49 protein-coding genes are annotated in these 43,534 nt (G+C 69.6%); 25 read left to right on the top strand and 24 right to left on the bottom strand.

Annotated features, from left to right (window positions below):
• From SALPAC6_RS0124975 to SALPAC6_RS30645, 4 genes are all read left to right on the top strand, one after another.
• Positions 1 to 913: FtsK/SpoIIIE domain-containing protein (locus SALPAC6_RS0124975; RefSeq protein ID WP_018256028.1), on the top strand; the 913-nt coding region annotated here is incomplete at its 5' end.
• A gap of 88 nt (positions 914 to 1,001) precedes the next feature.
• On the top strand, positions 1,002 to 1,475 hold the full coding sequence (locus tag SALPAC6_RS0124970; RefSeq protein WP_018256027.1) for a Pycsar system effector family protein: 474 nt from the start codon (positions 1,002 to 1,004) through the stop codon (positions 1,473 to 1,475).
• 100 nt (positions 1,476 to 1,575) lie between these two features.
• Positions 1,576 to 1,836 (top strand): hypothetical protein, encoded by a 261-nt coding sequence (locus SALPAC6_RS0124965; RefSeq protein WP_018256026.1) that lies wholly within the window; start codon positions 1,576 to 1,578, stop codon positions 1,834 to 1,836.
• A gap of 466 nt (positions 1,837 to 2,302) precedes the next feature.
• The gene (locus SALPAC6_RS30645) at positions 2,303 to 4,348 is read left to right on the top strand and encodes a hypothetical protein (RefSeq protein WP_223874476.1); all 2,046 of its coding nucleotides are present in this window, start codon (positions 2,303 to 2,305) and stop codon (positions 4,346 to 4,348) included.
• A gap of 12 nt (positions 4,349 to 4,360) precedes the next feature.
• On the opposite strand, the gene SALPAC6_RS0124955 is transcribed toward SALPAC6_RS30645, so the two are convergent.
• Positions 4,361 to 4,777, bottom strand: coding sequence for a hypothetical protein (locus tag SALPAC6_RS0124955; RefSeq protein ID WP_018256024.1), 417 nt, complete (start codon positions 4,775 to 4,777; stop codon positions 4,361 to 4,363).
• A gap of 429 nt (positions 4,778 to 5,206) precedes the next feature.
• On the opposite strand from SALPAC6_RS0124955, the gene SALPAC6_RS0124950 reads away from it, so the two are divergent.
• The 4 genes from SALPAC6_RS0124950 to SALPAC6_RS0124935 all read left to right on the top strand — a co-directional run bounded on the left by SALPAC6_RS0124950 (position 5,207) and on the right by SALPAC6_RS0124935 (position 9,616).
• Complete coding sequence (locus SALPAC6_RS0124950; RefSeq protein ID WP_018256023.1) at positions 5,207 to 6,583, top strand: coiled-coil domain-containing protein; 1,377 nt, start codon at positions 5,207 to 5,209, stop codon at positions 6,581 to 6,583.
• A complete protein-coding gene (locus SALPAC6_RS26825; protein WP_018256022.1) occupies positions 6,580 to 7,065 on the top strand; it encodes an AAA family ATPase in 486 nt (161 codons plus the stop codon). The genes SALPAC6_RS0124950 and SALPAC6_RS26825 overlap by 4 nt, the downstream gene beginning before the upstream one ends.
• A 277-nt stretch (positions 7,066 to 7,342) precedes the next feature.
• Positions 7,343 to 9,319, top strand: coding sequence for a UvrD-helicase domain-containing protein (locus SALPAC6_RS26820; protein WP_223874349.1), 1,977 nt, complete (start codon positions 7,343 to 7,345; stop codon positions 9,317 to 9,319).
• A gap of 90 nt (positions 9,320 to 9,409) precedes the next feature.
• Positions 9,410 to 9,616, top strand: coding sequence for a hypothetical protein (locus SALPAC6_RS0124935; protein ID WP_018256020.1), 207 nt, complete (start codon positions 9,410 to 9,412; stop codon positions 9,614 to 9,616).
• Between the two features lie 223 nt (positions 9,617 to 9,839).
• On the opposite strand, the gene SALPAC6_RS0124930 is transcribed toward SALPAC6_RS0124935, so the two are convergent.
• Positions 9,840 to 10,616, bottom strand: a complete 777-nt coding sequence (locus SALPAC6_RS0124930; protein ID WP_033666908.1) for a hypothetical protein — start codon at positions 10,614 to 10,616, stop codon at positions 9,840 to 9,842.
• The gene (locus SALPAC6_RS0124925) at positions 10,613 to 11,659 is read right to left on the bottom strand and encodes a ParA family protein (RefSeq protein ID WP_018256018.1); all 1,047 of its coding nucleotides are present in this window, start codon (positions 11,657 to 11,659) and stop codon (positions 10,613 to 10,615) included. Before SALPAC6_RS0124925 ends, SALPAC6_RS0124930 begins: the two co-directional genes overlap by 4 nt.
• A gap of 722 nt (positions 11,660 to 12,381) precedes the next feature.
• Between SALPAC6_RS0124925 and SALPAC6_RS29585 the strand changes: the two genes are divergently transcribed.
• Positions 12,382 to 12,519: a hypothetical protein gene (locus SALPAC6_RS29585; protein WP_018256017.1), complete on the top strand. Its 138-nt coding sequence runs from the start codon at positions 12,382 to 12,384 to the stop codon at positions 12,517 to 12,519.
• A 169-nt stretch (positions 12,520 to 12,688) separates the two neighbouring features.
• On the top strand, positions 12,689 to 13,462 hold the full coding sequence (locus tag SALPAC6_RS0124915) for a type II toxin-antitoxin system prevent-host-death family antitoxin (RefSeq protein ID WP_018256016.1): 774 nt from the start codon (positions 12,689 to 12,691) through the stop codon (positions 13,460 to 13,462).
• Here SALPAC6_RS0124915 and SALPAC6_RS28615 read toward each other — a convergent pair.
• Complete coding sequence (locus SALPAC6_RS28615; protein ID WP_080636186.1) at positions 13,443 to 13,892, bottom strand: HNH endonuclease; 450 nt, start codon at positions 13,890 to 13,892, stop codon at positions 13,443 to 13,445. The two genes, SALPAC6_RS0124915 and SALPAC6_RS28615, sit on opposite strands and share 20 nt — an antisense overlap.
• A 303-nt stretch (positions 13,893 to 14,195) precedes the next feature.
• On the opposite strand from SALPAC6_RS28615, the gene SALPAC6_RS0124905 reads away from it, so the two are divergent.
• From SALPAC6_RS0124905 to SALPAC6_RS0124885, 5 genes are all read left to right on the top strand, one after another.
• Entirely contained in the window at positions 14,196 to 14,591 is a 396-nt protein-coding gene (locus tag SALPAC6_RS0124905; protein WP_018256014.1) for a hypothetical protein, read from the top strand.
• Entirely contained in the window at positions 14,591 to 14,767 is a 177-nt protein-coding gene (locus SALPAC6_RS29800; protein WP_018256013.1) for a hypothetical protein, read from the top strand. Before SALPAC6_RS0124905 ends, SALPAC6_RS29800 begins: the two co-directional genes overlap by 1 nt.
• A 275-nt stretch (positions 14,768 to 15,042) precedes the next feature.
• Complete coding sequence (locus SALPAC6_RS0124895; RefSeq protein ID WP_223874372.1) at positions 15,043 to 16,029, top strand: DNA-binding protein; 987 nt, start codon at positions 15,043 to 15,045, stop codon at positions 16,027 to 16,029.
• A 184-nt stretch (positions 16,030 to 16,213) separates the two neighbouring features.
• Entirely contained in the window at positions 16,214 to 16,804 is a 591-nt protein-coding gene (locus tag SALPAC6_RS0124890; protein ID WP_018256011.1) for a recombinase family protein, read from the top strand.
• A 389-nt stretch (positions 16,805 to 17,193) separates the two neighbouring features.
• Positions 17,194 to 17,373 carry a hypothetical protein gene (locus SALPAC6_RS0124885; protein ID WP_026190068.1) on the top strand — a complete coding sequence of 60 codons (180 nt, stop codon included), beginning with the start codon at positions 17,194 to 17,196 and terminating at the stop codon, positions 17,371 to 17,373.
• 277 nt (positions 17,374 to 17,650) lie between these two features.
• On the opposite strand, the gene SALPAC6_RS30905 is transcribed toward SALPAC6_RS0124885, so the two are convergent.
• Positions 17,651 to 17,785, bottom strand: coding sequence for a hypothetical protein (locus SALPAC6_RS30905; RefSeq protein ID WP_018223846.1), 135 nt, complete (start codon positions 17,783 to 17,785; stop codon positions 17,651 to 17,653).
• A gap of 91 nt (positions 17,786 to 17,876) precedes the next feature.
• Entirely contained in the window at positions 17,877 to 18,686 is an 810-nt protein-coding gene (locus SALPAC6_RS0124875) for a metal-dependent hydrolase (RefSeq protein WP_026190067.1), read from the bottom strand.
• 465 nt (positions 18,687 to 19,151) lie between these two features.
• Here SALPAC6_RS0124875 and SALPAC6_RS0124870 point away from each other — a divergent pair, with 465 nt between their 5' ends.
• Positions 19,152 to 19,640 (top strand): endonuclease domain-containing protein, encoded by a 489-nt coding sequence (locus tag SALPAC6_RS0124870; RefSeq protein WP_018256008.1) that lies wholly within the window; start codon positions 19,152 to 19,154, stop codon positions 19,638 to 19,640.
• A gap of 484 nt (positions 19,641 to 20,124) precedes the next feature.
• On the opposite strand, the gene SALPAC6_RS0124860 is transcribed toward SALPAC6_RS0124870, so the two are convergent.
• Genes SALPAC6_RS0124860 through SALPAC6_RS0124830 form a run of 7 tightly spaced genes read right to left on the bottom strand, consistent with a single transcriptional unit; the run spans position 20,125 to position 27,565 of the window.
• Positions 20,125 to 21,153, bottom strand: a complete 1,029-nt coding sequence (locus tag SALPAC6_RS0124860) for a C40 family peptidase (RefSeq protein ID WP_018256006.1) — start codon at positions 21,151 to 21,153, stop codon at positions 20,125 to 20,127.
• Positions 21,150 to 22,646, bottom strand: coding sequence for a hypothetical protein (locus SALPAC6_RS0124855; protein WP_018256005.1), 1,497 nt, complete (start codon positions 22,644 to 22,646; stop codon positions 21,150 to 21,152). Before SALPAC6_RS0124855 ends, SALPAC6_RS0124860 begins: the two co-directional genes overlap by 4 nt.
• A complete protein-coding gene (locus tag SALPAC6_RS0124850; RefSeq protein ID WP_018256004.1) occupies positions 22,646 to 24,172 on the bottom strand; it encodes an SCO6880 family protein in 1,527 nt (508 codons plus the stop codon). The genes SALPAC6_RS0124855 and SALPAC6_RS0124850 overlap by 1 nt, the downstream gene beginning before the upstream one ends.
• Positions 24,169 to 25,569, bottom strand: a complete 1,401-nt coding sequence (locus SALPAC6_RS0124845) for a type IV secretion system protein (protein ID WP_018256003.1) — start codon at positions 25,567 to 25,569, stop codon at positions 24,169 to 24,171. The genes SALPAC6_RS0124850 and SALPAC6_RS0124845 overlap by 4 nt, the downstream gene beginning before the upstream one ends.
• On the bottom strand, positions 25,562 to 26,389 hold the full coding sequence (locus tag SALPAC6_RS0124840) for a hypothetical protein (protein ID WP_018256002.1): 828 nt from the start codon (positions 26,387 to 26,389) through the stop codon (positions 25,562 to 25,564). Before SALPAC6_RS0124840 ends, SALPAC6_RS0124845 begins: the two co-directional genes overlap by 8 nt.
• Positions 26,386 to 26,679: a hypothetical protein gene (locus tag SALPAC6_RS0124835; protein ID WP_018256001.1), complete on the bottom strand. Its 294-nt coding sequence runs from the start codon at positions 26,677 to 26,679 to the stop codon at positions 26,386 to 26,388. The genes SALPAC6_RS0124840 and SALPAC6_RS0124835 overlap by 4 nt, the downstream gene beginning before the upstream one ends.
• Before the next feature lie 16 nt (positions 26,680 to 26,695).
• Positions 26,696 to 27,565 carry a hypothetical protein gene (locus SALPAC6_RS0124830; protein WP_223874370.1) on the bottom strand — a complete coding sequence of 290 codons (870 nt, stop codon included), beginning with the start codon at positions 27,563 to 27,565 and terminating at the stop codon, positions 26,696 to 26,698.
• A 334-nt stretch (positions 27,566 to 27,899) separates the two neighbouring features.
• Here SALPAC6_RS0124830 and mobF point away from each other — a divergent pair, with 334 nt between their 5' ends.
• Together mobF and SALPAC6_RS0124820 are read left to right on the top strand one after the other, a co-directional pair.
• Complete coding sequence (mobF, locus tag SALPAC6_RS0124825) at positions 27,900 to 32,147, top strand: MobF family relaxase (RefSeq protein ID WP_223874475.1); 4,248 nt, start codon at positions 27,900 to 27,902, stop codon at positions 32,145 to 32,147.
• 4 nt (positions 32,148 to 32,151) lie between these two features.
• The gene (locus SALPAC6_RS0124820) at positions 32,152 to 32,502 is read left to right on the top strand and encodes a hypothetical protein (protein ID WP_018255998.1); all 351 of its coding nucleotides are present in this window, start codon (positions 32,152 to 32,154) and stop codon (positions 32,500 to 32,502) included.
• Between the two features lie 30 nt (positions 32,503 to 32,532).
• On the opposite strand, the gene SALPAC6_RS0124815 is transcribed toward SALPAC6_RS0124820, so the two are convergent.
• From SALPAC6_RS0124815 to SALPAC6_RS0124765, 11 genes are all read right to left on the bottom strand, one after another.
• A complete protein-coding gene (locus tag SALPAC6_RS0124815) occupies positions 32,533 to 32,835 on the bottom strand; it encodes a hypothetical protein (protein WP_026190066.1) in 303 nt (100 codons plus the stop codon).
• Positions 32,836 to 32,943: 108 nt separating this feature from the next.
• On the bottom strand, positions 32,944 to 33,375 hold the full coding sequence (locus SALPAC6_RS0124810; RefSeq protein ID WP_018255996.1) for a hypothetical protein: 432 nt from the start codon (positions 33,373 to 33,375) through the stop codon (positions 32,944 to 32,946).
• 26 nt (positions 33,376 to 33,401) lie between these two features.
• Positions 33,402 to 34,010, bottom strand: coding sequence for a hypothetical protein (locus SALPAC6_RS0124805; protein WP_018255995.1), 609 nt, complete (start codon positions 34,008 to 34,010; stop codon positions 33,402 to 33,404).
• Complete coding sequence (locus SALPAC6_RS0124800; protein ID WP_018255994.1) at positions 34,007 to 35,629, bottom strand: type IV secretory system conjugative DNA transfer family protein; 1,623 nt, start codon at positions 35,627 to 35,629, stop codon at positions 34,007 to 34,009. The genes SALPAC6_RS0124805 and SALPAC6_RS0124800 overlap by 4 nt, the downstream gene beginning before the upstream one ends.
• A complete protein-coding gene (locus tag SALPAC6_RS0124795; RefSeq protein ID WP_018255993.1) occupies positions 35,629 to 35,901 on the bottom strand; it encodes a hypothetical protein in 273 nt (90 codons plus the stop codon). Before SALPAC6_RS0124795 ends, SALPAC6_RS0124800 begins: the two co-directional genes overlap by 1 nt.
• Positions 35,902 to 35,995: 94 nt before the next feature.
• On the bottom strand, positions 35,996 to 36,397 hold the full coding sequence (locus tag SALPAC6_RS0124790) for a hypothetical protein (protein WP_018252742.1): 402 nt from the start codon (positions 36,395 to 36,397) through the stop codon (positions 35,996 to 35,998).
• A complete protein-coding gene (locus SALPAC6_RS0124785; protein WP_018255992.1) occupies positions 36,394 to 36,708 on the bottom strand; it encodes a hypothetical protein in 315 nt (104 codons plus the stop codon). The genes SALPAC6_RS0124790 and SALPAC6_RS0124785 overlap by 4 nt, the downstream gene beginning before the upstream one ends.
• A 123-nt stretch (positions 36,709 to 36,831) precedes the next feature.
• A complete protein-coding gene (locus SALPAC6_RS0124780; protein WP_223874474.1) occupies positions 36,832 to 37,173 on the bottom strand; it encodes a hypothetical protein in 342 nt (113 codons plus the stop codon).
• A gap of 62 nt (positions 37,174 to 37,235) precedes the next feature.
• Positions 37,236 to 37,421 carry a hypothetical protein gene (locus SALPAC6_RS26815; protein WP_018255990.1) on the bottom strand — a complete coding sequence of 62 codons (186 nt, stop codon included), beginning with the start codon at positions 37,419 to 37,421 and terminating at the stop codon, positions 37,236 to 37,238.
• A 52-nt stretch (positions 37,422 to 37,473) separates the two neighbouring features.
• Positions 37,474 to 38,271, bottom strand: coding sequence for a protein phosphatase 2C domain-containing protein (locus SALPAC6_RS0124770; RefSeq protein ID WP_018255989.1), 798 nt, complete (start codon positions 38,269 to 38,271; stop codon positions 37,474 to 37,476).
• A gap of 8 nt (positions 38,272 to 38,279) precedes the next feature.
• Positions 38,280 to 39,020 carry a GntR family transcriptional regulator gene (locus SALPAC6_RS0124765; RefSeq protein WP_018255988.1) on the bottom strand — a complete coding sequence of 247 codons (741 nt, stop codon included), beginning with the start codon at positions 39,018 to 39,020 and terminating at the stop codon, positions 38,280 to 38,282.
• 290 nt (positions 39,021 to 39,310) lie between these two features.
• On the opposite strand from SALPAC6_RS0124765, the gene SALPAC6_RS0124760 reads away from it, so the two are divergent.
• From SALPAC6_RS0124760 to SALPAC6_RS0124730, 7 genes are all read left to right on the top strand, one after another.
• The gene (locus SALPAC6_RS0124760) at positions 39,311 to 39,856 is read left to right on the top strand and encodes an RNA polymerase sigma factor (protein ID WP_018255987.1); all 546 of its coding nucleotides are present in this window, start codon (positions 39,311 to 39,313) and stop codon (positions 39,854 to 39,856) included.
• Complete coding sequence (locus SALPAC6_RS0124755) at positions 39,853 to 40,389, top strand: Lsr2 family DNA-binding protein (RefSeq protein ID WP_018255986.1); 537 nt, start codon at positions 39,853 to 39,855, stop codon at positions 40,387 to 40,389. Before SALPAC6_RS0124760 ends, SALPAC6_RS0124755 begins: the two co-directional genes overlap by 4 nt.
• Positions 40,386 to 41,063: a GGDEF domain-containing protein gene (locus SALPAC6_RS0124750; protein ID WP_018255985.1), complete on the top strand. Its 678-nt coding sequence runs from the start codon at positions 40,386 to 40,388 to the stop codon at positions 41,061 to 41,063. Before SALPAC6_RS0124755 ends, SALPAC6_RS0124750 begins: the two co-directional genes overlap by 4 nt.
• Positions 41,060 to 41,587 (top strand): NUDIX domain-containing protein, encoded by a 528-nt coding sequence (locus SALPAC6_RS26810; RefSeq protein ID WP_018255984.1) that lies wholly within the window; start codon positions 41,060 to 41,062, stop codon positions 41,585 to 41,587. Before SALPAC6_RS0124750 ends, SALPAC6_RS26810 begins: the two co-directional genes overlap by 4 nt.
• On the top strand, positions 41,584 to 42,084 hold the full coding sequence (locus SALPAC6_RS0124740; protein WP_018255983.1) for a hypothetical protein: 501 nt from the start codon (positions 41,584 to 41,586) through the stop codon (positions 42,082 to 42,084). The genes SALPAC6_RS26810 and SALPAC6_RS0124740 overlap by 4 nt, the downstream gene beginning before the upstream one ends.
• A complete protein-coding gene (locus SALPAC6_RS0124735; RefSeq protein WP_018255982.1) occupies positions 42,084 to 42,299 on the top strand; it encodes a hypothetical protein in 216 nt (71 codons plus the stop codon). Before SALPAC6_RS0124740 ends, SALPAC6_RS0124735 begins: the two co-directional genes overlap by 1 nt.
• Before the next feature lie 41 nt (positions 42,300 to 42,340).
• Positions 42,341 to 43,534: hypothetical protein (locus tag SALPAC6_RS0124730; protein WP_026190064.1), on the top strand; the 1,194-nt coding region annotated here is incomplete at its 3' end.

The following is a 43,534-nucleotide window of genomic DNA, read 5'->3' as shown; positions in this document are numbered from 1 at the left end:
GGTCGTGCGCGAGATGGACAAGCGCTACGACGACCTGGCCGCCCACGGCGTGCGCCACATCGACGACTTCAACCGCAAGGTCCGCAACGGGCAGATCACCGCCCCGGCCGGCAGCGAGCAGGAACTACGCCCGTACCCGTACCTGCTGGTCGTCGTGGACGAGCTGGCCGACCTGATGATGGTCGCCCCCCGCGACGTCGAGGACTCCATCGTGCGGATCACCCAGCTCGCCCGCGCCGCCGGCATCCACCTCGTCCTGGCCACCCAACGCCCCAGCGTGGACGTGGTGACCGGGCTGATCAAAGCAAACGTGCCGTCCCGGCTCGCCTTCGCCACCTCGTCGCTGGCGGACTCGCGGGTCATCCTCGACCAGCCCGGCGCGGAGAAACTCCTCGGCAAAGGCGACGGCCTGTACCTGCCCATGGGCGCCAGCACCGCGACCCGGATCCAGGGTGCGTGGGTGTCCGACGCCGAGGTCACCGCCGTTGCCGAGCACTGGCGCGACCAGGGCGACGCCCCCGCCACCCTGCCGGCCGCCACCGAAACCCCCATCGCCCCGGCCGTGGACGCCACGGTGGTCGACGGACTCGACGACGACGAGCGGGCCCTCCTGCGAGAGGCCGCCGCACTGATCGTCACCGCGCAGTTCGGCTCCACCTCGATGCTGCAACGCAAACTGCGCATCGGCTTCGCCAAAGCCGGCCGCCTCATGGACCAGCTCGACCAGCTGCGCGTGGTCGGCCCCTCCGAGGGCTCCAAAGCCCGTGACGTGCTCATCACCCCGGACGAGCTGCCCGACCTGCTCACCGCACTCGAGGGCCAGCCAGCCGCCGGCCCTGCCACCGACGACGGCGCCGGCGCCAGCGCCGTCGCGACCGTGCTGGCGTTCCCCCACACCGGTACCCACCGCTGACCTACCGCCGCGCGGGCAGCCCCACGCCTCCAAGCTCCGGGGCCGCCCGCCACTCCCTACATCCGCATCAGACGAGAGGAGCCCACCCATGGTGCCCCACCTGGACGCTGAGATCGGCATCGTGCGCGCGGAACTGGCCCGCGTCGACCCGAAAGCGGGCCATTTTCTGCAGGTCGCCGGAGTGCTGCTCGGTGCCGGCCTGGCCGTACTCGCCGGCACCGGCGACCGGCTCGGCCCCCTGACCCTGACCGCCGCGGCCGGAACCGCCGTCCTGGTCGGTGCCGCCCTGGTGCTGCTCATGCTGGCCTGCCGGCCCCGCCTCGACGGCGCCTACGGTCCACTCGCCTACGCCGACACCGACGCCTACGAGATCCTGGCCCGCTGGGGCGACGACCACCAGGACATCGACGAGCTGATCGCCCTCGCCCGCGCCCGCGAACTGTGCTGGCTGTCCCGGGCCGTACGCGACAAGTACCGGGCGATCGGCCGGGCGGTGCCCCTGCTGCTGGCCGGCTACCTCGGAGCCGGCGTGACCGTCGCCGCCGCGATCGGCGCTTGGTGACGCGGTCTGAACCCCATCCCACCAGCGGGCGGCCTCCATGCATCCCAGCCGAGGCCACCCGCCACTGCCCTGATCCGCAACAGATGACAGGAGCCTGACCATGATGACCCACCAGCCGTTCGACACCGGCGTCACAGGCGCGACCGATGAGTACCGCCTGGACATCGTCACCGATCCTGAGCCCGACAGCCCGCAGACTGTCGCCTACTTCGTGGCGATCACGATGGACGCCGCGTGTCAGCAGGCCCAGCGGCTACTCGCCGCTGCGGACGGCCCGGACGACCGCTACGGCGAGCTGTACAACCACGACGGCACCGGTGTTGCCGTCTACTGCGACACCATCCACCTGCCCGCCGAATGAGCATCCACCATCCGCAGCCGGGCGGCCCGCTTCCGCGGGTCGCCCACGCGTGGATCCCGTTACCGCACAGCGATGTCCGGCTTGTACCAATATGTGCCTGGTTGCGGGGCCGATCCATACAGGATATTGATATACCGGCGCGTGTTGGGTCTGCATCCCGCGCGCGGGTGGACGTAAGATCACCGGGTTATCAGACTTTGAGGGAGCGCTTCAGCTCAACCCCTAATTCCAGACAGCAAGAGAGCCCCAAACCCCATCTTCGTTTGGCCGCGATAGCAGGGTCTGAGGCTCCAACAAGCTCGGAGGCAACGATAGCACCCACCTTCGGGCTGGGTGCACTCTTGTCTTCGAACACGTTTTCTGCGTGTCACGGCGGCGCGCATCTGCCCCAGCCCTTCCCCCATGTCGCAGCGCAGGCTGCGGCTGTTTCGTCACGCCCTGAGCCTGTGTCTGTGGTGGTGGGGCGATGAGCGGCACGCTGGCTGCGGAGCGGGTGGCCGCGTCTGGGCACTGCCCGGTCTGCGCTGCACGCGGGCAGGCGGTGTTAGCTGCCCCAGGGCAGACGCGGTGCATCGTGCACATGGGCCGGTCGCGGGTGTGGGTGGAGACCACCGGCACCGGGCAGACCCGCCTCACGGTGCCGGCTGGTGCGCGCCGTCGGGTTGCCCACCCGACCGGTCTGCAGACCCCATGCGTGTCCTGTGCGAGCGCTGGTAGGGACACGCAGGGCCTGCCGCGTGACGGTGAGGGCTCGGATGCGCTGTGCATTCCGTGTTGGCGTACCCGTACCGAAGCCGCGCAGCGTCGCCGCGTGGCGGCCGAGCGGCGGGCCGCCCTGGAGGCATCCCTTGTCGTTGACGAGGCCCCGGTGTGTGCGGCGTGCGGCGCGGAGGAGCCGTCGCCGTCGTGTTGGCTGTGTGGCTACTCGTGGCTGGCCGAGCTGCGCGCGACGTTCGAGCGGGACCAGGCGTTGGAGGACGCCGCTGTCGAGGCGCGGTTCGCGCAGCTCACGCAGCGGGCTGAGGCCGAGCAGCGGGTAGCGGAGTTGGCCGGGTGGGTGGATCGGCTGCAGGTAACGGTGTCCGCGTACGCGGCCGGCGGTGGCCGTGGCCGCGCGGTCGAGCTGCTGGCGGACGTGTTGTCTAGGGAGGCGGGGGCGCGGGTGTGCCGGCGTGGCCGGCCGTCGCGGCTGGCCCGGGTCGCCGCCGTCCTCGCGGTCGACAGTGACTGGCGCACGGGCCGCCGAGCGCTGCCGGGTCGGGAGCGCTCGGCGCAGCTGGCTGGCTGTACTACTCGCACTGTCACTGACTGCTGGGCGCGTGCCGAGGCGCTGGGTTGGGCCACGCGTACCCATCACGGGCGGCGCCTGAGCCTGGCCGAGCGCACCGAGCTGGGCCGGTGCAACGACCGGGCCGAGTTCGACCTGGCCCCGCTGCACCGCGGTGACCCGGCCGTCCGCGCCCCCTACATCCCGGTGGCGCTGCTGGTACTCGACGACCTTGTGCAGCACGCCCTGGTGCTGCTGGCCGCCGCGCAGGACGACCTCGACGCCCTCATCGCCCGTACCGCCGGCGTGGTTGACCATGCCGCGCTGGCCCGCCGCGCGCAGCTTCGCCACGCCGTCGCAGCAGCCCGCGACACCCTCCTAACCGATGTGGAGGCCATCGCCACGGCCCAGATCGAGACCGGGAATTTCTTCTCCCCCCGCTCGGCGTCTCAAGGTGAGTACTTAAGTTCCTGCTTGTCTCGGGGTTTTGCTCAACCTCCGACGAAAACTCACTCCACGTCGGGGGATCCGAGTCGGGGGGAAGGCGGCGCTTCGCGCTCAACAACACGAGGAAGTAGTGGGGCACATCGGGTAGCGCGTCCTAGGACGCGTCAGGGCACGTGTGCGTCGCCACGGAGGCCGCGGCCCCGTCCAGAGTGGCATGGATGGGCGTACCCGCTGGCACAGGCCGCCCAGCAGGCCCTGGCGTGGCTGCAGGCGGTACCGCTGCCTCGGGTGGCGGCCACGATTGGGGCGCGGCTCGGTCCGGCCTGGACCATCGAGGCCATGCTCGACACGATCGACCGCGCCCGCGGCGGCCGGGAACTACTGACCGACCCGGAACGGCCGCTGGGCTACCTGGTAGCGCTACTAGACACGGCGCTGACCGGCGAGCACGAGCCGCCACACCCCGCCCGCCGGCATGACGCGCACCGCCAGGCGGCGCAGGACGCGCGTCGGCGCGACCTTGTCGACCAGGCCACCGCGGCCACCACCGCCCGCAACACCACTCGCGCCGACTGGGCCGCCCGGGAACAGGCCCGCCAGGCCGAACGTGCCGGACCCGGCACCGCCCGCCACACCGCCCTCGCCGCCGCACGCGCCGCGGGCCGCGGCGACCACACCACCGCCCGCGCCATCGCCGCCGCCGAGGCCGAGAACTGGCCCGAAGTCGCTCAGCCCGGTGCCGGCACCTACCAGAGCGGACCCCGTGACCGGGACGTACCCAAGCGCCAGGCCCGATAAGCTCGGCCCTGGTCAGCGGGTCTCCAGCACCCCCGCTACCTTGGCGCACGCCGCGATGAACGTGTTCGTGTTGGTCAGTGCTTCCGCAGGAAAACCTGCCCGCAACTCGCGTATCACCGCTGGGCTCGAATCGTCCGCCGCCCGTAACAGGTCCATAAGCCCGACCGCCACCAACCGGGCCTCCAGCTCGGCGGGGTTCGCGGTCTCGCCGATGTGAACGATCGCGTCGGCAAGGTCCTCCGACGTCTTCCACGGAAACGGATCCGCTGCGATCAGCGTCCGCAGGTCAGCGTCGAGCTCGTCCCACACCGGCGCGTCCAAGTCGGCCAGCGCGGAGGCGCGTAGCTCGGCATCTGCCTTACGCCTTGCCAGGCTCCGCTGCTGGTGCAGCCGTTGCTGGTGCCGAGTCGGCTTCTTTGGCTTACTCACCACTGCGCTCCTCAACATCGGGGGGCGGACTGCAAACGCACACGGTAGCGGTCGATGAACGCCGCACCCCCAGACCCCACGCCACCGCAGCCGGCCCACGCCACCACGTCGGACAACGACTGGCCGGACGTCCCACAGCCCGCGGCGCGGGTCTGCCCGCCGGCGGCCTCGACCGCTAAAAACCAGGGGCCCCCACCCCCTTCCGGACCTCGCGGCAGGCTCAGCGCCAATTTCCCGCCACCACCCGCGCTGCCCTTACTTAACCAATCAGAGCGAGATCAAAAGCCTCCTACGAAGCTCTGAGAGCCCCTTTAAGGCAGGTTCTATCGGAACTCGCCCCGTGTCAAGGTTCAAGGTCAAATACATATGACTTACAGAAACTAACTAAGTCTTTGCACTTTCATTTAAGTAATAGTATAGGATGTTGGTATGGATGTTGAGGTGAATGTGGGTGAATCGGGGCCGGAGTCCGGTCCGCGTGAGCGGCGCTGTGGCTACCGCGAGTGCCAGAAGGCGCTGGTCTACGCCGGTTTCGGTCGGCCGAAGGAGTTCTGCGCGCCGGATGACACGAGGTGGCAGCCGGGCAACCGGACGTGCCGGGAGATGGCCGCCGCGGACCGGGCCGCGGAGCTGGCCACCGGTCTGGACACGCCCCTGACCGCGTGGCGGTCAGCTGTGGCTGACCTGACGCCAGCGTTGACCGCGTTGACGGCCCAGCTGGAGCCGGTCCTGCCGGCCGTCGAGGCCGTCGAGGCCGGTGCGTTGGCTCGCATCGCGGAGGCCGAGACGGCGATGGCCGCGGCCGTGACCCGCGCGCAGGCCGCTGAGGCCGAGCGGGACCAGGCCCTCACCGCAGCCCACAACGCCGAGCAGGACCGGGCCCACGCCCACACCGAGCGGCACGCCGCCGTTGCCCGCGCCCAGACCGTCGAACGCGACGCCGCGGACGCGGTAGCCCGCGCCGCCCGCGATGTCGCCGACGCCCGCCAGGCCCAGGGCCGCGCCGAGGCCGAGGCCGAGGCCCGCGCCGCCACCGCCGCCAAGGAAGCCGAACGCCGCCGCGCCCTTGAGGAGCGCCACGACGACGTACGCGCACAGCTGCGCGACGCCCGCGCCGAAACCAAAACCCTCACCGGAGAGCTGCGCGCCAGCGACAAGGCCCTGCGCGCCGAGGCCACCCGCGCCGAACGCGCCGAGGCCGCCACCGCCACCGTCACCGCCGAACGCGACGCCGCCCGCGCCGACGTCGCCCGACTCGACACCGCGCTGGCCGACGCCGGCCGCGCCCGCGCCGACCTCGCCGCCCAGCTCGCCGCCACCACCTCCGACCGCGACGCCATCCGCGCCGAGCTGGCCAGCGCGCGCGAGCAGCTCGCCACCGCGACCGCCCGCGCCGACGCGGCCGAGCACGCCGCCCAGACCGCCAGCACCGAGCGCGACGCCGCCCGCGCCGAGCTGACCGACGTGCGCGGACAGCTCGCCACCGCCGCCGCCGAGCGAGACACCGCGCGGGCCGCCCTCACCGAGTCCGAGACGGCACGCCGACAAGCCGCCGACGACCTGCGCACCGAACGCGCCGCGCTGGCCGACGCCCGCCGCCAGATCGACCAGCTCCACACCGAACGCCGCGCCGCCGACCAGGCCACCCAGGACGCCCGGACCCAGGCAGCCCAGATGGCGGCCGGCGCCCACGCCGCGACCGACCGGGCCGAACGCGCCGAGGCCCGCGTCGAGCAGCTCCAGGCCCAGCTCGACGCCGCCCACGCCGAGCTGGCCCACGTCGACCGGTCGGGTGAGCCGCAGTGACCGCCGGGCCGGAGCTGGTGGTGCTTGTTGGCCCGGCCGGTGCCGGCAAGTCGACGTGGGCCGCCGCCCGCTACCGCACGTCGCAGGTGGTCAGCCTGGGCGCCCTGCGGGAAGTGGTCGCCGATGACGAGAACGACCAGGACGCCACCGCCGACGCCGTCGCCCTGCTCCTGGCGATCGTTGACGCCCGGCTGTCTCGCCAGCTGACCACCGTGGTCGATGCAACCAACGGGGTGGCGGCCGAGCGCGCCGAACTGCTCGCGATCGCCGCCCGTCATCAAATGCCCGCCATCGCCGTGGTGATCGACACCACGCTGGATAGATGCCTGGACCGGCAACGTCAGCGGCCCGGTCCCCTGCCCGGCCGCCGGTGGGGCCGCGCCGTGCCGGACTCCGTCGTGCGCAACCAACACCAGCGCACCGTGGCCAGCCTGGACACCCTGACCGCCGAGGGCTTCGTCCAGGTACGTCGAGTCGATTGAACAGCGCAAACCCCATCCGCACCCCGAAACGACTGGCCGACTGGCCGAGCAGGTGCAGGCCCTGCTGCCGCGAGGCCGCCCACCGACCGTCGCCGGTGCCGTCCCTCGTGCCGGCACCGGCGGCACCGGCGCATCCTGACCGTTTTCCGTTGCAGTCTTAGGCGTGACGGAAAACGGCAGGGTGTCCGGCTCGGTCCGGCCTGGACCATCGAGACACGGGCGGCCTACTCGGCGCGGGGCATTGCGTCATCCACCTTTTTTCGTCACGATGCAGTCCGTGACGAAAAAAACTGGACGGGCTACCGTGGCCGCCGGCTCGCCGGAGTGGGTGCCGTGTGAGAACTGCGGCGCCGACTTCCAGGTCCGGCCGAACCTGCCGGGCCGGCGCAAGCGGTACTGCTCGCCGGCGTGCCGCACGCAGGCGTTCCGGGCCGCGCACGCGCCCAGCGACGGCCAGCGCCGCGAGGACCTGGTCGCCGCTGTGGCCGCGTTGCGGGCGGTCGACCTGGCCGCGATCCGCACGAGGCTGTCACTGCTCGACGGCGACACCCTGGCCGAGCTGGGCCGGCACGCCGCCCGGCTGTGCGCCGCGGTGCTGCCGCCGGAGCCCGTGGTGGCCGCGGCTGCCGTTGATCCGCTCGCCCAGGACACCCTGCCGTTTTCCGTCACGCCTACGGCTGCAACGGAAAACGGTCAGGATGCGCCGGCGCCGCCGGTGTCGGTGCCGGCACGAGGAATGACGGCGACGGTCGGTGGGTTGAAGCCCACCGGCGAACAGCAGGCGATCATCGACGCGTGCGTGGCCGGGCAACGCGCGGCGATCTCGGCCGGCGCGGGCACCGGAAAGACAGCGACGCTGCGGATGGCGGCCACCCTGATGCGTGGCCGCGGCCTCTACGTCGCGTTCAACCGGGCGATCGCCGCCGACGCGAAGAAAAGCTTCCCGAAGCACGTGAGCTGCTCCACCGCGCACAGCCTGGCGTTCAGGGCCATTGGCCACCAGTACAAGGCGCGACTGGACGGACCGCGGCTGCCCGCGCACCAATGCGCGGCGTTGCTGGGCATCGACACCGAGTTCGTCGTCTCCCGTGAACGCAACATCGAAGCGCCGCAGCTGGCCCGACTCGCGATGGAAACCGTCGCCGCCTACTGCCGCACCGCCGACGAGCAGCTCGACACCCGGCACGTACCCCAGGTCAACGGGGTCGACGGGCCCGCCGCAGCAGCGCTGGCCGAACATGTCCTGCCGTACGCGATCGCCGCCTGGGCCGACCTGCGCCGGCTCGACGGGCGGCTCAAGTTCACCCACGACCACTACCTGAAGATGTGGGCGCTGGGTCGGCCCCAGCTCGCGGCCGACTTCATCCTGTTCGACGAAGCGCAGGACGCGGACCCGCTGATCGCCTCCGTGGTGCAGGACCAGCAGTGCCAACTGATCGCCGTCGGCGACGAGAACCAGGCCATCTACGGCTGGCGCGGCGCGGTGGACGCCCTGTCGAACTGGCCGGCCGACCTGCGGCTGCGCCTGTCGCGGTCCTGGCGCTTCGGCCCGGCCGTCGCCGATGAGGCCAACAAATGGTTGACCCTGCTGAACGCGAGACTGCGACTGACCGGCAGCCCGACTCTCGCCTCACGCGTCGAGCCCCTGGAACACCCGAAGGCGATCCTGTGCCGCACCAACGCCGAGGCGATGGGCCAGGCGATGTCCGCGATGGACGACGGCCACCGAGCCGGTCTCGTCGGCGGCGGCGCGACCATCCGCCGGCTCGCCGAGGCCGCCGAACGTCTGCAACACGGCAGGAAGACCGACCATCCGGAGCTGTTCGCGTTCGCCACCTGGGCCGAGGTGCAGGAGTACACGCGCAACGACCACGCCGGCAAAGACTTAGCCGTGTTCGTGCGGCTCATCGACGACTACGGCGCACCAGAGATCATCCACGCCGCCGACCGGCTCTCCGACGAACGCTACGCCGACCTGGTCATCAGTACCGCCCACAAAGCCAAGGGCCGCGAGTGGGACACCGTGCAAATCGGCGGCGACTTCCGCCAGCCCGCCGCCAACGACAACGGCACACCCGGCCGCGTTCCCAAAGCAGAAGCAATGCTCGCCTACGTGGCGGTCACCCGCGCCCAGCAGATCCTCGACCGCGGCGGACTTGCCTGGATCGACGACCAACTCGCCGGAGCCACCAACAACCAGCCCCGAACCGGCCGACGCCGCCACCTGTTCGACGACGACAGCCAGGACTACTGACTCGCTCGCTTTCTGTCACGCCAGGCCCGGTGATGGAAAGCGAGTAGACCGACGATCGATTGCGGGAGCAGAGAGGTGAAGGAGTCACCCATGACCGACAATACCGCCACTAGCGCCTACGACCGACACCACCGCCGGCTGCCCGGCGGTGGATTCACCTGCGAACGGCCCGGCTGCACACACGTCAACGGCCGGCCCGAAATACTGCAACGAGACCTGGCACAGGAACTGGTCGACGTCGGCCAGGAGCCGCCCACACCGGGCGCGGACCGAACACCAGGCCCGGCGCCGTTCTAGGGGCGGACGTGTCCGGGTGGTTGATCTACCAACTGCCCGACGGGCGGGAGGCCCGGGTCGATGTCGACGCCCGCCGACCACTGCACTGGACCGTCCAGGACGGCGACCTGCTCGACGGCCTCACCGCCGAGCAGGTACAGGCCCTACTGCGCCGCGAGGCCGGACCACAACGCAGACACTCCCCCGCCTGGCCCCACGGCCGGGCGGACGTCGGGATACAGCGCTACGGCTTTGGTCGACGTCCTCGCGGCCGGTCGGCTGGAAGGTGGGCGTTCAGAGCCGCTACCACTACCTCGGAGCGGGTGATGCGACCGCCCAAGGAGCGAGGGCCCGCGCCGATCTGCTCTTGGACCCACCCGACCAGGGTGTCGATGACCTGCAGTTCGCCGGCGAGGGGCCGGATCGGCAACTGCACCCGGCGGACCTTAGTCGCCGTACGGCGCGCGGAAGCGCGCCACGGGAACGGCTCGCTGGCGTCGGCGACGGCTGGCCGGCGGGCATCGGCGACCAGGCGGGGCAGTTCGGTCAGGTGCGCGCGGAGCGCATCAAGGACGAGCTCGGTGTTGCTGGTCGAGCTGCGCCGTACCCGCTCGAACCGGGCCATCAGCGGCGCCGGGACGCTGAGGACCGTCGGACTGACTGCCAGCGCGGCGGGGTCGTCCATGTCCGCCGACAGATCTGGCATTCCGGTGGCCAGGGCACGGCCCGTTGACGTCTCGTCCATCAACGGCACCGACGCTGGCGGCGCCGGAACAGCCTCGGTGCTGCCGGCTTCGGCTGCCAGTGGATCCGCGTGGGCCGCCTCAGTCCGGGTGGCAGGGGCGGGGCTGGCTGGTGCCGTGTCGTCAGGCATGTGTGGGCTAGTCGTCGGTGCCAGCGCCGACACCGCAGAAGTGCGATCAGCGCTGACCAACCCTGCCAAGGACGACCCCCGGCCGCCGAAGCCGCGGAGTTTCGGCGCTGGCGGGGTGTAGGTGTCGGCGCTTTCCTGCTCACTCACTTGTGCTCACCGCCCAACTGGCTGAACCGGGTGAAGACCTCGCCCGCGAGGTCTTCGTACTCCTGGGCGACCTTCCCTGCCTCGCTGCTGGGAACCGGCCGGCCCTTCGCCGTGCCGGCGCGGATCTCCCACCACTTCGGGCCCTCAACCTGCTCCAGCTCGTGCATGAGCTGGCCACGATCGCGGCATGCCTTGGCGACCGACGGCATGTAGCGGATGACGGAGTTGAATACCAGGGCATCGGTGCCGGCGGCCCGCAGGTCTTCTTTCAGCTCGCGTCGTACCTCCCGCCGCTGTCCCACCTCGTCGCCCTTGCGGTTGACGCGGTACTGGAACCCGAACATGGCCACCCCGAGCAACTCCAGCTCCTCATTGATCGTTGTCGCCCGCCCGAACCGCTCGGCGACGCCGGACAGACCCTGCCGGCTGGCCTGATCGAAGGACACCGGAACCAATGCGGCCCGGCTGGCGACCAGGACCAGGTCCTGCAGGTTGATCTCGCGCGGCGGGCAGTCGATGATGATCCAGTCGTACTCATCGGCGATCGTCGCCAGAACCTCCGCCAACGCGAGGCGTGCCTGGTGAGCGTGGCCACGCGCCGTCTTGCCGAAGATCATGCCGTTGACCTCGTCCAAGGCCGACCCACCGGGAATGACGTCCAGCCACGGGCGGACGTTGCGCAGCCGGTGCGGCACCGTCCCCGCTTGCAGCGCCGTCATCAAACCCTTGCCGTCGTCGCCTACCTGCACGCCCTCCGGCAGCCGTCCGTCGATGGGGACGTCCTCCGGCTTGAGATAGCCGAGGTCCAGACCGAGGTTCCCCTGCGGGTCGCAGTCAACTAGAAGCACCCGACGCCGCGAGTTTGCCTGCTCCGCCGCCAGCGCCAGCAGGCCCCCGAGGTTGGCGCTGACCGACGTTTTGCCCTGGCCACCCTTTCCGTTCAGCACCGCCAACACACGGCCGAGGAGCGGCCGTAGTCGGCGCCATCGCTCCATCGCCGCCGCTAGGTCGGGATCAACACCCAGCATCTGCCCGAACGTCATTGGTCTGCCTTCTCTCATCGGCGCAGGGTTGCGTCCTTCGGCCGTGTGCCTATCACTCGCGAGGCCCATCGCGCGACGCCACGCGCCGAACGTCACACCCAAGCTGACCAGCAGCATTGCCAGCCAACACGCGCACGGGGGCGCGACAAAGCGCATGTGCGTTATCGCGCACGACATCCCTCGCAATACCGCGCACTATAGAGCGCACGACAAGCCTCATCACTCGACAAGTTATATTGTCAGCACCACAGTTAACGTAGTGGCAAACGATGTTGTCCACAACGGTGTGACATAGAGGGCGAACGCCATGGGACAAGTAGGTGTACACAACATTGGATACCAGGTAGTGCAAACCCTTGTGTCCAAGCTGGTGTCACGTATCGCAGAACAGACCGTACACGACAACGTTAGTGGCATCTCAGATGCCCGCTCTACCTGCAGCGACTCACCGCTCTGTTAGCGATCCTGACCGTGGCAGAAAGCCTGGCAAGCACCGCTGTGGTAGGCGCTGCACAACACGGGCAAATTATCCAGCGATCGGTAAGGCAGAGAGGGAATTGAACGGCAGGCTGCGCGCCTAAGATGGATGGCCGGGCCTAGTCAATCGCACAAGACCAGCCGATACGACCACAGCGGTCGGCCACCTCGCCGGGTTTCGGCATACACCATCGCCGGCTACCTCTGCTTTGCGGCGCACCTTCGGCAGATGATCAGGAGAGAACATGACCGCCAAGGCATGCACTCCGGTAGCGCTGACCGCATGGACCGAACGCAACGAGCGTCAGCAGAGGCACACCCTGCCAGCGATCTACCTCATCGACCAGCAGATCGAGCAGATTCGGCGCAGCGACGCACGCTGACGGCCGGCACGCTACTGCGCCGACTCCGGCTCCTGAGCCCAAGGACCCCGGCTGGCGGCGGGCGGGGCCTCGCCGGGTCTATGGTCCGGTAAATTTGTAAGGCACCTTGCGATCTATCTGCAAGATGCCTTACGCTTTTGGTATGGATGATGCTAGCAACGTTCCGCCTGTGTTCCGTTCCCTCGTGGACCGCCTCGGTCCGCCTGTGCCCCTGGAAAACGCGCGGTCCCGGTGGGCCGAACTGGTGGCGTCGGCCGAGGCCGGCACGGTCACCCTGATCACCCGCGGCGGCCGGGAATGGGCCGCGCTGGTGCCGATGGCCGAGGTGGCCGAGCCGGTGGCTTGGATGCCGATGTGGCCGCTATCGGAGGCCCGCGCCAAGCTCGGCGACGTGATCTACGAGAGTCACGCCAGGACTCAGGTACTCACCCGGCACCGGAAGCCGGTCGCCGCAATCGTCGACGCCACCGTGCTGCTCCATCGGCCGACCCCGGCGGACCGGCTCCCGGTCGAGACGCTGCTGGCCGCCGGCCACCGGATCATCCTTGAGCACGACCCTGACGGCGAGGACGCCGGGGAGGACTACTGTGCCACGGCCGTGGCGGTGACCGGCGCGACCGTTGCGGTCGGTGTCGGCCCGTCCGTGGGGGAAGCGCTGTTGCGCCTTGCCGCGCCCGACTACGAGGGCACGCTGGTCATCTGGTACGTCATGCGTGGCGATTCGCCGTTCGCAGCTGCGGCCGACCCGCAACTGGTCGGTGTGGACATCCCGGTCCGGGTCCTGGACTGGGCCGAGGCTCACGGTCTGGGCGAAGCCGACCCGGATGTGTACCTCCTGGTAGCCCCAGCCGATGAGGCCGGCCGCCTCGATGGCGAGGTGGCGACCCTGACGGACGTGCTGCCCCCAGAGACGGTGGCGCAGATCAGGGCCGAAATTGGCTAAGCCCGTGGAGGCGAAGAAGTTCCGCCGCGACCTTGGGTGAGCGGGAGGCGGCGTACGCAGTCCGCGAGGGGCACCACTGGTCGAGCAGCTTCGCGCGCTTGTCGTTGTTGCAGTCATCGCAGGCGGGGGTGAGGTTGTCGGCGATGTCGAGGCCGCCGCGGCTGATCGGACGGATGTGGTCTGCCTGAAGGGAAGGCGCACCGCAGTAGGTGCAGGGCCCGGTAGCGAGGTCGTGTCGCTCTTTGGCGGTTACCGCCAGCGGTGTATCCCGGGCGGCGGCGAGCCGTGCTGCCCTGATCGCGGAGGCTCTGGCCGCGTGGGCCCTGTCGCTACAACGAGCGCACAGCGTTTTAAGCTCGCTGCCCTTGCGCCCACTCGGGATCCAGTGGCGACCGCATTCGGCGCAAGCTTTGCCGAACCTGACGGCCATCGGATCCTCGGGCGGCTGCGGCCTACGTACCGCCCGTCGCCGAGTGCTCATGGCCCGGATCGTAGGGCCGAGGTACGGCAGCTCGACGGTGCGCGCGGAGCGCATCAAGGACGAGCTCGGTGTTGCTGGCTGAGCTGCGCCGTGCCCGCTCGAACCGGGCCATCAGCGGCGCCGGGACGCTGAGGACCGTCGGACTGAAGGGCCCGTGTTGCAAGTCGGCGTCGTTGGGGGCTGCGAGGTGAATCCATGCCGCGGGTGCATTTTTGTCGTGCACTATTAGAGTTTGTGTCGTACACTAATTCTATGACGCAGACGACCGCCACCACCGTTACCTACTGGCACATCGCCGACGCCAGCTACAACGGCGGTCCGCTGGTCTGCCGTGACTCCCTGGCCCGGGCCGGCAACGCGCCCGCGTGGAAGTGGGGCGACGATGCCCCCGACGGGTTCGACGGCGACGTGGTCTGCCTCTTTGCGGACACGCCACGGGGACGTACCGAGGCGGACTGGCTCTGGCACGAGCACCAGGCGTTTCATTTGCTCCGCGTCGATGTCCCGGCCGACGTGCACGACGACGTGATGACCACCGTCGCCGAGGGCTACCCGGCCGTGCGGGACGAGATCCCCGCCGAGTGGATTACCCACGTTCGTGCCGGCTACGACGAGCGGGCGATCCGCCGGGAGGGTGACGAGTACTGATGCCGGAGCCGAAGCGCCGTGGTCGACCCAAGACCACCGGAACAACCCCGCCCCTGAACATTCGTGTCCCCCAAGACGTGCAGGACGCCGCCCGGGAGGCCGCCAAGAAGCGCGGTGAGCGGTTCGCCGTTGTCGTAACCCGCCTGCTCGCCGAGTATGCAAGGGAAGGCCAGTGACCACAGAACGCACCGCCACCGTCTCCCAGCTCGCCGCACGCTACGGCGTACATCAGTCCAAAGTCTACGAGTGGTTGAGGGAGCGCTCCGGCATCCGGGCAGTCAACGACCGCCGACCCGCGCGGTATCGCCTCACGGAGGTCGACGCAGCATGGGCGCGACGCCTTCCGGGCGTTGAAGCCGTCCCTGACGGTATGGCTACCGTCAAGATGCTAGCTGCGCAGCTTGGCCTGCAAGTGGGTAGCGTCCAAGCTCAGATCAGGGCCTATCGTCAGGTGTTCCAGCCCGCCGGTTACGTGCGGGCCGCCCGAAGGGCACCCGTTGCCTACTATGACCGGCAGCATGCCCTGGCGTGGCTGAGCCGCAACCGCCCGCCGGAGGCACTACCGGCTGGTCTTGCGGCTGAGCTGCGGAGTCTGCACGCCGAGCGCAGCCCCGAATTTGCGGGTGCCCTTCGGGCGGCAAACGATGCTGGATGGACGCTGGCGGTCATCGGCCAGGCCCTTGGCTTGACCCGGCAGGCTGTGCACAGTCACATCCAGCGCTGCGCAAAGCAGGATGACAAGTCGGACCGGGGGCGGTGGACATGCCCCGGCCGTCACTGCGGCTCCTACCAGGGCTACAAGTACGGCTGCCGCAAAACTGCCTGCACCATCGCCGTTGCGCCCTACAGTGCGGCTCGACGGGCGGCAGCTGGCGCGGTGGGGCGCAAATCCATCGACGAGCCCGCCTTGCAGCAGATCCTTACTGCGGTCCGTGGTGGCACCTCGCTCACGGTGGCGTGCGAGACGGCTGGGGTCAGCCCGCACCGACTGGGCGGTGCTCGCCGTAGTCACCCCGAGTACGACGCCGCGCTGGTCCAGGCCTCCCAAGAGGGCGGCCTGATCCCGCCGCTGCGTCCGGTGCGTCAGCTCCACTGCCCGCAAGACTGCGGCACGGTCGGCTACGCCCTCGGCTGCCGGGAGGACATCTGCACGCAGGCACACTCGGCTGCCATCCAAGGATCCCCGTCCCGTCAGTACGCCACACCAGCCCGCCGATTTGGTCCTGAGGACCGTGAGGCCGTACTTCAGCACCTACGCAGCGGGCTCACGATCATGGAAGCTGTTGCCGCTACCGGATGGTCGTACGACGCCCTGTCCAACGCACGCAAGAACGACACGGCGTTCGACGCCGCGGTCATCGACGCGAGGGAGGCGGGGCGCCAGAGCGGTGAGCCGGGTGACCGGCCCCGCCCGGTGAGCCGGGTCGACCACCGCTGAGCCAGAGCGCGGCGCAACGCGCCCGCTCGGTCAGCGCAGCAACGAGGGTGTCCGTTGGGCGAACCCTCAACGGACACCCGCCGGCAGTACCGACGGCACGCGTCCACCAGCGACGAAGACTGTCTCAGATAGGGTGTCCGGTGGTTTGTCCGGTGATGGGGGGCTATCCGTTACGCTGCGGCCCGTGACCGCTGTGCTGATCGGATACGCCCGCTGCTCGACCGACAAGCAGGACTTGGAGGCCAACCGCCAGATCCTGCTCGACCTCGGGGTGCCGGCCGAACGGATCTACCTTGACCGTGCGTACTCCGGCACCAGCCGCGCCCGGCCCGGCCTGGACCAGGCCCTCGCCGCCGTGCGGCCCGGTGACACGCTCGTTGTACCGAAGCTGGACCGGCTCGCTCGGTCCGTGCCGGACGCCCGGCAGATCGGTGACTCCCTCGCCGCGCGCCGCATCCGGCTGCAGCTGGGCACGATGGTCTACGACCCGACTGACCCGATGGGCAAGATGTTTTTCAACATCTTGGCCACCTTCGCCGAGTTTGAGGTCGATCTACTACGGATGCGGACCCGGGAGGGCATGGCCATCGCCCGGGCCAAGGGCAAACTCAAGGGCCGGGCACCGAAGCTGTCGGCCCCACGGCAGGCGCATCTACTCAAGCTGCACGCTGCGGGGGAGCACACCGTTGCCGAGCTGGCCGAGCTGTTCGAGGTGTCGCGCCAGACGGTGTACCGGGCGCTAGAGCGTGCCCGGGCTCGCCGCGACGCTCGGTGACGTCGTCGACCACCAGGACGACGACACCGCCTGATCGGCCCCGGTTCGATCCCCTGCTCGTCAGACCAAAGCAACGATAACGGGCCTACGGCGATCGCCGTAGGCCCGTTTGCACGGAACTAATCAGTCAAGACCAAGTTTCGCGGGTTGTTTGTTATTGGGCACCGACCTACAGGCGCAGTTGGAGCTGGCCAGCCGAGGGCTGACGCCTGCGGGCCGCCGGATGCTCAGCCATCGACCATCGGACAACCAGTTCTGGGCGTCCGGTACTGTGTGGATCCGGTGTATTCGACCGTCTGATCTCCCGACTCGATGCCACGGCGGGCCCGCAGGATCGCGGGGGGCCTTTTGGGCTTCCGTAGCGAGGTAGCCGAGGGAAGGGGTCGATGGTGGAATCACCCGAGGAACAGGAAAAGCGCAAGATCGCCTTAGCTGTAGAGCTTGGCGTGGCCTGTGAGCTGGTCTCTGCCTTTGAGGCACTGACCAGCAACGAGGAGCCCAACCTGGGGGTTGGACTCCTCGTGCTGATCCTGTTGCTCAACGTGAGCAGCAACTCACGTAAGAGCTAAATGCAGGGGACGTCGTTGCCAGTTGGTAGCGGCGTCCCTCGAAAATAGTAGCTAACTAGCAAGTATTTATTTCTACTGGGTTCGAAGTGCCGGCCACTGGTACATCTAGCGCCGCGGCAGCGCGTCGATCACGTGATCAGCGCCGCTGAGCTGCGCTTCACGTCGACTGGGCCCAGTGCTTACGCTGATGCCCCCGCTTGCTCCAGGGCCGCTGCCGCCGGGCTGCACGGGTCCGGCCGGAGGTGAAGTTTCGTACAGACGCCCCGGCGTAGGGCCGCTATTGGTGCTTGCTGACGTAGGCGAAGAACAGCAGCATCAGGATCAGCCCGAACCAGAAGTTCCAGATCGAGTTCAGGCGGTAGTAGCCGCGGACCGGCTTCCCGCCTCGCTTGTGTGCCTTGACGAAGGGCATGACAGCTCCGTGATCTCGCCACTACTAGCAGACGCTCATCGATACCACGGTGCGGTGACAAGACCCCACCGAGCGGGAACCCTCCGGCTGCCTACGCGGTCGCCAGCATCCATGTGCTGAACCCGCCCGCGAGCACGAGCGCCGGCACTACCAGCAGCAGCTCCACCGCCGACCCGGTGCGAAACCGTAACGGCGCCCACATACCCAACGCCGCCCACCGGCAGCCCCGTACCCGAATCGGCCACAACAGCGGAACCCGCGAGTGCGTCAACGCGTCGCCGAGGGAATGAGTCAGGCAACCCAACCCCAACGGCACACCCAGCCACCACCAACCACCCCCAGGGCCCGGCAGCGCCGCCGCCATCACCCCGACAAGCAGCCCCACCCCCGCCGCACCGAACATCCCCCGCGCACGCCGGCGCAGCAACCCACGCGCCGCCAACGCCGCCGACAACCCGGCGACAACCGCCGCGGCCACATCTCCCCCCAGCCAGCACACCAGCGACACCACCAGGCCGGCGGCCACCGCGAACACCAGCGTGTGAGTCACCGCCCGATGCCCACCCCGACCCGCACAACAACCACAAGACGAGCGCCGCAACGCTGCAGCCCCCGCCGCCGTCCCCCGGGCGATCACACGCGTCACCGGACCCAACGACCGAGCAACAACCGACCCCGGATGATCAATATCTGGCAGCAACGCGGCACCCGCAGCAACCGCCGCACCCACCACAACCGTCCCCGCCGCAGGCTGGGCACCCCACACCGCGGCCCCCGCACACCCACACAGCCACACCACCGCCCCGGACAGCGCGTGAGATCGCCCCATCACCGTGGCACCACCCCGATCCGCCCACGCTCCACACCAGACGAGAGAAAGCATCGCAGAAGGCAGTGACATTGACGCATCGCAGTCGAGTGCGGGGCGGTGGGAGCAGGCGAGCCGGGCCGCTTAGGTGGAATCGGCATCAGCCCCGCACAGTCGAGCAGCCCTAGCCCCAGCCGGGTACCGTCCGCGCGGGGGCGTACCGCTCCGCCTGGCCTTTGAAGTCGACCAGCGGTGCCGGCGATCAGGATCGTGTATCGCTGAGAGGTGTCGGTGGCGGTGAGGGGATTCGTGGTGACCCATCAGGTACCCGCCGACGATCCAGCAGCGTTAGCGGCTGCGGTTCGCCTGGCCAGCGACGGTGTTGTCGTGCAACTGCTTCGTGACGGGGTCGTGATCGCCAGTGTCGTTTCAGCCAGCGATCAAGATCCACAATTGTCACAGCAGCAGCGGTGCGATTTTGACCCTTTTCCGCCGCTCGCGACCGAGCAGATGTGTCCACACTTGGGGGCATGGCCAGCCGATTCGCCGACTGCTGCGGTGGGCGTCGACGGCCGCTACCACCTGCGGGACTCGCGCACCGGTCAGGCGCGCTGTCACTATCAACGGGGCCTGCCGTTACAGGGGCAGCCGGTCCCGCTCCTGGCCGTACCGGTCACGCAGCGGTGCCGTAACCGCACCGTGTGGCCAGCCGCGGAGGCCGTACGGCACAATCCCGGGCCACTGCAGACATGGCCCGACGACCGTCCGCCGCGTTGGTACGTCTGGGGAGTTCTCTTCGCCGAGCAGCGCGGCGTGTGCGCGATCTGCCGCCGCGCTACCCCTCGCGTCATCGACCACGATCACGACACCGACTTGGTCCGTGGGCTGCTCTGCTACCCCTGCAACAACGACGAGCCGAAATGTTGCTTTCCCGCCTACCGGTTTGCCCCGCCGGCTGGTTCCCGCCGCTGGCGGTACTCGCTCTTGCGTACCAGCGGTCGGTCAACATCCGCGCTCAAGGGCAACGGGGCCGCGCCCGCCGGGTGATGACCTTCACTAGCCCATGCTGAACAGTGACTTCAGCAGGTCGTAGGCCATATTCCCGAGGACTCCCAGTGCCATCTGTCCAGTAGTCAGAAGCGATAGCCGGATGAGGTTGCTCAGGTGATCCACCTTTTTGCGGTGCTTCCCGGCGTACCGTCTTCGCCTGATGCTCCTCCGCAGGCGACAGTCCGGTTGGGGGCGACCTTGGTGTTTTGATTTTGGGCAGGTTCGGCTAGGCGATCGCCTAGTGGCGCGTGTGGCGGCTCAAGGGGTTAGCCGCTCCTGCCTGCCCTGGACACAGGTTCAGTGTACGTGAGGGTTGCCCACCCCGCTCCTTGCCGCTGTAGCCGGCCGTGACGGTCGTGGCACAAGCCCTCAGGTGCTGCCGCGGTGCTTCCGGTCCTCGCGCCTGGCGGCGCTGCGGTCCGGGTCACCTTGCCCCTGATGCCTCCGTGCCCGGCCGCCATGGTGGGTTTCGGGCGTGTGGCTACTGGGCTGTGACTGGGCGGCGTATCGCGACGATCTGCGATGCCCACGATGACACCGCTGTCACCTTTACAACGTCGCCGCTGCTGGGCGCCTGCACGAGGTAGTGCTTGCCGTCTCCGCCAACCCCGATGTACATACCCACATGTCGTGGTGTTGAGGGGGTGCCGAGGCTGCCGGGGATGAAGATCAGGTCGCCGGGTTGGATGGCTGCCAGGCCCGGGACGGCGACGCCTGTGTCGACCTGGTTGTAGGTGACTCGGGGGATGGCCACGCCGGCGGCGGCCCATGCCTGTTGCATCAGGGAGGAGCAGTCCCAGGTGTCCGGCCCGTTGGCGCCGAAGACGTAGGGCTCACCGAGCTGGGCGAGGGCGAAGCCTACCGCTGCGTGCTGTTGGGCGTTGTTCGGGAGTTGGTAGCCGTCGGGGATACCGCCGCCAGCGGTGAGGGCCGGGTCGCCAGCTCCGCCGGAGCACACCATGACCGCCGCTGCTCCCGGCCAGAACCGTTCGGTGAGGGCGTGGGCGAGGGTTTCCCATTGGGCGTACTCACCGCGTAGGTCGGCTCGGGGAATCTGCACGTCGGCCGCGACGTCGGTTAACGGCCGGGTCTGCCAGTTGTCCTGCGTGACCAGCTTGGCGAGGAACGCCGTCGTCGACTTGACCGGGTCGCCGGCGGTGGCCGCACCGTAGATCGATATTCGCTGCTGGAACAGGCCGATTGAGTCGTGGTCGTTGTTGCCCCCGAGGTGGGGCAGGTTCCGCAAGGTGCTCTCCTGCATGGCGGTCGCTAACGCGATGACCGCGGCGCGGGCGGGGAGTTGCTGTTGCCGCACGACGCCGACGATGAGTTGCGCGTTGGCGAGCTGTTCGGCGGACAGGTCGACGTCTTCGACGGTGGTGGCTGTGCCACCGGGGCCGCAGTTTTGGCCGGCGCTGGCGGTGGTGGCCGCGATCATGATGATGGTCATGGGCACGGCCAGCCATACGACCAGCGCCGGGATCAGCCACCACCACGCGCGCCGTGTCATGAGGTCGCTACCAGCGCCGTGTTGGTGTAGGTCAACTCTTCCTCCGACGCGGTGCGGACGGTGGTGACCTTGCAGAGCCGGTCGCCGACTCGCCACACGGCGCGGCCGACGCGTTGGCGGGCCCAGCCGGAGACCCAGTCGCGGGCGATGTCGCCCAGGCCCACCAGCTCCGACAGTTCCTCGGCGATGCCAGGGTCCTGCGCGAACATGACCTTGGTGTCGCACAGGGCCATCATGTCCCTGGCGATGGCGACCTCTTGAGAGCCGGCTGCGCCGACTGACAGCAGGTCAGAGGGCTTGTGCGCCACGACGAGTTGGACTTCGCCGTCGTTGCGGGACAGCCGCAGGTCAGCGTCAAGGCTCTGTACGGCGCCGATGCCCAGGCGCATCTGTCGCCACACCTCATCACGCACCACGATGGTGATCTGGCCTGGTTGTCGTAGGTCGGTCATGGCTCTGGCCCACGAGTTGGTGCAGGCCAGCGCGACTCCGATGGCCTCGTCGCCGAGGTCGGTGAGCCGTTTGAGTGACAGTGACTGGATCGGCGCGTTCCAGTCCAGGTCGATGGTGGTTTCGGCGTCGAACAGTCCGGCCAGCGCGCCGCGGACCAGCGCGCCGAGCGCGTCAGTGGCCTGACGTGTTTCGTCGATCATGTGCTGTTGGGAGGCGTACCGGCAGGCGTGGGCCAGCTCCGGAGTCGGCCGGGCGAGCGCGTCGTGGATCTCGGGGATCGTCACGGTGCGCAGACGACCGTCGCCGTTTGCCCAGCCGGACCTGTCGGCGAGGACAGTGGCCAGGGCGTGTTCGTCGGCGGGGCTCACCTCGACTCCGCGGGCGCCGATAAGCGCTTTGAGGAGCACCACCCATCGGGCGAAGATCAGCGCGGCGCGGGACGTGCGTTCGGCCGCGGGGAGGGCTGTCCATCCGGCGCCCAGGGGACCAAGGTCGAGCGGGTTGATCCGGGCGGTGAGCCCCAACCCCAGGGAGATCGGTTCGACGCCGACCGCCCGGCACAGCACCTCGTATTCGGCTTTGACGTCACCGGCGATCAGGGTGCGCGCACCGAACAGCATGGACCGCAGTAGGAAGAGCTTGACTGCGGTGGATTTTCCTTGGCCGGGTTTACCGAAGAAGATCAGGTTGGGGTTGCTGACGATCTGGTCCAGGACCCAGCCGACCGGGTTGCAGTAGAAGCCGCCCCCGGTCAGCGCGTCGTAGCCGATGAGGGCGCCGGTGGGCGGCAGACCGTTGCTGGTGACGAAGGGGAAGATGCCGCCGATTTCCGCGCTGGAGGCCCGGTAGACGGCCAGGGGCGCTGGGACTGGTGCCCATCCGTGGCCCTTGCGGCGTCGTCCTCGCCGGGGGGCGTCGGGGCGCAGCAGCCGTGACTCCCGGGTGCGGTCGATGCCCGCTGGCGCTGGTGCTGGGGCGGGCAGTTGTCCGCCGTGATCTGTGACCAGGTCGGCCAGGCTGCGCCCGGTGTTGCGTGTCATCACATCTCCCGGTCGGGTAGGCCGATGCCCAGGGGCAGGGTCGCGGCGGTGAACCCGGTGTCCTGCGCCAGGTCCAGGCGCAGCAGCCGGAAGAAGCAGCTGCGGGCGGTTGCCTCCAGGCGGGCGGCGTGGTCTTCGACCGGCCACGTCGATGGCACGGTCACGGACGCGGCGCCGGCGACGCGCACCATGGTGTGCCCGGCGACGATCTGCTGCTCGTGCGCGGCGGCTTCGGCCTGGCGCCGGTGCTGCTGACGCCCGACACGGAACCCGCGGCGCTGACGCACGTCCGCGGCGATCTCGCTGCGCCAGATCTCCTGCTCAACCTGCCGTGCGGACTTGTCGGGGTTCAGCGGCTCGTAGTGCAGCGCGACGCACCGTCGCTCTCCGGGGGCCGATGGGGCCAGGATGCCCGCCAACGCGCCGACCCGGGCGGGTAGCTGGGGCAGCAGCAGGGCGAACGAGACGGTGGTGAAGGCGTCGTGGACGTATGACCGGGCGGGTGGGGCCGGCGCGTTGGCCGGGCCTGCAGCGCCCACCGCCACACCGGTGACTGTGGGCCGGCCCCGCCGGTGTTCCTGTCGGGCCTGTTCGAGTACGGCGGCGTCGGCCGGGTTGTAGCCGGTGCGGATCGCGTCGGCGACGTCTTCGGTGTGCAGCCACTGCACAGCGGTCGCCCCCATGCCCCGCAGGTGCCCCTCCATCTCTTGCAGGTGCCGGTACAGCACCCGGGCCCGGCCCTCAGCGCCGCCTCCGGCCTGTCGGGCCTGCCCACGCACGCGCGTCTCGGAGATGCTGATCGTGACGAACACCTCGTGTCGGACGGCCGCCGAGACCACGGCTTGTTCCAGCTGGGCGCTGATCTGCTGCACCAGCGCGGGAGCGGTGGCAGAGACGTGGTCGGCCATCCACGCCGCGCGGTGCGCGCCGTCGTCGGGCACGGTGCGGATCATGATGCTGACCCGGGACACCTGTTCGCCGCGGGCGGCGGCGGCGAGCATCCCGCCGAGTTGGTCGGCGTAGCGGGACCGGGTTTGTTCGTCGAGGTCACCCAGGCCCGGGTGGGTGATGCGGGCTACCGCCGTCCACTGGCCTGCCCGCGGGTCCTGGATGACGCAGATGCGCTGCAGCAGCGAGCCGTATGGCGGTCCGTCATGCAGCCGCAGCCCGGCCAACACTCCGGGGAGGTCCACCGTGTCCAGGTCCTGCGGGGTAGCGGCGCCGGTGGCCGCCTGAGACCGCCACCGAGACCACCCCGTGGCCCTGCCTGCTGCGAACAGCACCACATCGGTGAGCCAGCGCACCGCGGGCCGCCCGCGTACGGGCACGACCACCAGCGCGAGCGCCACCAGGACCAGCGGTAGCAGCTGGGCGAACAGCATCCACCGGCCGTTGCCGACGGCGAGTAGCAGCGGGAAAACGGTCAGCATCACCAGCAGCAGCTGCCAGGTGCGCAGCCCCATGAACCAGCCGAACGACTCTCTGGTCCAGCCGCTGTACGTGCGTGGTGCACCGGTCGTGGTCATAGCGCCACCGCCGCCGCCTCGCCGGCTTCTTCGGCCACCGCTTTACGTTCGGCCGCGCTGCTTTTGCCGGTTTTCTCGTCGCCGTCAGATGCCGGTGTGGGGATGGCGTCCGCGGGCTTCGTCGGGTTCGGCGTCGGGTTGGCCGGCGCAGGTTGCGAGGATGCGGGCGAACTTCCGCCGCTGTCGCCTCCGGGCGCGGTGTCGACGGAGGTGGAGTCGTCGTCATCGCTGTCATCAGCGTCGCCGAGCTCGGAGTTCACTGTCGTGCTGTTGTCTCGGCTGGAGTCCGGCCGGCCCGGGTGCCCGGCGCCGACGGCGTCGAGGATGCCGCTGGCGCCGGCGGCGATGTTGCCGGCGGTGGCGCCCCACTGGGTGGGGCTCATGGCCGCCCACGCCGCCTCAAAGCGCGACTCTCCGGCGGACTCGGCGCTGCCCTCACTGCTACCGGCCGAGCTACCGCCACCGCCGCCGCCGGTGGCGACGTCGGAGAAGAAGTTGCGCAGCGCGGCCCCTGACGCCGAGTTCGGATCGACAAAGGCGAACATCTTGAACAGGGCGATCGGGGTGCACAGCGCCACGATCAGCACCATGCCGGCGACTGTGGCGGCCACCGCGGCCTCGACCGCACCCTGCTGCTGTCCGTCCGCGCCCGCGGCGGCTTCCGCGAGTTTCATGCCGATCACGACGGCCAGGGCGATGGCCGGCGTCATCATCAGCAGGGCGAACGCCCAGCGCAGCGCGGTCCAGAACCATTTGCGGGTCGCGTCGCTGATGAGCCCGGCCGCGACGATCGGGATCGTCGCGGCCAGGAGCACAATCGCGGCGTTGCGGGCCAGCGCCTCGATCAGGAACCCCAGCGCGGCCGGGATGATGCACAGCAGCGCGATGAGTCCCAGCCCCACGCCGGAGACCCCGTTGACCGCGTTTTCCAGGATCGAGTTGTGGCCGTTGATGCCCTGCCAGCTGTCGACTCCCAGGCCGGTGGACAGGATCTCGTGGGAGATCGCGTCGCTGGCCTTCACCGCCATGCCCAGCATGCCCAGCCCGGCGATGCTGGCCACGGTGTACTGGGCCAGGCCGATGAACAGCCGGGCGAAGCCACGGCCGCCGCTCATGACGCCCCGGGCTGTCTGTACCCAGGCCATGACCACCAGCACGGTGGCACCCACACCGCCAGCGACCGGCATGATTCCGGAGACCAGCTCGACGTTCGGGGACATGTACGTGTCGATGATGCCGAGCGCACCACCGAGCAGCTCTGACGCGAAGTCCCAGATGGCCCTCATCGCCGCGTCGAACGCCTGACCTGCCGCATTGGTGGCCGCGTCACCGAGCCCGTCGAGGATCGGCTCGATCGGGTTGGGGATGGGGATTTCTGGGATCGGTGCCCTAAGCACGGATGAGCTCCTTCCAGCCGCCGCGCACGGCGTCCGCGCTGCCCGGCCACGCGTGCGGCGGGTACGCCGGTTGCCCGCCGGGGCCGATGCGCCACCGGCCGTCATGCCACACCATGCGCTGGCAATCTGCGACGCCGGCCCGAGCCGAGGTGGCGGCTGAGACGGTCAACTCACCCAGCACGCACACCACAGCGAAATCCGGTCCGTCGGTGCCCTTGATCTGCCCCTGCACAACCGCGTAGCTCGCCCGCGCCGTGCGGGCGTCCTCAGTGCCGCCCAGACTGGAGATCAGCGCCCGCACACCGACTGCCGGTGACCACTCGACCTCAGGGACGGCGCCGGGCATCGCGGCCCAGGCGTAGACCTCCCGCACCCGTGCCATGTCGGTGGTGGACATCGCCGCCTCATCGATCGCGGCCAGCTGGCCCAGCGCGCCCTCCGGTGTCTTCGGAAATCCGGAGGCAGCCGGGGGGCCACCGGGCACGACAGCGCCGGTGGGCGCTGGCACGACGATCGGCGGGCCGGCCGTGTCGGCGACCAGCGGCTGAGGCTGCGCCGCGGACTCCGGTAGCTGCATCATCGGCTCCGCCGCGATCTCGTCGCGGCGAGCCTGCGACTCGCTCTCCCCGGCCGGCGGGGCGCTGCCGTCCGGTGTGCTGGCAGGAGCCGAGGTAGAGGCACGCGGAGCGTCACCGTCGCCGTTCATCGTGGTGCGGATGACCACGACGACGCCGGCGCACAGCACCAGGAGCATCACGGCCACGACGCCGAGCACCAGCAGTGCCCGCGTTCGGCCGGGAGCCTGCGGGGCGGCGCTCATCCGGTGATCGAGGTGATGATCGCGAAGATCGACACGTACACCACCGCGCCACCCAGGGCGCTCAACAGGATGCCGATGCCGATCTTGCTGGCGCCGTGGTGGCTGAACACCCGGCCGCCGGCGATAGCACCGGCACCGACCAGGCCCGCGGCGAGGATGACCAGCAGCACACCCCACTTCAGGTACGAGATCAGCGTGGACACCGGTTCGTCGACATTCGGTGGTGCCTGAGGAGCCGGATCCGGCACCGCCCCCAACACCCCAACGAGGTCCAGAACGTGATGCAACATGTGTCCTTTCAAAGGCTTACCGAGACAGCGGGAATCGGCGACGCTTCGGCGCGGCCGGTGGGGCGATGAGGTCGGCCAGGTGCCCGCCCAGGCCGTGAAGGAGCGTGGAGGCAGCGGGCACAGACTCGGCGGGAGCAGCCGTAGTGCCCCACCCGGACACCACGTGTTCCGGGCTGAGCGGCGCGAACACCGCAGGGTCGCGGACCTGGCACATCAGGCGGCCGAGGCTACTGCGGACCTGCGTCGGCCAGCTGGCCGCGCCCAGCGCGACGACCCGCCGCACAGGAGTCAGCATCCCCAACTGCTCGCCGACCTGGTAGCGAGTGAGCAGCACCTCCGCCAACGCGGTAGACGCCATCGTGGACCGTGCGACCAGCACCGGGTAGGTGGACACCGGATTCCCGGCACACCACGCCAGAGCGCCCATCGGAGACGACGGCATCATCAGCCGCCACACGTCCCAGCCCACGTCAACCACGGTCAGGTCGAACTCCCCGGCAGCGGCGGCCACCCACGCATGGACCCGGGGCACAGCGTCGGCGAGCAGCGGCGTACCCATGCTCACCAGACGGCGCACGTCCAGTGCGCCGCGCGCCGTCGCCCTCGCGGCGAGGCGGATCGACGCCTTACCCTCGCCCGTGGCCACCGACCGGCCCTCCCGCTGGCAGACTCCCGCCAGCCCCGAGCGGGCAGGATCCGCGCAATCGATCAGCAGCACCCGCGCGCCGGCGGCGGCAGCCGTGTCCGCCAGCGTCAACGCCACCCCCGAGGCCCCAGCCTGCGGGTGCGCCCCGATCACCGGCACGAGCACGCCAAGACCCAACTCGCTCGGGTCAACGGCCCACACCGGCGGCACGGGAAGCAGCCGCTGCGCTTCTGTACTCAATGACAATCCCCCGTTTGGACTGGCCGACAGTGGAGAAACTTACAAGCGTTCTTCGCGTCGGCGCTCAGCGCATGCCTGCGGCAGCGCAGCGTAACGATCGGTCGCAGTAGATGCTGGGCTCTGGATCGCCCAGCAGAAGCGATCGAAATCCCGCGATACCGCCAGAGGCAGATTCTCACCGCTTAACTCTTGAACTTCAAGGCTTAACCCTCCTGTCGCCGACGCTTCCCCACCAGTCGAGCGCGACCATCCGACGCCTCTCAGTACCGAGAAAGTTCTTACACACCAAGGCATTACTAATGTTCTGGATCTTGTTTGAGTTATGATCGTCGACGTGTTGCGTATTACCGCTGTCTCCGCCGGCCTTGCCGGCGCGCGGTATCCGTGGGAGTGCGCGCAGCATGAGAGTCAGGATCAGAGTCGGGAGGCGTACTACACCGACGGTGGTTCGGATGCGCGGTGGATCGGCGTCGGGGTGGAGTCGGTCGGTTTCCAGGTTGGCGCGCAGGTTGCGAAGAGTGACTACCTGATTTTGTTTGGGCAGTTGTGTGACCCGGCCGTGTATCGGCGGGTCGAGGCCCGTGCCGCTGATGAGATTCAGGCTTTGGGGCTGGACGGTGATGAGGCCAAGCAGTATCTGGGTGAGGCGTTGGAGGTTGTCCGGTTGGGGCGGGCGCCGCGGCGGTTCCGGCCGGTGGAGCAGCGGCTGGCTGAGCGGTTGGCGGCGGAGCCGGACGCGGGGCCGGACCGGCGGGCGCAGATCGAGCAGGAGGTGCTGCGCACGCAGCGCCAGCCTGTCGGGTATTTCGATCTGACGTTTTCGGCGCAGAAGTCGGTGTCGCTCTACCACGCGGGTCTGCTGGCGGCTGGGCGGCGCGAGGAGGCCGCGCAGGTGCTCGACGCCCATCGGGCTGCGGTCGCCGCGGCGGTGGAGTGGCTGCAGGGGGAGGCGGGATACTCCCGGGCCGGCTACCACGGCCGCAGCGTTGACGGCCGGGCCAGTGTCGGGCGTTACGTGGACGCCCGGGACTGGATCGGCGCGGACTTCGTGCACCACACGAGCAGGGCGGGAGAGCCGCAGCTGCACAGCCACGCGACGATCCTCAACCGGGTCCGCACGGTCGATGTGGACGGGACGGTGGTGTGGCGCACGTTGGACTCCCGGGCGTTGCACAAGGCCCGGCCGGCCGCGGCGGCGGTCTACGAGCGCACTCTGGAAGAGCGCATCACCGCGGCGCGGCCGGTGGAGTTTGAGCTGCGCCCGGACGGCAGGTCGCGGGAGCTTATCGGTATCACCGCCGAGGAGCGTGACGCGTGGTCGACGCGGCGGCGGGAGACGACCGGCAAGCTCGCCGAGTATGTGCAGGCGTACCGCGACAGCCACGACGGCGCCGAGCCGAGCCCGTACCTGCTCACGCTGATGAGTGAGACGGCCGCGCTGCACACCCGCCGCGGTAAGGAAGCGTCGGTGCCGCTGGAGGAGCTGATCGGCCGGTGGGAGCAGATGGCCGCGCGCCGGCAGGCGGCCAGCCACGCCGAGCTGGCGCAGCGGGCTGAGGCCGCGGGTGTGGCCCGCCGCCGGGAGCACGGCGGCCAGGAGGTCGCGGAGTGGGACCGCGCCGCGGTCATCACCGCGGCGGTCGCCCAGGTGCAGCGCGACCGGGCCAGCTGGACTCGCGCCGAGCTGATCCAGGCGCTGCGGTGGCATCTGCCGGAGCGCCTGGACGTGGGCACGGACGTGGCGCAGCTGCTGGACATCCTTGCCGACGAGGCCCTGTCCGGGGAGTACGAGGTGGTGCAGGTCGACGGGTTCGAGCTGATCTCCCCGCCGCAGCAGCTGCGGCGTGAGTCCGACGGCCGTAGCGTCTACCGGCCCGGCCGTGACGAGCGGTACGCCACGGCCGCGCAGCTCAGCGAGGAGCAGCGGCTGCTGGTGCGGGCGCAGGCCGGCGGGGCGCCGGTGGTGCAACGCGACACGATCGAGGCGGTCATCGAGGCGGCGGGGCTCGTTGACGACCAGGCCGCCGTGGTGCGCGGCGTGCTCGGCGACGGCCGGCGCATGTCGCCGGTGGTCGGCCCGGCCGGCGCGGGTAAGTCCTACGTCCAGGGCGTGATCACCCGGGCGTGGGAGGAGCACGTCGGCGCCCGGGTGATCGGGTTGACCACGTCCAATGTCGCCGCGGCGGTGCTGCGCGAGGAGGGCGTGGCGACGGCCACGAACATCGAGCGGTTCCTGCTGCACGCGCGTGGTGTCGGGAGCCCGGCCGACCGTGCGCGGTTCGCCGTGCGGGCGGGGGACCTGCTGATCGTGGACGAGGCCGGCATGGTCAACCACGAGCATTTCCGGCAGATCAGCCAGATCGCCGAGACGGCGGGGGCGAAGGTGGTCCCGGTCGGTGACCCGGCGCAGATCGGCGCGGTCGGCGCGGGCGGCGGGTTCCGGCTGATCGTGCGTGAGACCCAGGCGTACGAGCTGTCCACGGTGCGCCGGTTCCGGGACCGGGACGGGACGATCCGGCAGTGGGAGGCCGAGGCGTCGCTGCAGCTACGCGAGGGCAACCCGGCGGCGTTGGCCGCCTACGACCAGCACGGCCGGCTCGCCGGAGGCACGCTGGAGGAGATGACCGAGGCGGTCACCCGCGCGTACGTGGCCGACGTGCTGGCCGGCAGACAGGCGGTCGTGGTGGCCTCCACCAACGAGCGCGCTGACGAGTTGTCGGCGCAGATCCGCGCCGAGCTGGTGCGGCTGGGTCGAGTCGAGGACGGCGGCGTGCGTGTCCTCGGGGGCAACGTCGCCGGCGTCGGGGACCTGGTGCAGACCCGAGCGAACGAGGCGTCATTGGTCGACAGCGCCGGCTTGCCGGTGATCAACCGGCGGCTCTACCAGGTGACCGGCCGCGGCCGTGACGGGTCGCTGACCGTCCAGCACGTCACCGGCGACCAGCGGGGTGGCGTGGTGAGGCTGCCCGCCGACTACATGCAGCACGTGGCGCTCGGCTACGCCGGCACGACCCACGCCACCCAGGGCCGCACCGTCGAGCACGGGTACCTGCTGGCCGAGGCGATGACCTCCCGGGAGGCCGCATACGTCGGGTTGACCCGCGGCCGGTACCTCAACCGCGCCTTCGTGGTCACCCAGCTGGCAGGCGACGAGCATCAGCTGGAGGTCACAGACTCGCACCCCATCACGGAGATGGCGCGCATCCTCGGGCACGAGACGGCCGAGCGGTCCGCGGTGGAAGTGCTGCGGGCCGGACTGGACCACCACGAGTCGCTGCCGGCGCTGGCCCCGATCTGGGCCGACGTCATCGGTGAGCGCCACCAGGCCGACTGCCGGCAGATCATCGCCGGCATCCTCGGCCCGCACGCGGTGGCCCGGCTCGACGCCGAAGCCGCCGACCCGCTGTATCGACGTGTCCGGGAGGCGCAGCTGCGCGGGCATGAACCGGCCGCGGTGCTGCGCGAGGCGATCGGCGACCCGCGGTCGGTGGGCGACGCCCGGGAGCTGGGCGCGCTGCTGAACTGGCGTGTCGAGCAGACCGTGGCCGGGCGTGAGCCGGAGCGGGCGCCGGCCGGCGCTGACTGGCGGGAGCGGACTCCGCAGCTGCCCGGCGAGGTGGGCGACTACCTGCGGCAGGTGGCCGAGGCGATGCAGGCCCGCCAGGTGCAGCTGGGCGAGGCGGCGGCCGAACAGCCGCCGACGTGGGCGATCGACCGGCTGGGGCCGGTCCCCGAGGACGTCATCGCGCGGGCGCAGTGGACCGCACGCGCCGCCACAGTGGCCGCCTACCGCGAGCTGTACGGCGTTGACGCTGCCGGGACGGTCATCGGGGCGGCGCCGGCCCGGGGCGCGGTCGAGCAGCGGGCGGCGTGGGAAGCGGCGTTCGCGGCGCTGGGCAACCCCGAGGAGCATCGGCACGTCGCCGAGGCCAGCGACGCCCAGCTGCGCGCGTGGATCGCCCGCTACGAGCGGGCGCAGTCGTGGGCCCCGGACTACGTGGCTGACGAGATGCGTCAGATGTCTACCGCGGCGCTCGACTACGCCGAGCGCGCCACCATCACCCGCGCCGAGGCGGAACAGGCCGACGACCCTGACCAGGTGCCGCAGTTGACCAGCCGCGCCCGCTCCTACGCGCAGCTGGCGCAGCAGATGCAGCACCGCGCCGCCATACTCGTCGAGATCCACCAGGCCCGACAGGCGTGGTACTCCGACACCGAGCCCATCCGCACCAACGCCGACGCCGCCCGCGTCGAGCTGGCCCGCCGCCAGGTCGACGCGGGCGAACAGCCCACCCGGAAGGCCGCGCCGATGACTCAGCCTCCGAACACCGCGCGCAGCACCAACCTCGTCCCCGCGCAGCGTGTCCCGGTCAACGAGGTGACACCGGCCAGCAGGGACTTGTCAGCCGCTGTCGCTACCCTGACGGCGCAGCTGGACCGCGCCCGCGCCTACCTGCAGCAGCGCGACGCTGAGCAGGCCGACCGGGAGGCAGACGACGCGCGGCGCTCCGCCGCCGCGTACCGGGCCCGTGAGGCGCAGACACGCCAGGCCGACCGAGGCCCGACGCTGGAACGGGGGTGAGCCGATGCGTAGTCCGGAGGAGACCAGCGCGCTGATCGCGTGGATACCGCAGTCGTACTACACCGAGGAGAGCATCGGCGGTCGGCAGTACATCGCCGGCGTGGTCGATGGCCTGAGATGGGTGCTCGGACAGCGACAACAGGCACCCATCACCGGACGAGAGACCGAGCCGCCGGTTACCCGGGCGACAGTAGCCCAGGAGGCGTACGCCGCGGCCGAGGCGATCAGCGACGGCGGAGCCTCAATCCGACGGCCGGTCGAGCGCCGGTACGCCACCGGCGCCGAGCACGCGTTGACGTGGGTCACCGGGTCGGCGTCGTTCGCCCTGCCCGACAACTGGCAGTGGCCGGAGTAACTGAAGGGCCCGAGGCGGGCACGCCGTGCATTAGGGAACTACGGGCGTGATCCGGGTGTTCTTGGCGCGTTTGAGTGCTGCCCTCCACAGTCGTTCCTGTGCGGCGGCGTCCGGGGCGTCAGCGGCACCGTCGGCGGATGCTAAGGCATCGCGGACCTCGTCCGGGCTCCACCCGTTGGCCAGTAGCGCGGCGATCTGGTGGGCGAGCGCGGAGGCTCGTCCCCGGGCCCGTTTGGCTTGGGCATCCGTGCGGCCAACGCGCCACGGCAACGCGTCGACCACGTGATCAGCGCCGCTGAGGTGTGCCTTCACATCGACTGGGCCAGTGCTCACGCTGATGCCCCTACCTTCCTCTAGGTCGTTGTCCCGGTTGCACGGGCCCGGCCGGGCGAAGTCAGGCACAGGCAGCCCGACCGGGATCAGCGACAGACGCGACCCCTGCTATCGGGAGTCCCATGCCGCAATTCGTTCGGCTAACGGTGGGGGCTCGACGTACGGAGACATGCCCCGTCGCGCCGCCGACTGCCGTAGCGCGCAGTCACCCTCACACGCCACCAGCTGCCATAACTCGGAGCAGGCCAAGCTGCCGGGCTCGAATGTCGGCACCGCGACGTGTGAATGGTCCTCAACCCGGTATTCCACGCCGCACTCGACACACACCAACCCGGCCAGTTCCTCGTCGGTGTATTCCCGTTCCATTCCCGCACGTAGTCGCCACGCGGCTAGCGCTTCATAGAACTCTGCTGCTCGGTCTAGCCGAGTCAGCTGCTGCGTGTTCGTCTGTACGTCCACGTACCCGAGCGTGACGTCGTCGTCGCCTACCACGTAGATCCGGTCACGGCCATCACGTTGGCATCGCCACGTCGTTGCCATTTCGCCTCCTCCCACGGCCCTTTATGTCAGTTGATGGTGGAATGGTCTGGTCGGGTGGCGAGGTCGGCGGCGATGACGCGGCGCAGGTCGTCGGCGTTGTCGACCACACCGCGCGACGGTACGGGCGGGTCGACGTGCTGCGCCCTACAGCGGCCGGCGCTCGAGTCAGCCACCCGCCCCAGCACGCCGGGCAGCCACCGGTCGTGCCACTCGCCGGCGCGGTAGGTGTTGTTCGCCTCGTGCTGGAAGACGGCCTTCCAGTCCTGGCACAGCCACGACAGTTCCAGGACCAGGTCCCAATGCCGGTACCAGCAGGTGGGGATCCCGCGGCCGATCTTGGCTGTGCCACCGACCACGCCGTAGTAGCCGCCGAGCACGTCGGTGACCCACTCCACCAGTTCCTGCCAGGCGTCATCGGCGGCCTGGCGGGACATCGTCGTCCAATCCCACAGGGACGGGGACGGGTCTGGCTTGTCGCCAGAAGGCTGCGCCAGCTGGTGCGACAGCCGCTCGACGGCCGCCGCCAGACCGGGCACTGCATCCAGCCGCGGCGTGACCTCCCGCAGTTGGTCCTGTATCCGGCTGAGGTCCTGAGCCAGCGTGAGCACTTGACTCGCCAGGTCGTCGCGGCTCATACCGTCTCCCGCACGGCCGAATCGGGTACGTCAACAGCCGAGGGTCTCGGCGTCGAGGCGCCCAGCGTTTGGATAGCGCGGCGACGTTTGCGGATGTCACGGCGCATCCACAGCCCACGCACCACGATCAGGACCGGCGGTGAGCCCCGGTACAGGGCCAGGATCCGGCGCCGGCCCAACATGCGGATCTTGCCCGGGGGCATGGTGGGCACATCCTGCGTGCTCGTCGACGAGGTGGTGCCGTGGGGGCCATGCGAGCTGCTGCGGCTGCGTTTGGGGTAGTCACCGCACGCCTTCGACAGGCTCTCCAGGTCGTCGGCGTCCTTGATACCGCGCAGGATCAGCGTCCAGGCCGCCGCGTTCCAGATCGTGCTGGCACCCGCCTCGCCCCACCGGGCGCGCAGCTGCGACTTGGACTGGATCGCGCCGAGCAGCATCACCCCGAGCGCGCGCAGCTGGGCGATCCACCGATCGACAGGGACCGGGCAGATGTTGGCCATCTCGTCGAGCGCCAGCGTCAGGTACGGATCGAGACGGCGTCCTGGCATGGCGGCGGCGACCTGCCTGGAGGCGTCAACAAGGTGCGCGGTGAGCGCGACGAACAGCGGCGAGATCCCCACGCCCGTACCGGACTCCTCCGCGATCAGGTAGAGGGTGCCCTTGCTGCGTAGGAACGCCTCCGCGTCGAACCGCGGGGCCCCGGGCGCGGGCGTGACCGCCCGCATCACGTCCGGGTCAGCCAGCCAGGACAACGCCGTACCAAGGGTGGTGTAGATGCCGTCACGGGTGCGATCGGTGACGCTCTGCCGGGCCTGCAGGGTCGAGATCCAGGCCGGGTCAGCCTCGTGGTGCTGCAGCAGCACCAGGGCCTCGGTGTTGTCCGGGTCGCCCACCCAGCGGTACACGTCGGCCATGCTCTGGCCGCCCAGCGCCGCGGCGTGCAGGTACGCCCGCAGCACCTCATTCGCAGTGGAGCGGAAGAACTCCTCCAGCGGGGCGTCGCCGCTCGTACGGGCGCCGTACAACAGGTAGCCGGCGCGGTCGATGGCCACGCGCGGCACCTCGCAACCATCGATCGGCGACCACTGCAGAGTGTTCGACAGCCCGCCGAGCAGCGACGGGTTGAACCGGTAGACCGGACCAACCTGTTCGCGCAGATCAACCGTGCTCAAATGGTCGGCGACTTTGGTGCTGGTGTGGATGACCGGCCCCGGAGCGTCGGCGATGACGTTGTCCAGCCAGGTCGTCTTGTACGCCCCCGGCGGACCGATGATCAGGTACGTGTCCTCGGGCGTGCCGTAAACACCGCGCCGCGGCGCCACCGCTCGACCGATCCGCACGGCGTACTCAGTGACCGCGACCTTCTGGCCGACCAACGACGGCCGCGTCTGCGGCAGCAGCTGCCGCGCCGAGCGCGCCGACATCTCGGCGCGCAGATCGTGACTCGTCGCGTGCCCCGGCGGCGCCGGGCGCAACCTGACGACGATCACCACCAGCAAGACCAGACCCCCCAGAACACCAGGGATCACCCACGCCAGCGGCACCTGAGCCAAGAACTGATCCGGGTCGGGTACCGCCGGTAGACCCGGTGACGACACGTGGCGGACGAAGGAGACCATCAGCCGACCGTGGAGTCCTGGATACCCAGCGCGCGGAAATACGCCTCCCGCAGCGCCGCCTCGTCATCGCCGACCAACGCCGACCGCTGGGCCAGCAACGCGTCCACCGCGATACGGATCAAGGTATTCGCCGTGATGCGCTGCCCGCCCGTGCGCGTCCGAGCGTCCATCAGCTCCCGCGCCACCTCATCGAGGGCACTCTGCTGCTGACGGCTGAGCTGGACATACTTGGGGCGCAGCGCCTCAGGCCCTGCGCTAGCACGTTCACTCAAAAGACAGGTCCGTTGTCGTCGCCGAAGTCTTCCCCAGTTCTCCGGGCAGCTTACGGCCCAGACCCCGAACCGACCGACACCCTGTCACCGGCTCTCATCCAGGCATGTGGATGACGGGTAGGCCGTCGCCGTAGCGGTGCCCCTCGCTGGTCAGGATCGACGCTTGATGTTCCAGCGCTGCCCGTACCGTCGTGGCCAGGTCGGCGCGGCTGGTGACCTGGCGCCAGTAGGCCAGCTCCAGCCAGTCCTCGCCCCAGGTCGGCAGTACCACGCAGGCATCCATACCCAGCAGCGCGTGCAGGTCTTCGCGGCCTTTCGGATCGGCCAGCAGCGCCAGGGCCTCGGCGACGGTGACGCTGGTGACGCCTACCCGCTGCCGATCGGTGACCACCTCCGCTACCGGCTCGACAGCGTGGATCGACCCGGCCACGTACGCCAGCACCGCCGACCGGTCCAACACCAGAGTGATCGGAGCCCCTTGGTCCTCGGCGCTCACGCGGCCGGTGCCTGCTGGTCGCCGTCGGACAACCCGCGCTCCATGTGCTCACGCACCTGCTGCTGCAGCGCGGCGTACCGCTCGGGCGTCCACTCGGCCTGCACCCCGTACCGGCGCGCACGAGCTGCCGCCATCCCCTCCTCAGTGATGGCGACGCCCCGCCGAGCCTGCTCGGCGCGGAACTGCTCCCACGCCCGCTGCGCACGCACCGCCCCCGTCACATAGGCGCTCGCCCGCCCCTTGCCCTGGCTCTCCAGGGTCTCGGCCACATCCGGAGGCACACTGATCGACAACTTACGGAACTCAGTCATACCGAAACCTTACTTCGGTAGCACCCGCGATGTCGGCAAGCACGCCTACGGGTGTTGACGGGCCCGCCCCGGACTTCTATCCACAACATGTGGATAGCACATGTGTACGAATTATGGTTCTCGTTAGAGGCTGATGATAGGGCCGCCGCCAGCGAGGCCGGCGTACAAGCCCGGCTGACTGGTGAGCACGTCGCAGCCAAGGTCAATCGCGATCAGGACCGCGCTGGCAGCGTCCAGCCGACCGACCGTGTCGTGGGTGATCGCGAGAGCCCGCCAGGACACCGGATCGGGAGTGAGTACGAGCGCGGCTTGGTGGTTGACGAGCAGGTCAAGGCGGGTGGAATCGGCCGCTACCCGGGCAGCCTCGGCGAGGCACAGCACCGGAAGGCCAACCGCACACCCAGGCTCGTCGGCTACCTCAGCGATGATCTCGCCGACAGCGATCGACTCGCGCGTGAACGCCACGATGGCGCTCGTATCAAGGATGATCCGGACCGTGACGTCTTCCACGTGAGGGCGCCGGCCGGTCAGGCGGCGGTACGGTCGGTCAGGCCCAGCTGCTCACGTACCGCGGAGTCCAGCTCGGGGGTCCACCGCTCACGGGCCTCACGCAGCCGCCGGCGAGCCCGCTGCTTACCCTCTTCAGTCACGGTGATGTTCACCGCCGCGAGCATCGCCGCAGTGTCGGTGCCGGTCTCGGGAGTATGGGCCACACGCGCAGAGTACCCCCGCGGTGGCTTACTAGACAGGACGACCGGCCTCAACTCAGTCGCTGCCGGTGTCGGTTCTGAGGACGACGACGGTCGCGTCGTCATGGCGCTTGCCGCGCCAGCGTCGAGGGTTTGGATCGTCTAGCTCGGCTGTCCGGACAGCGCGGATGAGTGCCTCAGGCCCGCTGGTCGCGTGAAGGTCGAAGACCTCGCGCCAGGTCCATGCGTACCGCTCGGTCAGTCGAGAGACGCCATCTGAGCAGAGGAGCACCTGGTCGACTGATCTACGCGGTAGTGACCCTACGAGCGCATGGTCAGCAGCGTCAGGGACGGCGCCGAGCACCCAGAATCCGTTTGGTTGGTTGCGTACCGTCGCCACGTATGCCGGCGAGTAGGTACGTACTCGGCCCTCCACGACGGGTGCATCTGGTAGGTGATCCACGCGATCGTCGACGATGCTTGTGCACCCGTTGGCTCCTTGGTCGATGACCACAGCGGCATCGCCGAGGACCAGCCACTCGACCTGGTCCTTGCCGACGCGGGCTACCGCGCCAGTTGCTCCAGGTGACAGTGGATCGGTGATGTCGCACGTGGGTCCGTGGTCGGCCATGGTGGCCTTGATCGCGGATCGAACGATGGTGGTCAGTGGCCGGTCAGGGTGGGGTAGGCAAGCGCTGAGGTGGGCAGTGAGCCGTTCGACGACCCAGGCGACGGGATGCACGCATCCCCCTGACTCTCCGGGATACCGGCCTGCGCCGTCCAGGACCAAGGCCCACCCGTCGCCGACAGCGAAGCGGTCTTCGTTGGTGCTGGTCGGCGCTGCCTCCATGGCGGCCGTAAAGGTGATGGACACATGCCGCCTTAGTCGGGGATCTTGAACCGGTATGACATTTGGACCATATCGCCCGCGATGACCGCGAGCATGACTTCGACCGGCCGGCCCATGGTGTCGAATGTTGTTCGGAACAGATCCACTACGGGTGTGCCCGCTGGCAGGCGTAGCGCCGCGCTCTCTGGGCCCGTGGGCATCCGTACGGACCACTCTTCGGTGATCTCATCCAGCTCGAAACCGCTCTCTTCCAGCCGGGCGTAGCTGCCACCAGGGCCGGTGTCGTCCTCCCGGATCCGCGTGCCGTTGACCACGTCCAGCTCGAAATAGGAGTCGGCGAGTTGGTTGGGGCGATCATCTACGAGCGTTGTCCGCCGTCGAACCCACACGGGAGTGCCAACGGGGATCTTGAACCGTTCAGCTACGCCTGCTGGTGCTGCTGTCTCGGCGAGTTCCCGGATTAGCTGGCCTGCTCTGTGCCCCTGCAACTCTGCCTCAGCTGTCAAGATCGCCTGGCCAGACCTCCAGCGGCTCTTGGCGTACCGGTCGATGCCGTGCCGGCGCGCGGTCGGACGCTCTCGGACGAACGTGCCTTTGCCCTGGATCGTGATGACGAGCCCCTGCTGTTTGAGCAGGTCGACTGCCTTACGTGCCACTGCCAGGCTGACCAGGTGGTCTGCCGCCAGTTCGTCCAGGGTGGGGAGCTGATCACTCGGTCCTAACGTACCCGTCTCGATCTTCAGGCGGATGTCGTCGGCGACGCGAACTTGCATAGGTCGCGCATCCGTTGGGCCGGTACTCATGGGTCACAGCGTAAACCTTTGAAGGTCTGCATACAGAATCCTTGACCGTGACGCATTGAGGACCTAACGTGGGCCGCACGTCGATAGGTCTGCATGCAGACCGGTTGACCTTTCCATTGCCCTATCAGTGGGCACAGAAATGGCCCCGGCGGGGATTGGGCCCCGCCGAAGCCGCACGGCATCCCACCAAGGAGGCTCAGATGCCAGTAATGAGGGTACGTGCTGCCCGGAATCATGGGGTAGAACCCCATGACGGTGACGTGTCTGCGCTGGTGGCGCGGGTGCAGGCTGGCGACACGGAGGCGTTCGGACTGGTCTATGACCGGTATGTCGACCAGGTGTTCCGTTTCGTCTACCGACGGGTCCTGGACCTGCAGGTTGCTGAGGACCTGACATCGGAGACGTGGCTGCGGGCGTTGCGGAACCTGCCGGCGTTCCGTCGGCATGGCGACTTCGCCGGTTGGGTCACCACCATCGCCCGAAACCTGACTATCAACTACCAGCGGTCGCATCAGCGCCGCGAGCGGCCGGTGGCCGAGGTCCGCGACCCGGTCCCTGCTGGCGAAGTGTCCAGCCCGGAGGCAGCGGCGGTGCAGCGGCTGACCCGTGAGGCTCTGGTGGAGGGTATCGCGCAGCTGAGTCCGGTACAGCGGGACTGCATCACGCTGCGGTACCTGCGGGAGATGTCGATTGATGAAACCGCTCAGGTGTTGGGCAAGACTCCGTCGACGATCAAGGCCATCCAGCACAAGGCCCTGCGGGCCCTGCGGGGTCTGCTGCCTGTGACGGCGGTGATGCCGGCATGAGCACCGTGACGATGACGCCAGCCAACGGCACTCCGGCTGTACCCGCGCAGCGAGTGCCGATGGGTATCCGGGTGACTGCTGGGCCTGGTGCACCAGCTCCACAAACCACGGCACAGCACGAGGTTGGCCGCCTGGACGAGCTGCTGCGTGTTGGCGCCAGCAGCGAGGCCGCACGAACCCGGCAGCTCGCCGCGAAGATCGGCGGGCTGGTGCAGGAACTCACCGACCGCGTGGCGGCTGAGGAGGCGCAGCGGCGGGAGCGGGAGGCCACCGCGGCGCGTCACCGCAAGTTGGCTGAGGACGAGGCATCGCTGGCCAGCCGGCTGGCCGAGGTGCGGCAGGAGCTGCGTGCGGGCCGCCGCGAATCATCGGCATCGTCGCGGAATCGCCGGCAGGGCGCGGGCGAGCGAGCTGCGATCCGGAAGTGGGCACAGGCCAACGGCTACCAGGTTGCTGATCGGGGCCGGATACCCCGGGAAGTCCGCGAGGCATACGCCACGGCTACCGGTTCGGGTTCGGAGGTGGACCGATGATCGCCGAGATTTTGGTCCCCGTTGCGGTGTCGGCCTCGGCGCTGGGGCACCTGTGGGCTGTCCGCAAGGTGCGCGGGTTGCGGGGCCGGCTGTCTGAGGCTCGCCGTCGGTCGGTCACGGATCCGCTGACCGGCCTGGCCAACCGGGCGGGCTTGAACCGGGCCCTGGCTGACCTGGAGTCCGAGCCCTGCGACCTGGTCCTGGTGGACCTGGACGGGTTTAAGCAGGTCAACGACGCCTACGGGCATGCGGCCGGCGACATGCTGCTGGTGGAGGTCGCCCGTCGGTTGTCGACGTTGCTGGACGGTATCGAGGGCGCGGTGGTCGCCCGGCTTGGTGGCGACGAGTTGGTGTTGGTGTCGCCGTCGCCGGCTCCGTTGGCGCAGCTGCTCGGGGCGGAGGTCATCGCGGTGTTGGCCGCGCCGATCGAGGTTGCCGCCGGCGTGACGGTGACGGTGACTGCCAGTGTCGGTGCGGTTCATGCGACTGCTGGGGATGAGCGGTCGCGGGTACTGGCTGCTGCGGATGCCGCTGTGTACGAGGTCAAGGCCCGGGGCGGGGACGGGATGGTGGAGCACTGCCCGCTGACTGAGTTGCCGGAGGTGGAGTCGCGGCCGTTGCTGCGGCTGCGGGAGCTGGCGGCTCTGACCAGTGTGTTGGGGGTGACGGCATGACGACCGTCGCGCCGGCCCCGCCGACCGGCATCCGGTACGGCCGTGGCCACCTCGGCCATTGGGGCGAGCGGCTCTATGCCGATGCCCTGGTGACCGCCCACACCGACGACGGCGTGCGCTGGCTGCTCATGATCGACCACGCCGGCGACCACGGATGGGCGCTGCCTGGAGGACCTGTCGACCTGGGCGAGGACCCGCAAGACGCCGCGTTCCGCCAGCTCTACGCCGCGTCCGGACTGCACCTGGACGACATGCAGTGGCGCACTCTGTCGCCCCGGTACGTGCCCGATCTTCGTGCCGGGGGCGAGGCGTGGATGGTGACTGTCCCGTCCTGTGTGCACGTGGGCACCTACGCCGCCGCCAGGCGCATGCCCGAGGTGGTCGGCCAAGACGACACCCGCGCCATGTGGGTGCTCGCCCACACCTACCAGGCGCTCGTGGCACACCTGGACACCGTCTACGGCGGCACCGTGTGCATCGCCCACCGGGACCTGCTCGCTGACGTGCTGGATGGTGCGGCATGACGACTTCCACGGCCCTGGATTTGGCTGATGCGTTGGCGCAGTTCCGCGCGGGTCTGTCGGCGTTGACTGACGCCGGGTTGGAGCGGCGGGCGGCCGAGGTGGCGGCGTTGCCGGGCTGGTATGCCGGCGAGCTGCGCCGGATGGTCGATGACGAGCGGGAGTCTCGCCGTACGGCATCCCGACCGGTGATGTCGGCGCGGTCGCGGGCGCTACGGGTCGCGGCGGTGGTGGCGGTGGCGGGTGCTCCGGCGGCGGTGCTGGCCGGCCGGGCGGCTGCGGATTACGCCGGTGAGGTGCCGCAGGTGCTGCTGCTATCGCCGGTTGCCGCGGTTGGCCTGGTCGCCGGTGTGGTCGCGGGTGGCCGTCTGGCCCGGTGGGTTGACGACCGCCGGCACCCCCACGCCATCGATGTGGACGAAGCCGATCTGGACCCGTACGGCCGCCAGCTGCTGGAGCAGGTACGGGCGCGGCGGCGGGCACGCGGGGAGGTGTGCTGATGGCCTCCCTACGGGTGCGGGTACGCCTGGATTGGTCCGACTCGACGCACTACGACCCTGACCGATCGTTGCCCTGCCGGGTCTGCGATACCGCTACGAAGATGCGCGACGGCCGTGGCGATGCGTGTCACCAGTCGTGCGCGGAGGACGAGATCGCACGGGAGCTACTGGGTGCCAGTCTGGCCCGGGTCGTTGATGAGCGGGTGCTCCGGTGAAAGCGCGGGTGGCTGGTGTCTCGTGGGGGCCGTGGATCGCGATGGCCGCGGCGGTGGTGCTGACGGCCCGGGGCGAGTTCGACCTGGCGGTCCTCGCGCATTTCAGTCCGAAGATCGCCTGGATGTTCCCGGTGATGCTCGATGTCTACGTGATCACCGCTTTCCACCGTCGTCGGTGGGTCGACATGGTCGTCGGCATGCTCCTGATGATCTTCTGCCAGATCGCGGTGCATCTGGTCCCGGTCTTTATCGACCTCGACGGCGGCGAGAAGGTGCCGTGGGGGCTGGTGGTCGCGGTTGCCTGCATCGCGCCGATCGTGGTGGTGCGGGTCAAGAGCCTCACCGGCCGCACCGAGCAGGAAGTCGCGGCGGAGGCGGAAACCGTGCGGCGGGCCGAAGAGCTCCGGGCGGCGCGGGCGGAAACCGCCGCGGCTCAGGCGGCGCAGGCGGAAGCGGAAACGACGGCGCGGGCGGAAGCCGCGCGGGCCGAGGCGGAAACCGCCGCGCGGGCGAAAGCGGAAACCGCGCGGGCCGAGGCGGAAACCCGGGCGGCGGCGGAGGCGGAAACGCGGGCGGAAACCTTGGCGGCCAAGGAGGCGGAAATCGCCACCTGCGCCGAGGCCGAGATTTCCGCTCGCACCGATGCCGAGGCTGCGCAGCGGCTGGCCACGGAGGCGATTGAGGCACAGCGTCTGGCGGAGGGCAGGTTGGCGGAGGCCCGCGACGCCGCGGACCGGGCCGCTACTGCCCGGACCTTGGCCGTCCAGGCGGCTGACGAGCAGACGCGGGCGAGTGCCGAGGCCGCTGAGCAGGCCGAACGCGGCTACCAGGCCGCGCAGGATCGGGCCGCCACGGCGGACGAGATGGTGCGGGAGCTGCAGGCTCAGCTGGCTGAGGCGCAGCGGTTCGTCGAGCATCAGGTCACCGCGCGGGTGCGCGCGGAGCAGGAGGCGCAGGCGGCCTCCGAGGCCCGCGAGAGTGTGGCCAGCGAGCTGGACCGCGCCCGCCGGGCCTTGGCTCGGGTACAGGCGAAACCGGAAATCAGCTCGGGACGGCGGGCGGAAATCACGCGCCCGGCGGCGCGGAAAGCCCTGGCTGCTGTTCCGGCCGAGTTGCCGGCTGACCTGCCCGAGGTGGAAACGGTGCGGGCGGAAACCGTGGCTGTCGTCCTGGAGGCCCGGGGCCGGAACCCGGAAATGACCAACAAGCAACTGGCGGAGATCACCGGGATTTCC

Source organism: Salinispora mooreana (assembly GCF_000379065.1).
Classification (GTDB): Bacteria; Actinomycetota; Actinomycetes; order Mycobacteriales; family Micromonosporaceae; genus Micromonospora; species Micromonospora mooreana.
The sequence above is the reverse complement of the archived record's forward strand: the minus strand, read 5'-3'. Positions and strand labels throughout refer to the sequence as shown.

Excerpts from the sequence above, each read along its gene's own strand:
- SALPAC6_RS0124970 (WP_018256027.1), top strand. The coding sequence starts at position 1,002 with ATGGTGCCCCACCTGGACGCTGAGATCGGCATCGTGCGCGCGGAACTG.
- SALPAC6_RS0124965 (WP_018256026.1), top strand. The coding sequence starts at position 1,576 with ATGATGACCCACCAGCCGTTCGACACCGGCGTCACAGGCGCGACCGAT.
- SALPAC6_RS30645 (WP_223874476.1), top strand. The coding sequence starts at position 2,303 with ATGAGCGGCACGCTGGCTGCGGAGCGGGTGGCCGCGTCTGGGCACTGC.
- SALPAC6_RS0124950 (WP_018256023.1), top strand. The coding sequence starts at position 5,207 with ATGGATGTTGAGGTGAATGTGGGTGAATCGGGGCCGGAGTCCGGTCCG.
- SALPAC6_RS0124935 (WP_018256020.1), top strand. The coding sequence starts at position 9,410 with ATGACCGACAATACCGCCACTAGCGCCTACGACCGACACCACCGCCGG.
- SALPAC6_RS0124925 (WP_018256018.1), bottom strand. The coding sequence starts at position 11,659 with ATGACGTTCGGGCAGATGCTGGGTGTTGATCCCGACCTAGCGGCGGCG.
- SALPAC6_RS29585 (WP_018256017.1), top strand. The coding sequence starts at position 12,382 with ATGACCGCCAAGGCATGCACTCCGGTAGCGCTGACCGCATGGACCGAA.
- SALPAC6_RS28615 (WP_080636186.1), bottom strand. The coding sequence starts at position 13,892 with ATGGCCGTCAGGTTCGGCAAAGCTTGCGCCGAATGCGGTCGCCACTGG.
- SALPAC6_RS0124905 (WP_018256014.1), top strand. The coding sequence starts at position 14,196 with ATGACGCAGACGACCGCCACCACCGTTACCTACTGGCACATCGCCGAC.
- SALPAC6_RS29800 (WP_018256013.1), top strand. The coding sequence starts at position 14,591 with ATGCCGGAGCCGAAGCGCCGTGGTCGACCCAAGACCACCGGAACAACC.
- SALPAC6_RS30905 (WP_018223846.1), bottom strand. The coding sequence starts at position 17,785 with ATGCCCTTCGTCAAGGCACACAAGCGAGGCGGGAAGCCGGTCCGCGGC.
- SALPAC6_RS0124875 (WP_026190067.1), bottom strand. The coding sequence starts at position 18,686 with ATGTCACTGCCTTCTGCGATGCTTTCTCTCGTCTGGTGTGGAGCGTGG.
- SALPAC6_RS0124860 (WP_018256006.1), bottom strand. The coding sequence starts at position 21,153 with ATGACACGGCGCGCGTGGTGGTGGCTGATCCCGGCGCTGGTCGTATGG.
- SALPAC6_RS0124855 (WP_018256005.1), bottom strand. The coding sequence starts at position 22,646 with ATGACACGCAACACCGGGCGCAGCCTGGCCGACCTGGTCACAGATCAC.
- SALPAC6_RS0124850 (WP_018256004.1), bottom strand. The coding sequence starts at position 24,172 with ATGACCACGACCGGTGCACCACGCACGTACAGCGGCTGGACCAGAGAG.
- SALPAC6_RS0124840 (WP_018256002.1), bottom strand. The coding sequence starts at position 26,389 with ATGAGCGCCGCCCCGCAGGCTCCCGGCCGAACGCGGGCACTGCTGGTG.
- SALPAC6_RS0124835 (WP_018256001.1), bottom strand. The coding sequence starts at position 26,679 with ATGTTGCATCACGTTCTGGACCTCGTTGGGGTGTTGGGGGCGGTGCCG.
- SALPAC6_RS0124820 (WP_018255998.1), top strand. The coding sequence starts at position 32,152 with ATGCGTAGTCCGGAGGAGACCAGCGCGCTGATCGCGTGGATACCGCAG.
- SALPAC6_RS0124810 (WP_018255996.1), bottom strand. The coding sequence starts at position 33,375 with ATGGCAACGACGTGGCGATGCCAACGTGATGGCCGTGACCGGATCTAC.
- SALPAC6_RS0124805 (WP_018255995.1), bottom strand. The coding sequence starts at position 34,010 with ATGAGCCGCGACGACCTGGCGAGTCAAGTGCTCACGCTGGCTCAGGAC.
- SALPAC6_RS0124800 (WP_018255994.1), bottom strand. The coding sequence starts at position 35,629 with ATGGTCTCCTTCGTCCGCCACGTGTCGTCACCGGGTCTACCGGCGGTA.
- SALPAC6_RS0124785 (WP_018255992.1), bottom strand. The coding sequence starts at position 36,708 with ATGACTGAGTTCCGTAAGTTGTCGATCAGTGTGCCTCCGGATGTGGCC.
- SALPAC6_RS0124765 (WP_018255988.1), bottom strand. The coding sequence starts at position 39,020 with ATGCAAGTTCGCGTCGCCGACGACATCCGCCTGAAGATCGAGACGGGT.
- SALPAC6_RS0124755 (WP_018255986.1), top strand. The coding sequence starts at position 39,853 with ATGAGCACCGTGACGATGACGCCAGCCAACGGCACTCCGGCTGTACCC.
- SALPAC6_RS0124750 (WP_018255985.1), top strand. The coding sequence starts at position 40,386 with ATGATCGCCGAGATTTTGGTCCCCGTTGCGGTGTCGGCCTCGGCGCTG.
- SALPAC6_RS26810 (WP_018255984.1), top strand. The coding sequence starts at position 41,060 with ATGACGACCGTCGCGCCGGCCCCGCCGACCGGCATCCGGTACGGCCGT.
- SALPAC6_RS0124740 (WP_018255983.1), top strand. The coding sequence starts at position 41,584 with ATGACGACTTCCACGGCCCTGGATTTGGCTGATGCGTTGGCGCAGTTC.
- SALPAC6_RS0124735 (WP_018255982.1), top strand. The coding sequence starts at position 42,084 with ATGGCCTCCCTACGGGTGCGGGTACGCCTGGATTGGTCCGACTCGACG.